The 54,274-nt window shown below is 66.0% G+C and carries 56 protein-coding genes (2 of these 56 running past the window's edge); 29 read left to right on the forward strand and 27 right to left on the reverse strand.

Features of this window, described 5'->3' with window-relative positions; genetic code table 11:
• Positions 1 to 77, forward strand: the final stretch of a protein-coding gene (locus tag AC2FNA_RS02440; protein WP_496824174.1) for a response regulator transcription factor. Its footprint begins 604 nt before the window's first position; the window shows 77 of its 681 coding nt (coding positions 605-681); the start codon falls outside the window, past its left edge; the stop codon is at positions 75 to 77.
• The gene (locus tag AC2FNA_RS02445; RefSeq protein WP_496824176.1) at positions 70 to 1,440 is read left to right on the forward strand and encodes a sensor histidine kinase; all 1,371 of its coding nucleotides are present in this window, start codon (positions 70 to 72) and stop codon (positions 1,438 to 1,440) included. Before AC2FNA_RS02440 ends, AC2FNA_RS02445 begins: the two co-directional genes overlap by 8 nt.
• 15 nt (positions 1,441 to 1,455) lie before the next feature.
• Here the strand turns inward: AC2FNA_RS02445 and AC2FNA_RS02450 are convergent, their stop codons facing one another.
• Positions 1,456 to 2,676, reverse strand: coding sequence for a cytochrome P450 (locus AC2FNA_RS02450; protein ID WP_496824178.1), 1,221 nt, complete (start codon positions 2,674 to 2,676; stop codon positions 1,456 to 1,458).
• Between the two features lie 166 nt (positions 2,677 to 2,842).
• Between AC2FNA_RS02450 and AC2FNA_RS02455 the strand changes: the two genes are divergently transcribed.
• Positions 2,843 to 3,193, forward strand: a complete 351-nt coding sequence (locus AC2FNA_RS02455) for a TfoX/Sxy family DNA transformation protein (RefSeq protein ID WP_234166328.1) — start codon at positions 2,843 to 2,845, stop codon at positions 3,191 to 3,193.
• Positions 3,194 to 3,344: 151 nt separating this feature from the next.
• Here the strand turns inward: AC2FNA_RS02455 and ndk are convergent, their stop codons facing one another.
• On the reverse strand, positions 3,345 to 3,767 hold the full coding sequence (ndk, locus tag AC2FNA_RS02460) for a nucleoside-diphosphate kinase (RefSeq protein ID WP_238903506.1): 423 nt from the start codon (positions 3,765 to 3,767) through the stop codon (positions 3,345 to 3,347).
• Positions 3,768 to 3,893: 126 nt separating this feature from the next.
• Positions 3,894 to 5,093, reverse strand: coding sequence for a multidrug effflux MFS transporter (locus AC2FNA_RS02465; RefSeq protein WP_496824180.1), 1,200 nt, complete (start codon positions 5,091 to 5,093; stop codon positions 3,894 to 3,896).
• A gap of 120 nt (positions 5,094 to 5,213) precedes the next feature.
• On the opposite strand from AC2FNA_RS02465, the gene AC2FNA_RS02470 reads away from it, so the two are divergent.
• The 5 genes from AC2FNA_RS02470 (at position 5,214) to AC2FNA_RS02490 (ending at position 9,640) form a co-directional block, all read left to right on the forward strand.
• Positions 5,214 to 7,070, forward strand: a complete 1,857-nt coding sequence (locus AC2FNA_RS02470; protein ID WP_496824182.1) for an ABC-F family ATP-binding cassette domain-containing protein — start codon at positions 5,214 to 5,216, stop codon at positions 7,068 to 7,070.
• On the forward strand, positions 7,067 to 7,567 hold the full coding sequence (locus AC2FNA_RS02475) for a GNAT family N-acetyltransferase (RefSeq protein ID WP_496824184.1): 501 nt from the start codon (positions 7,067 to 7,069) through the stop codon (positions 7,565 to 7,567). Before AC2FNA_RS02470 ends, AC2FNA_RS02475 begins: the two co-directional genes overlap by 4 nt.
• Positions 7,546 to 8,166: a MarC family protein gene (locus tag AC2FNA_RS02480; protein WP_496824186.1), complete on the forward strand. Its 621-nt coding sequence runs from the start codon at positions 7,546 to 7,548 to the stop codon at positions 8,164 to 8,166. Before AC2FNA_RS02475 ends, AC2FNA_RS02480 begins: the two co-directional genes overlap by 22 nt.
• Before the next feature lie 39 nt (positions 8,167 to 8,205).
• Positions 8,206 to 8,787: a retropepsin-like aspartic protease family protein gene (locus AC2FNA_RS02485; RefSeq protein ID WP_496824188.1), complete on the forward strand. Its 582-nt coding sequence runs from the start codon at positions 8,206 to 8,208 to the stop codon at positions 8,785 to 8,787.
• 100 nt (positions 8,788 to 8,887) lie between these two features.
• Entirely contained in the window at positions 8,888 to 9,640 is a 753-nt protein-coding gene (locus tag AC2FNA_RS02490) for a maleate cis-trans isomerase family protein (RefSeq protein ID WP_496824190.1), read from the forward strand.
• Between the two features lie 9 nt (positions 9,641 to 9,649).
• Here the strand turns inward: AC2FNA_RS02490 and AC2FNA_RS02495 are convergent, their stop codons facing one another.
• The 3 genes from AC2FNA_RS02495 to AC2FNA_RS02505 all read right to left on the reverse strand — a co-directional run bounded on the left by AC2FNA_RS02495 (position 9,650) and on the right by AC2FNA_RS02505 (position 12,550).
• Entirely contained in the window at positions 9,650 to 10,414 is a 765-nt protein-coding gene (locus AC2FNA_RS02495; RefSeq protein ID WP_496824191.1) for a lysophospholipid acyltransferase family protein, read from the reverse strand.
• Between the two features lie 185 nt (positions 10,415 to 10,599).
• Positions 10,600 to 11,064 carry a DNA polymerase III subunit chi gene (locus AC2FNA_RS02500; protein ID WP_496824193.1) on the reverse strand — a complete coding sequence of 155 codons (465 nt, stop codon included), beginning with the start codon at positions 11,062 to 11,064 and terminating at the stop codon, positions 10,600 to 10,602.
• A 4-nt stretch (positions 11,065 to 11,068) separates the two neighbouring features.
• Entirely contained in the window at positions 11,069 to 12,550 is a 1,482-nt protein-coding gene (locus tag AC2FNA_RS02505) for a leucyl aminopeptidase (protein ID WP_496824194.1), read from the reverse strand.
• 232 nt (positions 12,551 to 12,782) lie between these two features.
• Here AC2FNA_RS02505 and lptG point away from each other — a divergent pair, with 232 nt between their 5' ends.
• From lptG to rsmA, 5 genes are all read left to right on the forward strand, one after another.
• Positions 12,783 to 13,880: an LPS export ABC transporter permease LptG gene (gene lptG / locus AC2FNA_RS02510; protein WP_496824196.1), complete on the forward strand. Its 1,098-nt coding sequence runs from the start codon at positions 12,783 to 12,785 to the stop codon at positions 13,878 to 13,880.
• Positions 13,880 to 16,036 carry an LPS-assembly protein LptD gene (locus AC2FNA_RS02515; RefSeq protein ID WP_496824198.1) on the forward strand — a complete coding sequence of 719 codons (2,157 nt, stop codon included), beginning with the start codon at positions 13,880 to 13,882 and terminating at the stop codon, positions 16,034 to 16,036. Before lptG ends, AC2FNA_RS02515 begins: the two co-directional genes overlap by 1 nt.
• A complete protein-coding gene (locus tag AC2FNA_RS02520) occupies positions 16,021 to 17,259 on the forward strand; it encodes a peptidylprolyl isomerase (RefSeq protein WP_496824200.1) in 1,239 nt (412 codons plus the stop codon). Before AC2FNA_RS02515 ends, AC2FNA_RS02520 begins: the two co-directional genes overlap by 16 nt.
• 4 nt (positions 17,260 to 17,263) lie before the next feature.
• Entirely contained in the window at positions 17,264 to 18,223 is a 960-nt protein-coding gene (gene pdxA / locus AC2FNA_RS02525) for a 4-hydroxythreonine-4-phosphate dehydrogenase PdxA (protein WP_496824202.1), read from the forward strand.
• A gap of 85 nt (positions 18,224 to 18,308) precedes the next feature.
• On the forward strand, positions 18,309 to 19,148 hold the full coding sequence (rsmA, locus tag AC2FNA_RS02530) for a 16S rRNA (adenine(1518)-N(6)/adenine(1519)-N(6))-dimethyltransferase RsmA (protein WP_496824204.1): 840 nt from the start codon (positions 18,309 to 18,311) through the stop codon (positions 19,146 to 19,148).
• A 170-nt stretch (positions 19,149 to 19,318) separates the two neighbouring features.
• Here rsmA and AC2FNA_RS02535 read toward each other — a convergent pair whose 3' ends face one another.
• From AC2FNA_RS02535 to prfA, 3 genes are all read right to left on the reverse strand, one after another.
• Complete coding sequence (locus AC2FNA_RS02535) at positions 19,319 to 19,954, reverse strand: DUF4167 domain-containing protein (RefSeq protein ID WP_496824206.1); 636 nt, start codon at positions 19,952 to 19,954, stop codon at positions 19,319 to 19,321.
• 232 nt (positions 19,955 to 20,186) lie between these two features.
• Entirely contained in the window at positions 20,187 to 21,029 is an 843-nt protein-coding gene (gene prmC, locus AC2FNA_RS02540) for a peptide chain release factor N(5)-glutamine methyltransferase (RefSeq protein ID WP_496824208.1), read from the reverse strand.
• Entirely contained in the window at positions 21,026 to 22,081 is a 1,056-nt protein-coding gene (gene prfA / locus AC2FNA_RS02545) for a peptide chain release factor 1 (RefSeq protein WP_496824209.1), read from the reverse strand. The genes prmC and prfA overlap by 4 nt, the downstream gene beginning before the upstream one ends.
• A 62-nt stretch (positions 22,082 to 22,143) precedes the next feature.
• Between prfA and AC2FNA_RS02550 the strand changes: the two genes are divergently transcribed.
• On the forward strand, positions 22,144 to 22,437 hold the full coding sequence (locus AC2FNA_RS02550; protein WP_496824210.1) for a hypothetical protein: 294 nt from the start codon (positions 22,144 to 22,146) through the stop codon (positions 22,435 to 22,437).
• Here AC2FNA_RS02550 and AC2FNA_RS02555 read toward each other — a convergent pair.
• The 3 genes from AC2FNA_RS02555 to AC2FNA_RS02565 form a co-directional block, all read right to left on the reverse strand.
• Entirely contained in the window at positions 22,381 to 22,776 is a 396-nt protein-coding gene (locus AC2FNA_RS02555; protein ID WP_496824212.1) for a DUF1499 domain-containing protein, read from the reverse strand. The genes AC2FNA_RS02550 and AC2FNA_RS02555 overlap by 57 nt on opposite strands.
• Before the next feature lie 9 nt (positions 22,777 to 22,785).
• Entirely contained in the window at positions 22,786 to 23,733 is a 948-nt protein-coding gene (speB, locus tag AC2FNA_RS02560; protein WP_496824213.1) for an agmatinase, read from the reverse strand.
• 84 nt (positions 23,734 to 23,817) lie between these two features.
• On the reverse strand, positions 23,818 to 24,357 hold the full coding sequence (locus AC2FNA_RS02565) for a winged helix-turn-helix transcriptional regulator (protein ID WP_496824214.1): 540 nt from the start codon (positions 24,355 to 24,357) through the stop codon (positions 23,818 to 23,820).
• A gap of 39 nt (positions 24,358 to 24,396) precedes the next feature.
• Here AC2FNA_RS02565 and AC2FNA_RS02570 point away from each other — a divergent pair, with 39 nt between their 5' ends.
• Complete coding sequence (locus AC2FNA_RS02570; protein WP_496824215.1) at positions 24,397 to 24,774, forward strand: VOC family protein; 378 nt, start codon at positions 24,397 to 24,399, stop codon at positions 24,772 to 24,774.
• A gap of 40 nt (positions 24,775 to 24,814) precedes the next feature.
• On the opposite strand, the gene speB (AC2FNA_RS02575) is transcribed toward AC2FNA_RS02570, so the two are convergent.
• Entirely contained in the window at positions 24,815 to 25,792 is a 978-nt protein-coding gene (gene speB / locus AC2FNA_RS02575; protein ID WP_496824217.1) for an agmatinase, read from the reverse strand.
• 51 nt (positions 25,793 to 25,843) lie between these two features.
• A complete protein-coding gene (locus tag AC2FNA_RS02580) occupies positions 25,844 to 27,007 on the reverse strand; it encodes a M20 aminoacylase family protein (protein ID WP_496824218.1) in 1,164 nt (387 codons plus the stop codon).
• 65 nt (positions 27,008 to 27,072) lie between these two features.
• On the opposite strand from AC2FNA_RS02580, the gene mazG reads away from it, so the two are divergent.
• From mazG to AC2FNA_RS02595, 3 genes are all read left to right on the forward strand, one after another.
• Positions 27,073 to 27,894, forward strand: coding sequence for a nucleoside triphosphate pyrophosphohydrolase (mazG, locus tag AC2FNA_RS02585; RefSeq protein WP_496824220.1), 822 nt, complete (start codon positions 27,073 to 27,075; stop codon positions 27,892 to 27,894).
• Positions 27,895 to 28,020: 126 nt separating this feature from the next.
• On the forward strand, positions 28,021 to 28,962 hold the full coding sequence (locus AC2FNA_RS02590) for a nucleoside hydrolase (RefSeq protein WP_496824222.1): 942 nt from the start codon (positions 28,021 to 28,023) through the stop codon (positions 28,960 to 28,962).
• On the forward strand, positions 28,959 to 29,408 hold the full coding sequence (locus AC2FNA_RS02595; RefSeq protein WP_496824224.1) for a GNAT family N-acetyltransferase: 450 nt from the start codon (positions 28,959 to 28,961) through the stop codon (positions 29,406 to 29,408). The genes AC2FNA_RS02590 and AC2FNA_RS02595 overlap by 4 nt, the downstream gene beginning before the upstream one ends.
• A 53-nt stretch (positions 29,409 to 29,461) precedes the next feature.
• Here AC2FNA_RS02595 and AC2FNA_RS02600 read toward each other — a convergent pair whose 3' ends face one another.
• Positions 29,462 to 30,154 carry a haloacid dehalogenase type II gene (locus tag AC2FNA_RS02600; protein WP_496824225.1) on the reverse strand — a complete coding sequence of 231 codons (693 nt, stop codon included), beginning with the start codon at positions 30,152 to 30,154 and terminating at the stop codon, positions 29,462 to 29,464.
• Between the two features lie 62 nt (positions 30,155 to 30,216).
• On the opposite strand from AC2FNA_RS02600, the gene AC2FNA_RS02605 reads away from it, so the two are divergent.
• A complete protein-coding gene (locus AC2FNA_RS02605; protein WP_496824227.1) occupies positions 30,217 to 30,504 on the forward strand; it encodes a DUF1330 domain-containing protein in 288 nt (95 codons plus the stop codon).
• A gap of 109 nt (positions 30,505 to 30,613) precedes the next feature.
• On the opposite strand, the gene AC2FNA_RS02610 is transcribed toward AC2FNA_RS02605, so the two are convergent.
• The 3 genes from AC2FNA_RS02610 to AC2FNA_RS02620 form a co-directional block, all read right to left on the reverse strand.
• Positions 30,614 to 31,120 carry a GNAT family N-acetyltransferase gene (locus AC2FNA_RS02610; protein WP_496824229.1) on the reverse strand — a complete coding sequence of 169 codons (507 nt, stop codon included), beginning with the start codon at positions 31,118 to 31,120 and terminating at the stop codon, positions 30,614 to 30,616.
• Positions 31,121 to 31,163: 43 nt separating this feature from the next.
• Entirely contained in the window at positions 31,164 to 32,441 is a 1,278-nt protein-coding gene (gene eno / locus AC2FNA_RS02615; protein ID WP_496824231.1) for a phosphopyruvate hydratase, read from the reverse strand.
• Between the two features lie 149 nt (positions 32,442 to 32,590).
• Positions 32,591 to 33,475 (reverse strand): DMT family transporter, encoded by an 885-nt coding sequence (locus AC2FNA_RS02620; RefSeq protein WP_496824233.1) that lies wholly within the window; start codon positions 33,473 to 33,475, stop codon positions 32,591 to 32,593.
• Between the two features lie 228 nt (positions 33,476 to 33,703).
• Between AC2FNA_RS02620 and AC2FNA_RS02625 the strand changes: the two genes are divergently transcribed.
• On the forward strand, positions 33,704 to 34,021 hold the full coding sequence (locus AC2FNA_RS02625) for a hypothetical protein (RefSeq protein WP_496824235.1): 318 nt from the start codon (positions 33,704 to 33,706) through the stop codon (positions 34,019 to 34,021).
• A 105-nt stretch (positions 34,022 to 34,126) separates the two neighbouring features.
• Here AC2FNA_RS02625 and AC2FNA_RS02630 read toward each other — a convergent pair whose 3' ends face one another.
• Entirely contained in the window at positions 34,127 to 34,540 is a 414-nt protein-coding gene (locus AC2FNA_RS02630; protein WP_496824237.1) for a Fur family transcriptional regulator, read from the reverse strand.
• Positions 34,541 to 34,879: 339 nt separating this feature from the next.
• Here AC2FNA_RS02630 and AC2FNA_RS02635 point away from each other — a divergent pair, with 339 nt between their 5' ends.
• Positions 34,880 to 36,142 carry a DEAD/DEAH box helicase gene (locus tag AC2FNA_RS02635; RefSeq protein WP_496824238.1) on the forward strand — a complete coding sequence of 421 codons (1,263 nt, stop codon included), beginning with the start codon at positions 34,880 to 34,882 and terminating at the stop codon, positions 36,140 to 36,142.
• 139 nt (positions 36,143 to 36,281) lie between these two features.
• Here AC2FNA_RS02635 and AC2FNA_RS02640 read toward each other — a convergent pair whose 3' ends face one another.
• Positions 36,282 to 37,193 (reverse strand): LysR substrate-binding domain-containing protein, encoded by a 912-nt coding sequence (locus AC2FNA_RS02640; RefSeq protein ID WP_496824240.1) that lies wholly within the window; start codon positions 37,191 to 37,193, stop codon positions 36,282 to 36,284.
• Between the two features lie 122 nt (positions 37,194 to 37,315).
• Between AC2FNA_RS02640 and AC2FNA_RS02645 the strand changes: the two genes are divergently transcribed.
• Genes AC2FNA_RS02645 through AC2FNA_RS02670 form a run of 6 tightly spaced genes read left to right on the forward strand, consistent with a single transcriptional unit; the run spans position 37,316 to position 43,840 of the window.
• Positions 37,316 to 38,368 (forward strand): Ldh family oxidoreductase, encoded by a 1,053-nt coding sequence (locus AC2FNA_RS02645; protein WP_496824242.1) that lies wholly within the window; start codon positions 37,316 to 37,318, stop codon positions 38,366 to 38,368.
• Positions 38,365 to 39,873, forward strand: a complete 1,509-nt coding sequence (locus AC2FNA_RS02650; protein ID WP_496824244.1) for a trimethylamine methyltransferase family protein — start codon at positions 38,365 to 38,367, stop codon at positions 39,871 to 39,873. Before AC2FNA_RS02645 ends, AC2FNA_RS02650 begins: the two co-directional genes overlap by 4 nt.
• Positions 39,870 to 40,805 (forward strand): ketopantoate reductase family protein, encoded by a 936-nt coding sequence (locus AC2FNA_RS02655; protein WP_496824246.1) that lies wholly within the window; start codon positions 39,870 to 39,872, stop codon positions 40,803 to 40,805. Before AC2FNA_RS02650 ends, AC2FNA_RS02655 begins: the two co-directional genes overlap by 4 nt.
• Positions 40,802 to 41,647 (forward strand): fumarylacetoacetate hydrolase family protein, encoded by an 846-nt coding sequence (locus AC2FNA_RS02660; RefSeq protein ID WP_496824248.1) that lies wholly within the window; start codon positions 40,802 to 40,804, stop codon positions 41,645 to 41,647. Before AC2FNA_RS02655 ends, AC2FNA_RS02660 begins: the two co-directional genes overlap by 4 nt.
• The gene (locus AC2FNA_RS02665) at positions 41,644 to 42,981 is read left to right on the forward strand and encodes an MmgE/PrpD family protein (protein ID WP_496824250.1); all 1,338 of its coding nucleotides are present in this window, start codon (positions 41,644 to 41,646) and stop codon (positions 42,979 to 42,981) included. The genes AC2FNA_RS02660 and AC2FNA_RS02665 overlap by 4 nt, the downstream gene beginning before the upstream one ends.
• Before the next feature lie 25 nt (positions 42,982 to 43,006).
• The gene (locus tag AC2FNA_RS02670) at positions 43,007 to 43,840 is read left to right on the forward strand and encodes an HTD2 family dehydratase (protein WP_496824252.1); all 834 of its coding nucleotides are present in this window, start codon (positions 43,007 to 43,009) and stop codon (positions 43,838 to 43,840) included.
• A 51-nt stretch (positions 43,841 to 43,891) separates the two neighbouring features.
• On the opposite strand, the gene AC2FNA_RS02675 is transcribed toward AC2FNA_RS02670, so the two are convergent.
• The 7 genes from AC2FNA_RS02675 to AC2FNA_RS02705 form a co-directional block, all read right to left on the reverse strand.
• Positions 43,892 to 45,064, reverse strand: a complete 1,173-nt coding sequence (locus AC2FNA_RS02675) for an adenylate/guanylate cyclase domain-containing protein (protein WP_496824254.1) — start codon at positions 45,062 to 45,064, stop codon at positions 43,892 to 43,894.
• A 62-nt stretch (positions 45,065 to 45,126) separates the two neighbouring features.
• Positions 45,127 to 46,410 (reverse strand): aspartate aminotransferase family protein, encoded by a 1,284-nt coding sequence (locus AC2FNA_RS02680; RefSeq protein ID WP_496824256.1) that lies wholly within the window; start codon positions 46,408 to 46,410, stop codon positions 45,127 to 45,129.
• Complete coding sequence (dddQ, locus tag AC2FNA_RS02685; protein WP_496824258.1) at positions 46,407 to 47,012, reverse strand: dimethylsulfonioproprionate lyase DddQ; 606 nt, start codon at positions 47,010 to 47,012, stop codon at positions 46,407 to 46,409. Before dddQ ends, AC2FNA_RS02680 begins: the two co-directional genes overlap by 4 nt.
• A 4-nt stretch (positions 47,013 to 47,016) precedes the next feature.
• Entirely contained in the window at positions 47,017 to 48,120 is a 1,104-nt protein-coding gene (locus AC2FNA_RS02690) for a mandelate racemase/muconate lactonizing enzyme family protein (RefSeq protein WP_496824260.1), read from the reverse strand.
• Complete coding sequence (locus AC2FNA_RS02695; RefSeq protein ID WP_496824262.1) at positions 48,117 to 49,223, reverse strand: mandelate racemase/muconate lactonizing enzyme family protein; 1,107 nt, start codon at positions 49,221 to 49,223, stop codon at positions 48,117 to 48,119. Before AC2FNA_RS02695 ends, AC2FNA_RS02690 begins: the two co-directional genes overlap by 4 nt.
• On the reverse strand, positions 49,220 to 50,302 hold the full coding sequence (locus AC2FNA_RS02700) for an alcohol dehydrogenase family protein (RefSeq protein ID WP_496824264.1): 1,083 nt from the start codon (positions 50,300 to 50,302) through the stop codon (positions 49,220 to 49,222). Before AC2FNA_RS02700 ends, AC2FNA_RS02695 begins: the two co-directional genes overlap by 4 nt.
• Entirely contained in the window at positions 50,299 to 52,755 is a 2,457-nt protein-coding gene (locus tag AC2FNA_RS02705; RefSeq protein WP_496824266.1) for an FAD-dependent oxidoreductase, read from the reverse strand. Before AC2FNA_RS02705 ends, AC2FNA_RS02700 begins: the two co-directional genes overlap by 4 nt.
• 69 nt (positions 52,756 to 52,824) lie before the next feature.
• Between AC2FNA_RS02705 and AC2FNA_RS02710 the strand changes: the two genes are divergently transcribed.
• Both AC2FNA_RS02710 and AC2FNA_RS02715 read left to right on the forward strand, forming a co-directional pair.
• A complete protein-coding gene (locus AC2FNA_RS02710) occupies positions 52,825 to 53,712 on the forward strand; it encodes a MurR/RpiR family transcriptional regulator (protein WP_496824268.1) in 888 nt (295 codons plus the stop codon).
• Between the two features lie 5 nt (positions 53,713 to 53,717).
• Positions 53,718 to 54,274 carry the 5' portion of an aromatic ring-hydroxylating oxygenase subunit alpha gene (locus AC2FNA_RS02715; RefSeq protein WP_496824270.1) on the forward strand. 535 nt of this gene lie beyond the right edge of the window, so only the first 557 of its 1,092 coding nucleotides appear in the window; the start codon lies at positions 53,718 to 53,720; its stop codon lies off the right edge, out of view.

Consider the following 54,274-nt stretch of genomic DNA (forward strand, 5'->3'; position numbering starts at 1 on the left):
GCCAGATCGACGAGGGCGCAGACGTGCCTTTGATCACCACGGTGCGCGGTGCGGGCTACATGATCTCCGATGGCTAAGCCGCTAGTCCTGATGCGAAATGCCCGCACCCGGCTGGTGTTGCTCAGTATGGTGCTGAGCACGGCAATGACGGTTGCGGTGCTGGCGCTGGTCTATGTCACCGCCAACCGGACCATCGCGGGCGAGACCCGCTCGGTCGTGACCGCCGAACTGGCGGGGCTGGCGGATGAATACCAGCGACTGGGCGTCATCGGCCTGCTGACCGCGATCGAGCGGCGCAGCCAGGACGCCAGCGAGCGCGACGCGCTTTACCTGCTGACCGATCGCGGCGGTGCGGTGCTGGCGGGCAATCTGGTGCGCTGGCCTCCCGGCGTGACTGCGGGCAGCGGCTGGATCGAACTGGACCTGATCCGCACCGAATCCGGCGAGAGCGTGCCGGTCTCGGCCGCTTCGATCCGCCTGCCCGGTGGCGAGGGGCTGCTGGTGGGTCGCGACGCCTCGGCCCGGCGGCAATTCGACCGGGTGCTGCTGCGCTCGGTCGGGCTGGCGCTGCTGGCGGCGCTGGCGCTCAGTTTGCTGACCGGCTGGCTGCTGACACGACTGGTGTTCTCGCGGCTCAAGGACATCTCGCGCACCGCCGGAGAGATCGTCTCGGGCGATCTGGGCCGCCGCATCCCGCTGCGCGGTACCGGGGACGAGTTCGACCGCATGGCGGCAACCCTGAACGAAATGCTGGACCGGATCGAGGAGCTGGTGGGCCACCTGCGCACCACCTCGAATTCAATCGCCCATGACCTGCGCTCGCCCCTGTCGCGGCTGCGCCAGCGGGTCGAGACGCTGACCGACCCCAACCGCGACCCTGACGAGCGCGGCGCCGACGGCGCCCGCGCCCTGGCCGAGGTGGACCACCTGTTGCGGGTCTTTTCGCAACTGACCGAGATCTCGCGCGCCGAGGCGGGGCTGGGGCGCGAGGAATTCGAGCCGGTGGACCTAGCTGCGCTGGCGCGCAATCTGGGCGAGTTCTATGAACCGCTCGCCGCCGAAACCGGCGTTACCCTGACGGTCGAGGCCGACGCGGCGACCCTGCCCGGTCACCCGGCCCTGCTCGCGCAGGCGCTGTCCAACCTGCTCGACAATGCGTTGCGTTATGCGCCAGCGGGCAGCACGGTCTCGCTGACCCTGTCCGAAACCAACACGGAGATCGTACTGGCTGTGCGCGACAATGGTCCCGGCGTCCCCGAGGAGGACCTGTCGCGCCTGGCTGACCCCTTTGTCACGCTCGACCCGTCGCGCACGGGCGGCAATTCGGGTCTGGGCCTGGCGCTGGTTGCCGCCATCGCCCGCATGCACGGCGGCAGCTTCGAGGCCGAAAACCGCGCGCCGGGCCTTGAGGCGCGCCTGACCCTGCCGCGCGGTGCCTGAGCCGGCCCTGCCCGCTCACAGGCGCGCGGGCAGCTCGGCGTAGCCATGAAACCGGATGCGCCCGCCGGGCACACGGCCGTCCAGCAGCCGATAGTCGGGAAACCGCTCCAGCAGCCGGCCCAGTGCGATCCGCCCTTCGAGTCGGGCGAGCGTCAGCCCGACACAGACATGCGGCCCGCCAGCAAAAGCCAGATGCCGGTTCGGCTTGCGCGCGATGTCGAACCGGGTCGGATCGTCGAACACCGCCGGGTCGCGATTGGCCGCCCCGATGCATAGATGCAGGTTGGTCCCCTTGGGCAGGCGAAGCCCGTCCAGTTCGATCTCCGCGGCAGTCTCGCGATTGCCCAGCTGGTTGGGCGAGCGGAAGCGCAGGATCTCTTCGACCGCCGAGGGCAGCAGCGACGGATCCCCCAGCAGCCGCGCGCGTTCCTCGGGGAAATCATGCAACAACGCCAGCCCGTTGCCGATCAGGTTCGAGGTGGTCTCGTGCCCGGCATTCAGGATGAAGATGCAGTTTTGCAGCAGCTCGATTTCTGACAGTTGCTGATCGGCGCCCTCGCCCCGAATGAGCCGGGTCAGCACATCGGTTTCGGGATCGCCCGGTCTGACGCGGCGCCGTGCCACCAGATCCTCGAGATATGTCTTGAACTCGGTCACCGCCTGCTGGCCCTGCGCCAGCTGCTCGGCGCTCAGCTTCGGTTCGAGCGCGCCCAGGATGATCAGCGACCAGTCGCGCAGCGGCCCGCGCTCGTCCATCGGCACATCCAGCAGGTTGCCGATGATCTGGATCGGGATGGTCGAGGCGAAATCGGCGATCAGGTCCACCCGGTCGCGCCCGGCCATTGCGTCCAGCAGGTGATCCACCGTCTCGATCAGCCCCGGTTCCATCCGCGCGATGGCGCGCGGCGTCAGGGCAGAGGTCATGATCTTGCGCACCCGCGTGTGCAGCGGCGGGTCGTTGAACACCAGCGAGGTGGTGTGATGTTCGAACAGCGGCGAGCCGACCCCGAATTTGGGACCAAACGCCGCCTTCTTGTCCGAGGAATAAAGCGTTGTGTCGCGATAGATGCGGTCCAGGTCGGCATACCGGCTGAGCAGCACCGAGCCGTCCGGTTGCGGCAATACCGGCGCATGGGCCAGAAGCGCGTCGTAGAACGAAAATGGATCCTCCAGAAACCCGGGCGGCGGTGCTGTCAGGTCCAGCTTTCCGATCTCCGCCGTTAACCCATCGCTCATTCCATTCCTCCCTCTGGTTCTTCGGGCCATGTCGTGCCCGCACCGCCTGCCCACACGATAGAGAGGCGCGCGGCTGCATGCCAGATGGCGACCTGCGGCGCGGGCGCGCAGTCCGCCCCTGACACCCGCCGGTGACATGCCGAACGGCGGAGGTTAGGGTGGCGCCATGACCGATCCCGTTTCCTCGATCCGCAATCTTGGCCCCGCCATGGACGAAGCCTGTGCCCGTGCCGGTATCCACTCGGCCGAAGAGCTGCGCGCGCTGGGCGCCGATGCGGCCTATGCCCGGCTGCTGGCCGCTGGCAGCAAGCCGCATTTCATCGGCTATTATGTGCTGGTGATGGGACTGCAAGGCCGCCCCTGGAACGATTGCAAGGGCAAGGAAAAGGCCGAGCTGCGCGCCCGCTTCGACGCGATCAAGGCCGCGACCAAACCCGCCCCGGCCAGCAAACTGGTGGCAGAGCTCGACGCGCTGGGCGTCCGTGTCCGCCCGGAGGATCTGCGCCCGCAATCCTGACGCACATCTGCGCTTTCCTCTTGCCGCAAATATCCCGGGGGAATCGCGCCCCCGGCGCGATGGGGGCAGCGCCCCCTCCCGGCCCAATGAAAAAGCCGCCCTCGAAGACGGGGCGGCTTTTCCTGTTCGTTCAGGTCCGCAGACCGGCGGCTTAGCCGACCAGTTCGATACCCGAGAAGAAATAGGCGATCTCGACCGCGGCGGTCTCCGGCGCGTCCGAGCCGTGGACCGAGTTCTCACCGACCGACTCGGCAAACTCGGCGCGGATGGTGCCGGGGGCCGCGTCGGCGGGGTTGGTGGCGCCCATCACTTCGCGGTTCTTGGCAATGGCGTTCTCGCCTTCCAGAACCTGCACCACGACCGGGGCCGAGGACATGAATTCGCACAGTTCGTCATAGAACGGGCGGGCGGCGTGCACTTCATAGAACTTGCCGGCCTGTTCCTTGGTCATGTGGATGCGCTTCTGCGCGACGATGCGCAGGCCGGCATCCTCGAACTTGGCGTTGATCTTGCCGGTCAGGTTGCGGCGGGTTGCATCGGGCTTGATGATCGAGAAGGTACGTTCCAGTGCCATCGGGGCTCTCCTTGAATCTGGCGGCGCGCCTTTCGCGCCGGATGTATCGCGCGCCGCCTAGCACGATGGGGCACGCAAGGAAAGTGCCATGATGGCAAATCCCGGACCTGATACGGGATTGCCCGGTCAGGTCTCGACCAATGGGTCGCGCAGGTCTACCCAACGGGTGTAGAGCGCGGCGGCAAGGCTGAGCAAACTGGCCGCCAGCATCAGGCCCAGAACGGCATAGGGCGCATTTCCGGCGTTCACGATCACGCCCGTCGCCGTGGTCAACGCCGCTCCCAGCGCAACGGTCAGTGCCCCCGACAGGCCCGAGGCGCTGCCCGCCAGATGCGGGCGTACCGACATCAACCCGGCATTGGCATTGGCCAACGTCAGCCCGTTGCCGAAGCCCACGAATATGGCCGAAGCAAAGAATACCCAGACCGACCCAAGCCCGACAATAAACAGCACCAGCCCCAACAGCGGCCCCAGGCTCGCCACCCAGCGCCCGGCCACGATAAGCGGCATCAGCCCCACGCGCGGCGCGATACGCCCGGTGACGAAGTTGCCCGCCATGAACCCCAGAGTGATGATACCGATACCAAGGCCCAGCATCGCCGGGCTGAGGTCAAACGCGGCCGCAGCCACCATTGGCGCCCCGGTGATGAAGGCATAAAAGCCCCCGACCGAGAAGGCGGCGCACAGGCTGTAGCCCCAGAACCGGCGAGATCCGAGCAGCTCGGGGTATTGCCGCATCTGCGCCCCGAAGGTGGCCGAGCGGTTCTGGTTGGTCTCGCCCATATCCGCCCAGACGAGTGCCAACATTCCGAACCCCATGACAGCATAGAGAACGAAGCCGGCCCGCCATCCGAACAGGCTCTCAAGCACGCCGCCCAGCATCGGGCCCAGCATCGGCGCCAGCGCCATCGCCATCGACAATTGCCCCAGCCGCGCCGCCGCCTGTGACGGCGGGTAGAGATCGCGCAGCGCCGCACGCGGCAGGACCTGCCCCGCGATCACCGCGCCCTGCACCATCCGGAACCCAAGAAAGACCCAGATATCCTCGGCCAGCGCGCATCCGACAGAGGCCAGCGCAAACACGCCCATCGACCACAACAGAACCGGACGCCGCCCATAGCGGTCGGACAAGGGGCCCATGATCAGCTGCAACACCCCGGTGACGATCAGGTATCCGGCAATCGACAGGTTCGCCAACGCGTAATCCACCCCGAAATCCGACGCGATATGCGCCAGCGACGGCAGGAACATGTTCAGTGTCAGAACCGCCAGCGCGGTGGCCAGAACAAGCGTGATCAGATGCGGCGGGTTGGTGGCAGGACGCATTGGCGGGATCCGGCGGATGGGGCGCTATCTCTGCGCTATCACGGCCGCTTGCGCCTGACCATCCCCGCAACGGGCCCAAGCCGCTGGCGGCCCCCTCACCTGTCTGTTATGAGCGCGCCCATGTTGAGGATCGATAACATCACTTACGCGGTCGAGGGCCGGCCGCTGTTCGATGGCGCCAGCGCCGTCATTCCCGATGGCCACAAGGTCGGACTGGTAGGCCGCAACGGCACCGGCAAGACCACGCTCTTTCGCCTGATCCGGGGCGAGCTGGCACTGGAGACCGGTGAGATCGCCCTGCCCCGCCGCGCCCGCATCGGCGGGGTCGCGCAAGAGGCGCCCGCCTCAGACGTGTCTTTGCTCGACACGGTTCTGGCCGCCGATACCGAACGGGGCACGCTGATGGCCGAGGCCGAAACCGCCACCGATCCCACCCGCATTGCCGAAGTGCAGACCCGGCTGGCCGATATCGACGCCTGGAGCGCGCCTGCGCGCGCCGCCTCGATCCTCAAGGGGCTCGGGTTCGACGATGACGAACAGCTAAAACCCTGTTCCGATTTCTCGGGCGGCTGGCGGATGCGGGTGGCGCTGGCGGCGGTGCTGTTTTCACAGCCCGACCTGCTGCTGCTCGATGAACCGACCAACTATCTCGACCTCGAAGGGGCGCTGTGGCTGGAGAGCTATCTGGCGAAATACCCCCACACGGTGATCATCATCAGCCACGACCGCGGGCTGTTGAACCGTGCCGTGGGCGCGATCCTGCATCTGGAGGATCGCAAACTGACCCTCTATCAGGGGCCCTATGACCAGTTCGCCCGCCAGCGGGCCGAAAACCTGGCTCAGGCCCAGGCTATGGCCAAGAAGCAGGAGGCGCGCCGCGCGCATCTGCAATCCTATGTCGACCGCTTCCGGTACAAGGCGGACAAGGCCAAGCAGGCACAGTCGCGTCTGAAGGCGCTGGCCCGGATGCAGCCGATCAGCAGCCCGCAAGAGGCCGCATTGCGCGCCTTTACCTTTCCCAAACCCGAGGAAATGTCGCCCCCGATCATCCATCTCGAAGGCGGGGTGACGGGCTATGGCGAAACCGAGGTCCTGAAACGGCTGAACCTGCGCATCGACCAGGACGACCGGATCGCGCTATTGGGCAAGAACGGTCAGGGCAAATCCACCCTGTCGAAACTGCTCTCGGACCGGCTGCCGCTGATGGCGGGGCGGATGACACGCTCGCCCAAGCTGCGCATTGGCTATTTCGCCCAACATCAGGTCGACGAGCTTTACGTGGACGAAACACCGCTCGACCACCTGCGCCGCCTGCGCCCGGGCGAGACGCCCGCCAAATGGCGGGCGCGGCTGGCGGGCTTCGGCCTTGGCCCCGAACAGGCGGAAACGGCGGTGGGGCGGCTTTCGGGCGGGCAAAAGGCGCGCCTGAGCCTGCTGATCGCCACCCTTGACGCGCCCCACATGCTGATCCTCGACGAGCCGACCAACCACCTCGATATCGAAAGCCGCGAGGCGCTGGTCGAGGCGCTGACCGACTATACCGGCGCGGTGATCCTGGTCAGCCACGACATGCACCTGTTGACCCTTGTCGCCGACCGGCTGTGGCTGGTCTCGGACGGATCGGTGAAACCCTTCGAGGGCGATCTGGAGGCCTATCGCGATTTCCTGCTGGCGCGCGACAAGCCGGAAACCCCCAAACCGGCCGAGGCCAAGCCCAAGCCCAAGCGCGCCAGCCGCGACACGGTGCTGGCGCTGCGGGCCGAGCTGCGCAAATGCGAGGAGCGGGTCAAGAAGCTGACCGAGATGCACGAGAAACTGGCCGCCAAACTGGCCGATCCCGCGCTTTACGCCGATGACAAGGTCGGTGATCTCGAAGTCTGGAACCGCAAATATGCGGAACTGAAGGACGCGATGGAGCGGGCCGAAACCCTGTGGCTGGACGCGCAGGAAAAACTCGACGCGGCGCAGGCCTCATGATCGTCCGACAGGCAGAAGCGGCGGATGCCGCCGCGATGAGTGCGGTACTGCTACCTATCCTCACCGACTGGAACAGTGCCCGTCGGGGCGATGCCGCGACCGTTCTGACCCATTACATCGCCCATCCCGACCGGCTGAGCTGTGCCGTGGCCTGCGAGGGCGCGCGCATCCTCGGTTTTCAGTCGCTGAAGGTTGCGAGAGAGCAGAACGACTATGACCTGCCCGCCGGCTGGGGCATCATCGGCACCTATGTGGCGGGCGATACGGGCCGCCGCGGCATCGGGCGGGCGCTGTTTTCCGAAACGCTGGCCAAGGCGCAGCGCGCCGGGCTGGCCCATATCGACGCCACTATCGGCGCCACCAACACCGAAGGTTTGGCCTATTACACCGCTTTGGGCTTTCAGACCTGGCGCGCGCTTGACGGCGCCGAGGGCAAACGGTTCGATCTCGGCGCCACCAACCAGACGGAGGGGGCATGCTCGACACGGCCTTTCTGATCACCGCCTTTACCACGCTGTTCGTGGTGATCGACCCGCCGGGCCAGACGCCGATCTTCATGGCGCTGACCCAGGGCATGGACAGCCGTGCCAAACGCGCCATCGCGCTGCGCGCCTGCCTGACGGCGGCGGGGATACTTGCAATGTTCGCCGCCTTTGGCGAGGCGGTGCTCGGCTTTGTCGGCATCTCGATGCCCGCCTTTCGCGTGGCGGGCGGTGTGCTCTTGTTCCTCACCGCGCTCGACATGCTGTTCGAGCGACGCACCAAGCGGCGCGAGGATCGGGCCGAGGCCGAGGAGCACGCCGACCCCTCGGTTTTCCCGCTGGGCATTCCGCTGATCGCCGGCCCCGGCTCGATCGCCACCATGATCCTGCTGGCAGGCCAGCATCCGGGCGCCGAGGGTCTGGCCACGGTGATTGCGGTCATGCTGGCGGTGCTGGCGGTGGTGCTGTTCCTCTATCTCATTTCCGGCCTCCTGGGGCGACTTCTGGGCAAGACCGGGCTGAATGTTGTCACTCGCCTGTTGGGTATGCTGCTGGCGGCGCTGGCGGTGCAATTCATCCTTGATGGACTCAGGGCCTTTGGCTTTGCCGGCTGACGCCCCATATCGAGGGAACATCCACAGGAAAGGCCCTCCATGGTCGCAGACGATTTCGCCCGCCTGATCTACCTGATGCTGCTTGTCGCGGCGCTCTTGTTCTGGTTCATCAGCCAGCGACGCGCCAGCCTGGGCAAAGCCATGCAGATGGCGATGGCCTGGCTGTTCATCTTCATCGGCGTGATCGCGGTGGTGGGCCTGTGGGACGACATTCGCGGCACGGTGGCGGGCACACCCCGGATGTCGGTCAGCGACAACCGGGTCGAGATCCCGCGCAGCCCGGACGGCCATTACTATGCCACCCTTATCGTCGAGGACAAACCGCTGCGCTTTCTGGTCGATACCGGCGCCAGCCAGGTGGTGCTGAGCCATGCGGATGCCGAACGGCTGGGCATCGACACAGCGGCACTCAACTACTTCGGCCGCGCCTATACCGCCAATGGCGAGGTGCGCACCGCGCCGGTGAAACTAGGCCAGGTGCAGCTGGGCGGGTTCACCGATCAGGGCGTCACCGCCTGGGTGAACGAGGGCGAGATGAGTGAATCGCTCTTGGGTATGGACTATCTGCAACGGTTCAGCAGTATCCAGATCGCGGGTGGAACCCTGGTGCTGGCCCGCTGAACGGTCGCGGTCGTGCCGCCGCGTGACGCATCCGGCGCTGCCCGGGCGGGTCATTCATGTGCATTCTGGCACCAGCCTGCCCTGACCGGAGCCACACCCGATGACCCATTTTCCCTATGACCTCACCGCCCCGATCGGCAGCGCCGCCACGCTGGGGCTGATCGTGTTGCAGGCCGACGAGACGGTCGAGCAGGATTTCCAGCGCCTCTTTGCCGCCCGCGATCAGGCGCTTTATGTCACCCGCATCCCCTCGGGTGCGGATGTGACGCCCGAGACCCTGCGCCAGATGGAGCGCGATCTGCCGTACTCGGCCAGCCTGCTGCCGCCCTCGGTGGCGTTTTCGACCGTGGGCTATGCCTGCACCTCGGGCGCCACGATGATAGGACCTGACCGCGTGGCGGAGTTGATCCGGGGCGCTTGCGAAACACAGGCCAGCACCGATCCGCTGACCGCGGCGCGCGCCGCGCTGCGTGCGTTGGGCATCACCCGGCTGGGCATTGTCTCGCCCTATGTCGCCTCGGTGGCCGAACCTGTGCGGCACGCCTTGGGCGCGGCGGGGGTCGAGACGCCCGAAACGCTCAGTTTCGGCGAGGCGAGCGAGGCGCGGGTAGCGCGGATCGATCCGGCCTCGATCCGGGCGGCGGCGCTGGACCTTGGACGGCGCGGCGGTCTGGACGGGCTGTTCCTGAGCTGTACCAATCTGCGCACGCTGGATGTGATTGACGAGATCGAGGCAGAGCTGGGCATTCCGGTGGTCAGTTCCAACCTGGCGCTGGCCTGGCACATGGCGACGCAGGCCGGGCTGACCCTGCCGGACGCGCCGGGGCGGTTGATGCGGCAGCTGGCGGGCTGAGGCCGCGCCTCAGGCTCGGTCGAACGCCGCCAGCATCGCCGCGCGCAGTCGTGCCACATCGGCATCGACCGGCGCGGCAGGGTCGCAGACAAAGGGCTCCAGCACCTCGACCCGGATCACCCCGCCTTTGGGCAGGAAGCGACCGCGCGGCAACAGGCGGTCTGATGCGTGGATGACGATGGGCCGGATGCTGCGACCGCTATCGCGCGCAGCCAGAACCGCGCCCGCCTTGAACGGGCCAAGCGACTCGCCGTGTGCTCGGGTGCCCTCGGGAAACAGCACCACCGAGCGGCGGGCGGGCATCTCGCGCACCGCCGCGCCCAGCGTCTCCATCGCCAAGCTGCCGTTCTTGCGATCGATCTCGACCAGTCCGGCGCCGGTGAAACCGGTACGCAGCAGCGGGTGGCGACACAGCTCCTTCTTGGCGGCAAAGGTGAACCATTTCGCATCCGGCACCGCGTCCATCAGCGCGAACCCGTCCAGATGGCTGCGATGGTTGATCACGATGATGCTGTCGCGATCCTGTGCCAGCGCTGCGCGCTCGGCCTCGGTGATCTCGACCCGGATGCCCAGCAACCACAACAGCCGCGAACAGGCGCGCTTGACCAGCCGCCAATACCAACCGCGAAAGCCGTGCCGTCGGGCGCAGAGCAGCGGCACGAAGGCGATGAACAGGAAATAGAACGGCCCGAACAGGACCAGCACCACACGCTTGATCAGCCGGACCGGCGCGGAAGCGGTCGCCGCGTTGCGGGAAACGGAGGTATCGGTCATCTGGCCCTGCCATCGGTTCAGGCCCCGGCGGGGCGATTGGGCCATGACAACAGATTGCTTGCGCACCGACGGGCCAGTGTCACAACCTGCACTGGGCGCCTTGGACCGCGACAGGCGCGACCCTGCCCCTATCGGTCAGATCCCCGCAGATATCAACGAAAAACAACCAGAGCGGCCCGGCAGGCTCAGCCGCCCGCCTCGGCCTTCTTCTCCCACCGGCCCGATTCCTCGGACCAGTATTGCGCCGCGCAGCCCGCCGAAGTCAGAGCCCGCCACTGACCGCGCGCGGCCTCGACCGCCTGCGGATCGGTGCCATCGAACAGGATACAGACCCGCTCCAGCGCCGCGACTTCATTAGGCGTGACGGCGGCGCCATCCACGCTCATCACGCAGCGCGCGCCATTGGGTGCATCCGCGCCGGTGGTCAGCAACACCGGCTGGTCGGCGTCATAGGCGCCACCTGCCAGCCCATGCGGCAGGAACCCGTCATCGGGCCCCAGCCACAGCTTTTCGTCCAGCCAGCCCAGCCGCCCCGGATCGGTCCCCCGCACCGCCACCCGCCAGCCCGCGCCCAGTGCCTTGGTCAGCAGCACCGGCAGCGTCGCCTCCAGCGGGTTGCGGGTCAGGTGATAGAAATAGGCGGCCCCCATCGGATCACTCTGCCAGCCGGTCCACCAGACGGTTCAGCGCCAGCACGCCCCAGCCGGTGGCACCCTTGGGCGCCATGTCGGTCTCGGCGGTGACCGAGGCGACCCCGGCGATGTCGAGATGGATCCAGGGCGTGCCCTCTTGCACGAAGCGGGCCAGGAACTGAGCCGCCGTGATCGAGCCCGCCGGGCGCCCGCCCACGTTCTTCATGTCCGCGATGCGCGATTTCAGCATATCGTCATAGGCCTGCCCCAGCGGCATCCGCCAGGCACCCTCGCCCTCTTCGCCAGCCGATTTCAGGAAAGCGTTGCACAGTGTATCGTCGTTCGAGAAGACGCCGGCATTCTCGTGACCCAGCCCGATGATGATGGCACCGGTCAGGGTGGCAAGGTCGATCATGCCCGAAGGCTTGAACCGCTCCTGCGCGTACCACATCACGTCGCACAGCACGAGCCGCCCCTCGGCATCTGTGTTGATGATCTCGACCGTGTCGCCCTTCATGGATTTCACCACATCCCCCGGGCGGGTGGCCCGGCCCGAGGGCATGTTCTCGACCAGGCCCACCAGACCCACGACATTGGCCTTGACCTTGCGCAGCGCCAGCGCCCGCATGGTGCCCGCGACCACACCGGCGCCGCCCATGTCCATGGTCATGTCTTCCATGCCAGCGGCGGGTTTCAGCGAGATGCCGCCGGTGTCGAACACCACGCCCTTGCCCACCAGCGCCAGCGGGGCGGCATCCTTGTCGCCGCCCTTCCAGTGCATCACCACCACCTTCGACGGGCTGTCGGAGCCCTGCCCGACGCTCAGCAGCGTGCGCATGCCCAGTTTGGCCAGCTCGTCCTCCTCCAGCACCTCGACCTCAAGCCCCAGCGCCTCCATCTCCTTGAGGCGGTTGGCGAATTCCGTGGTGGTCAGCACATTGGCCGGTTCGTTGACCAGATCGCGGGTCATGTGAACCCCCTCGGCCAGGCCTGCCAGCGGCGCATAGGCGGTGGCGACCTCCTCGGCCTTGGTGTGGGCGATGGTGACCGAGGCATCAGCAGCCTCGGCAGCCTCATCCTCGGGTTTGGATTTATGAGCGGTGAAATCATAGGCGCGCAGGGCGATGCCCAGCGCCAGCTGCTCGGCCCGGACCTGACCGCCCGCCATCAGCAACAGCGGCTTGCCCCCCGCCAGTTTGGCCAGCGCAGCGCCACCCTTGCGGGCGGTCAGAGCATCGGCGCGGCGCGGCAGCACCAGAACATCCAGCGCCTCGGCGGCCATGCCCGCAGGCCATGCCAGCGACACCACCTGCCCCGGTTTCACCTTGGCGAACCGGTCGCTTTCCACCAGCCGCGCCAGCGCCCCGCGCGTCAGCCGGTTGGCCCGGCGGGCGCCCGGATCAAGCTTGCCCTCGGGCGGTACGATCACGGCGACGCGTCCGGTCGCGGTGGCCATCGCGTCCAGGTCGGGCATCTCGAAACGGATCGGGGTGGGGCTGGTCATTCGGTCTCTCCTCAACATCTGTCCGCCTAGAGGTAGCCTGCCCACCGCATCTTGGCCAGATAGCAGTTTTCCCCGCCGATCAATTGCATTAAGGTCCGGCCCATTCGACGGACCGTTCCGGGGGGATCGCAGTGCCACCATACGGCAGAGTGCCGCTGTTGCCGCTTTGCGCGCGCCCGGGCGCGATACAGGTGATTCCCGCCGCAAGGTCCGGTTCAGGGCGGGGCATCGCATGATTCTGGACCGCTACTTCGCCCGCCGTTTCATCCAGAGCTTTCTGGTGATCGGGCTGGTGTTTCTGGGGCTTGTCCTGCTAATCGACCTGATCGAACAACTTCGCCGCTTCGAGGGTTTCGAGGTAAGCATGGGGCAGTTGATCGGTCTGACCCTGCTGAACGCCCCCGCCGCGATCAGCGAGATCCTGCCGCTCTTGATGATCCTGTCGACCATCGTGCTGTTTGTCGGGCTGGCCCGCAGTTCCGAACTGGTGGTGACCCGCGCCATCGGGCGCTCGGGAATCCGGGCGCTGGTCGGACCGGTGCTGGTCGCGATGGTGATCGGGGTGCTGGCGGTGACCACGCTGAACCCCATCGTCGCCGCGACCGCCGTGCGGTATCAGAGCCTTGCCGATACCTATCGCAATGGCGGCCCGTCGGTGCTGTCGCTCAGCGAAGAGGGGTTGTGGCTGCGCCAGGGCGATAGCAGTGGCCAATCGGTGATCCATGCCACCGGCTTTGGTGGCGACGGGGTGACGCTCTTTGACGTGACCATCCTCAGCTTTGGCCCCGAGGGCAGCGCCCAGCGGCGCACCATCGCCGAAAGCGCCCAGTTGCAGGAAGGCAAATGGGTACTGAACAAGGCTAAGGTCTGGCCCCTGAAAGTGGGACAGAACCCCGAGGCCAACGCAGTGCATCACGACCGGATCGAGATGCCGACATCGCTGACGCAAGAGCGTATCCGCGACAGTCTGGGTCGGCGTGAAACGGTGTCGATCTACGACCTGCCGCAGACCATCGAACAACTGCAACAGGCGGGCTTTTCGACCAAGCGGCACAAGGTCTGGCTGCAGGTGGAACTGGCCCGGCCGCTGTTTCTGGTGTCAATGGTGCTGGTCGGCGCAGCCTTTACCATGCGCCACACGCGGTTCGGCGGCACCGGGCTGGCGGTTCTGTCGGCGGTGTTGCTGGGCTTTACCCTCTATTTCACCCGCAATTTCGCGCAGATCCTGGGCGAGAACGGGCAAATCCCCGTGGCGCTGGCCGCCTGGGCGCCGCCGGTGGCGGCGATCCTGCTGACCTTTGGCCTCTTGCTGCACGCGGAGGACGGCTGATGCGGGCGCTGCTTTCCACCCTGTTGTCCGGCGTCGCATGCCTGCATCTGGCGAGCACCGCCGCCGCCCAGACATTGAGCCCTGTACCCGCGGAACAGACCGAGGTGCAGCCCGCGATCCTTGTGGCCGACAGCGTCTTCATCACCCCCGAGCGACAACTGATCGCCGAGGGCAATGTCGAGGCCTTCCAGGGTGATATTCGCCTGCAGGCCCAAAAGATTACCTTTGACAGGCAGTCGGGACAGCTGAGCATCGAGGGACCGATCCGCATCGACCAGGGCGGTCAGGCGACGGTGCTGGCCGATGCGGCCGAACTGGACAAGACCCTGCAAGACGGCCTGCTGACCGGCGCGCGCATGGTTTTCGACCAACAGCTGCAACTGGCCGCGCTGCAAATGACGCGGGTCGGCGGGCGCTATACCCAGCTCTACAAGACCTCGGTCACCTCGTGCCATGTCTGCGAGAACGGCAAACCGCCGCTCTGGCAGATCCGGGCACAGAAAGTGGTCCATGACCAACTGGAACAACAGCTGTATTTCGAGGGCGCGCAATTCCGGGTGCTGGATGTACCGGTGTTCTACTTTCCGGCCATGCGCCTGCCCGACCCGAACCTGAAACGCGCGACCGGGTTCCTGATCCCGTCGATCCGAACCACATCACAGCTGGGTACCGGGATCAAGGTGCCCTATTTCTTTCGCCTGGGCGATCACCGCGACCTGACGGTTTCTCCCTATGTCTCGTCCAAGACAAAGACGCTCGACCTGCGCTACCGTCAGGCCTTTGCCCGCGGCCGGATCGAGATCGAGGGCGCCTATACCCGTGACGACCTGATCCCGGGCGAAGATCGCGGCTATGTCTTTGCCACCGGCCAGTTCGACCTGCGCGACGATTACAAGCTGAAGCTTGGGGTACAGACCGTCTCGGACAACGGCTATCTGGCCGATTACGGCCTGCCCGAATACGACCGGCTGCGCAGCGAGATCTCGATCGAACGGTTCCGCCGCGACAGCGCCTTTCGCATTGGGCTGATCCACTACGAGACCCTGCGCGACAGCGAGATCGAGGAAGAGATCCCCACGGAGATCTTCGACATCAATGCCGAGAAACGGTATTTCCCGACCGGCCTTGGCGGCGAGGTGCGTCTTGCCTTTGATGGCCACGCGCATCAGCGCCAATCCTCGGCCAATGTTGTCGGGCGCGATATCGCGCGGGCGACGCTGGATGCGGAATGGCTGCGCAGCTGGACCTTTGCCAGCGGGCTGCGCGCCGATTGGCGCATGGGCGTTGCGGTTGACGATTACCGGGTCTGGGATGACAGCAACTATGCCAGCGGCACCCTGCGCAGCGCCCCGCGCGCTGCGCTGACCCTGCGCTATCCGATGGTCTATCGCGGCGCAACCGGGACCCATTACCTGGAACCCATTGCACAACTGGGCTGGAGCGATGTATCCGGCGCGCCGCTTCCCAATGGCGAGAGCAATTTTGTCGAGTTCGATCAGGGCAACCTGCTGGCGCTCTCTCGTTTTCCCGCCAACGATCAGCGCGAGGAAGGCAAGCGCGCGGTGTTCGGTCTGAACTGGGCACGTTTCTCGACCTCGGGCTGGCAGGCCTTTGCCACCGTCGGACAGGTGTTCCGCAGCACCTCGGACCCGCGCTTTTCCAAATCCTCGGGCCTGGGCGGCACCGCTTCGGACCTGCTGCTGGCCGGGCAGTTGACCCTGCCCCAGGGTCTGGGCCTGACCGCGCGTGGGCTGCTGGATGGCTCGCTCAACTTCTCCAAGGTCGAGCTGCGCGGCAGCTGGACCGATGACCGCACCAGCGTCAGCGGCAGCTATCTGTGGCTGGGCCGCGATCTGGCCGAGAACCGGGCACTGGCGGTGTCGGAATTCTGGTTTGACGGCAGTTACAAGGTGAACCCCTTTTGGACGGCCTCGGCCAATATTCGCTACGATATCGAGGATTCCCGCGCCACCCGTGCCGGCATCGGTTTTGCCTATCAAAACGAATGTGTCACGGTTAACATTTCGGTCAATCGCCGCTACACCTCTTCGACAAGTGTTGAGCCGTCGACCGATTTCGGATTTACCATCGCCCTGAACGGCTTTGCCGTGGAGAGCGCAAACAAAGAATACAGGCGATCATGCAGCAAAACCTGACCACCCTGTCCCGCTCCCTGGCCCGCATGCTGGGCGCCGCCACGCTGGCCCTGACGCTGTTTGCGCCCCCCGTATCGGCGCAAAGCCTGTTCAGCCCGGCCATCCGTGTCAATCAGGGCATCATCACCCATTTCGAACTGGAACAGCGCATCCGCCTGATGGAGGTGCTGCGCATCCCCGGTGACCCGCAGAAAGACGCACGCCGAGCGCTCATCGAGGAAGAGCTCAAGATGCAGGCTGTCGAAGAGGCCGGGATCGAAGTCGCCCCCGAGGATGTGCAACTGGGCATCGACGATTTTGCCGCCCGCGCGCGCCTGTCTACGGACGAGTTCCTGGCGGCGCTGGAGAACGAAGGGGTCTCGGCCGAAACAGTGCGCGATTTCGTCAGCAAGCAGATGGCCTGGCGCGACTATGTCAGCGCCCGTTTTCTGGCGCGCGCCCGTCCCACTCCGGACGAGATCGATCGGGCGCTGGGTCTGGGCGGCGGTGGCGGCTTGCAGGTACTCTTGTCAGAGATCATCATTCCGATCACCCCTCAGACCGTGGATCAGGTCGACGAGGTGGCCCAGCAGATTGCCGCACTGACCAGCTACGAGGCCTTCTCAAGCGCCGCGGCCCAGGTCTCGGCAGCCGAGACGCGCGGCAATGGTGGCCGCATGCCCTGGATCCCGCTTGCTCAGCTGCCGCCGGCGCTGCAGCCCGTGATCCTGGAACTGGAGCCCGGCGAGATCTCGGACCCGATCACCCTGCCCAACGCGGTGGCGCTGTTCCAGATGCGCGGCCTGCGCGAGGCGGCGGTGGGTACGCCGCGCTATGCCGCGATCGACTATGCAGCCTATCGCATGGCGGGGGGGCGCAGCCCCGAGACGCTGAAGGCCGCGGCTGAGCTTCGCCAGCGCGTCGATACCTGCGACGACCTCTATGGCGTGGCCAAGGGCCAGCCGGTCGAGGTGCTGGACCGGATCAGCGCCAAGCCCGCGGAAATCCCGCAGGATATCGCGCTGGAACTGGCCAAGCTCGATCCCGGTGAGACCTCGGTCGCCGTGACCCGCAACAACGGTCAGACCCTGCTGTTCCTGATGATGTGCAACCGGACCCGCGATCTGGGCGGCGACGCCTCGCGCGAAGATGTGGCCAACGCCCTGACACAGCAACGTCTGCAAACCCTGGCCGAAAGCCATCTCGAGCAACTGCGCGCGGACGCCGTCATCACCGAGGAATAGCGCCATGCGCCCGATCGCGCTCAGCTGTGGCGAACCGGCAGGGATCGGCACGGAAATCGCTGCGGCCGCATGGGCAGAGCTGCGCGAACGCTGTCCCTTTGTCTGGATCGGCGACCCGGCACATCTGCCCGGCGAGACACCAGTGGCCCTGGTTGACGACCCGGCGCAGGCGGTAGCGGCCTCCGCCCATGCCCTGCCGGTGCTGCCGCTGCCCTTTGCCGCCCCGACCCAGCCCGGCCGCCCCGATCCGCGCAACGCCGCCGGTGTGATCGCCGCGATCGAACGGGGCGTGGCGCTTGTGCAATCGGGCGCCTGCTCAGCGCTCTGCACCGCACCCATCAACAAGAAGGCGCTGATCGACGGCGCAGGCTTTGCCCATCCCGGTCATACCGAATTCCTCGCCGCGCTCGCGGGGTGTGACCGGGTGGTGATGATGCTGGCCAGCGATCAGCTGCGCGTGGTGCCCGCCACCATCCATATCGCCCTGTCCGAGGTCCCCCGCGTGCTGACCCCGGCACTGCTGCGCGAAACGATCGAGATCACCGCCGCCGGGTTGCGTGAGCGGTTCGCCATCGCCCATCCCCGGATCGCTGTGGCCGGACTGAACCCGCACGCGGGCGAAGGCGGTGCCATGGGGCGCGAGGAAATCGACTGGATCGCCCCGCTGCTGCAAGAGATCACGGGCGATTTCACCCTCACCGGCCCGCATCCCGCCGACACCCTGTTCCACGCCGCCGCCCGCGCCCGCTATGACGCGGCCGTGTGCATGTATCACGACCAGGCGCTGATCCCGATCAAGACGCTCGATTTCGACCGCGGCGTGAATGTCACGCTGGGCCTGCCCTTCGTCCGCACCTCGCCCGATCACGGCACCGCCTTCGATATCGCCGGTAAAGGCATCGCCAACCCGACCAGCCTGATCGCGGCGTTGAAACTGGCCCAGCGCATGGCCACAAGCGGCTAGCTTCTTCATTCCGCCCCAAATACTCCCGCCGGAGGCGGAAAATATCTGGCACTCCCCCCCTGGCTGCGACTAAACCCGACACATCATGAGCGCCATCGACACCCTGCCCCCGCTGCGCGAGGTTATCGCCAACCACCAGCTCTCGGCCCGCAAGTCGCTGGGCCAGAACTTCCTGCTCGACCTCAACCTGACCGCCAAGATCGCGCGGCAGGCCGGGGATCTGAGCGCATGCGATGTGCTGGAGATCGGACCCGGTCCCGGCGGGCTGACCCGAGGGCTGCTGGCCGAGGGCGCACGTCGGGTACTGGCCATCGAAAAGGACCCGAGATGCCTCCCGGCGCTGGCCGAAATCGCCGAGGCCTATCCGGGACGGCTCGCGGTGATCAATGGCGATGCGCTCGAAATCGACCCGCTGGCCCATCTGAGGCCTCCGATTCGCGTCACCGCCAACCTGCCCTATAACGTGGGTACCGAACTACTGGTGCGCTGGCTGACCCCGCGCGACTGGCCACCCTTCTGGCAAAGCCTGACGCTGATGTTCCAGCGCGAGGTGGCCGAGCGGATCGTGGCCCAACCCGGCTCCAAGGCCTATGGCAGGCTGGCGCTGCTGGCGCAATGGCGGGCCGAGGCGCGCATCGTGATGTCGCTGCCGCCCGAGGCCTTCACCCCGCCCCCCAAGGTCTCCAGCGCCGTGGTCCATCTGACTGCCCTGCCCGAACCGCGCTTTCCCGCCGATGCCGCGATCCTCAGCCGCGTGGTCGCCGCCGCCTTCAACCAGCGCCGCAAGATGCTCCGCGCGGCGCTCAAGGGACAGGCCCCCGATATCGAGGACCGTCTGATCGCCGCCGGGATCAAGCCCACCGAGCGCGCCGAACAGGTCTCGCTCGAAGCCTTCTGCGCGCTGGCGCGGGAAATGGAACGCTGAAACGGGCGACACAGAATTTCGCAGAAATTCTGTGTCAGAAAATGGGACATTTTCTGGGCGTTTTCCTTGCAGGAAAACGCCTGTCGTCGCGTTCATGGGCATCGCGACAAAAAACGCCGCCTCCAATCGAGAGACGACGTTTCGAAGCTTCGGCGAACAGGCCCCAGATCCTACTCTGCGGCCTCGGCAGGACCACCCGGTTGTGGATCGGGCGCATCGCCCTCGCCTGCGGCAGGTTTGCGGACACGCGGGCGGCGCGGTGCTTTCTTCTTGGGTTGATCCGCGCCCTCATCGGACGCGGCCGCGACCTCTTCCGATCGCGCGGTGCGGCGTTTGCGGCCTTCGCCCTTGCTTTCCGGGGTTTCGACCAGGCCGCTGGCGTCATCAGGACCTTCGTCTGAGCCGAGGTCGAGCACATCGGGTTGCGGAGCACTGGACGGATCGGCCACCGCTGCGGCGGGCGCGTTGTCGCGCTCCTGACGTTCGGCGCGCTCACGGTCGCGTTCCGCCTGTCGTTCACGGTTCTGGCGTTCCTGTTCTTCGCGGCGGGCGTCGATCTCGCGCTGTGCCTCGCTCAGCAGACGCAGGTAATGCTCGGCATGCTGCTGAAAGTTCTCGGCAGCCACCCGGTCATTGGCCAGCTGGGCATCGCGCGCCAGCTGGTTGTATTTCTCGATGATCTGCTGCGGGGTGCCACGCACCTTGCCCTCGGGGCCCGAGCTGTCGAATACGCGATTGACGACATTGCCGCCAGAGGGCCGGTTGCGGTTGTTCTTCGACCGCGAACGGGATTTGGACGATCTCATATGTTTAACGTCAGCCTTGTTGGTCTTTGCCGATGAACCCGTTCGACGCCGCTTGCGGTTGGTGTTGCCGGACATCGACTTTTTGGGCTTGCTGTCGGGGATGCGCCAAAAGGGGCATCAAGTGCCACGACGCCCCTGAGTAAGCACGTCCCGGCCCGGCAGACAAGAGGTTATGAGTAAAAATATCGGGAATTTGAGGCAAACTGGCACATTTACGCCGCATCCCTGCGGATCATCGTGGCAGATGCGCGGCCACCACCCGGTCACGTCCATCCAGATCCGGAATCACCCTCAGACCCGAAAGGCCCGCAGCCTGAAAGAGGTCCGAGACCGCCCGAGCCTGGGTCGGGCCGATCTCGACCAGCAGCCGGCCGCCGGGCAACAGGTAATCGGGCGCACCCGCGGCGATTTGGCGATAGGCGCCCAACCCGTCTCCGCCATCGGTCAGCGCCAGTTCCGGCTCGTGCTCGCGCACTTCGGGGGCCAGAGAATCCATCTCGCTCAGCGCAATATAGGGCGGATTGGACACGATCAGGTCGAACCGACCCTCGACCACCTCGAACCAGTCCGACCGGCGGATATCGGCGCGCGCGCCAACCCGATGCAGCACCGCATTGGCGCTGGCCTGCAGACAGGCGGCCTCGCTCAGATCGACGCCAAGTCCGGTGGCGCTAGGACGTTCCCCCAGAAGGGTGACCAGAATCGCACCCGATCCGACACCCAGGTCCAGGACCCGGTCGAACGGGGCACTCAGCGCCGCCTCGATCAGGATTTCGGTTTCGGGACGCGGGTCCAGCACCTCTCCCGAGACCTTGAACCGGCGGCCGTAGAAATCGCGTTCGCCCAGCAGGTGCGACACCGGCACGCGTACCGCGCGCAGCGAGATCAGCTGGTCATAACGCTCGGCGATTTCGGGGGCGAGGTCCTCGGGCGCGATCAGGGTCACGCGGCTGGCCTCGATCCGGGCGGCATGGGCTAGGAGCAGCCGCGCGTCGCGGGCCGGATCGGGCACACCGGCGGCCCGCAGCCGGGCGGTGGCGGCAACCATCGCCTTGGCGGCGGTTTGGCCGCTCATTGCCCCATCTCGGCCAACATGCGCGCCTGCCCGTCGGCGATCAGCGCGTCGATCACCTCGTCCAGATCACCCTGCATCACCGCGTCAAGCTTGTAGAGCGTCAGGTTGATGCGATGGTCGGTCATGCGGCCTTGGGGAAAGTTGTAGGTGCGGATGCGTTCCGACCGGTCCCCCGTCCCCACCTGGGCCGACCGGCTGGCAGAGCGTTCGCTGTCCAGCCGCTGGCGTTCCAGATCGTAAAGCCGGGTCTTGAGCACCTGCATCGCGATCTCGCGGTTACGGTGCTGCGATTTCTCGGAACTGGTGACCACGATGCCGCTGGGCAGATGGGTGATGCGCACCGCGGAATCGGTGGTATTCACGTGCTGCCCGCCCGCACCAGACGATCGCATCGTGTCGATGCGGATATCGCCCGGGTCGATCTGGATATCCACATCCTGCGCCTCGGGCAGCACCGCCACCGTCGCGGCCGAGGTATGGATGCGCCCGCCGCTCTCGGTCTCGGGCACCCGCTGTACGCGGTGCACGCCGCTTTCGTATTTCAGTCGGGCAAAGACATTCTCGCCGCTGACCCGCGCCACCACTTCCTTGATGCCGCCCAACTCGGTCTCTTGCAGCTCGATCAGCTCCAGCTTCCAGCCGTGCGCTTCGGCATAGCGGTGGTACATACGCAGCAGATCGCCCGCGAACAGCGCCGCCTCGTCGCCGCCTGTTCCGGGCCGGATTTCCAGCATTGCGGGCCGCGCGTCGGCCTCGTCCTTGGGCAACAGCGCCAGTTGCAACGCGCGTTCGGCCTCGGGCAGACGCGCTTTCAGAACCGGCAACTCTTCTTCGGCGAGCGCCTTCATGTCGGGGTCCCCCAGCATCTCCTTCGCCTCAGCCATATCGGCGCAGAGCTGGCGCCAGGCGGCAATCTGCTCGACCACCGGGCGCAGGTCGGAATATTCCTTGGCCAGACGCGCGATATCGCCGCCCGAGGCACCGTCGGCCATCGCGGCCTCCAGATACTGGAATCGCTGGGTAATCTGGTCGAGGCGTTCTTCTGGGATCATTGCGGCGGTGTCCGATATCCGGGGGCTTTGGTCAAGGGGCTGGGCTGTGCTAGCTTATGTACATGACACGTCTTCTTGCATTGCTCCTGCTCATCGCGCCCCCGGCGCTGGCCGATGTCGTTGGCCCCGGCGGCAAGACCATCGACTGTTATTGCACAGACACCTCCGGCGCGCGGATCGAGCTGGGCGAGACAATCTGCCTGATGGTCGACGGACGCATGTTCATGGCGCAATGCCAGATGTCGCTGAACGTGCCGATGTGGCGCGAGGTGCAACCCGGCTGCCTGTCTTCGCGCCTGTTACCGCAAAGCCGCCAGCCATTGCTCGACACGCGCGCGGTTTACCCCAAGATCTGAGCGTCCGAACCGGTTGCGCGCATGGATCAGCAACAGGTCCCCCTGTTGCCGGGCGGTGGTGTAATCGGGAAAGCCAAAGACACGGGTGCGGGTGACATAGGTCACCATCCCCTCGGTCACCGAACCGGCCAGCACCCGCGTGCGCGGGGCCGTGCGCGCGATGGTGTCGAACCGGGCCAGACCGTCCGCCCCCGTTTCGACCCGGCGCAGGACGCCGCCCCGCATGTCGCGGTCCGCGGTGACCTGCGGTGCACGGTGCCAGCGCGCCGGGTCCGAAGGGGCCAGCCGGATCCAGGCCAGACCCAGCACCACCAGCGCGATCAGGAACCAGATCAGCATCCGCACCGCTCAGCGCGCCCGCACGCCGGGCAGCACGCAGAGCAGTTCATAAAGCAGGTTGGCCGCCGTCAGCGCGGTATTGCCCGAGGTGTCATAGGGCGGAGAGACCTCGACCAGATCACAGCCGACGATTTTCAGCCCCCTGAGTGCCTGGATCAGTTCCAGCGCCTGCGGCGTGGTCAGCCCGCCAATCTCGGGCGTGCCGGTACCAGGCGCATAAGCGGGGTCCAGACTGTCGATATCATAGGTGACATAGACCGGCCGGTCGCCGATATCGCGGCGGATCTCGTCACCCAGCGGCTTCAGGCTGCGGTGCCACAACTCCCACGCCGGGAAGTGCTGAAACCCCCAGCCCTGCGCCTCGGTAAAGTCGGTGGCGGCATAGCCCGAGCCGCGAATGCCGATCTGATAGGTCTTGTCGGGTTGGATCAGTCCCTCTTCATAAGCGCGGCGGAACACGGTGCCGTGGGTTTCCCGCTCGCCGAACATCTCGTCGTTCACATCCGCATGGGCATCCACATGCACCAGCGCCACCGGGCCATGTCTGGCCGCAATCGCCCGCAGGATCGGCAGGGTGATCGAGTGATCTCCGCCCATCGCCACCGGGATCACCTCATGGGTCAGGATCGCGTCGTAACTTTCCTTGATGATGCGCAAACTGTCGGCCAGTGAAAACGTGTTGATCGCCAGATCGCCGATATCGGCAATCTGTAAGCTGTCAAAGGGCGCCGCCCCGGTCGCCATGTTATAGGGCCGGATCATCGCGCTTTCCGCACGGATCTGTTTCGGCCCGAACCGCGTGCCCGAACGCCACGAGGTGCCGATATCCATCGGTATTCCCAGAATGGCCACGTCCAGCCCATCCAGCGCCTGCGCCTGCGGCAGCCGCATGAAGGTGTTGGGCCCCGAGAACCGGGCCAGATCGTTGCCGCCGATGGGCTGGTTGTACTCGCTCATGCGCGCCCTCCTGCTGTCCAGGTGCAAGCTTTCCCAGATTTCCGCACAACTGACAATTGCTGAAACAGGGCGGTGCCCGGCCCGCTATACGCCCTCAAGGCCGATGGCACGGTTGAGCTCGGCCCCGAGATTTGCCGCGCGATAGACCGGGAACGGCACCCGCTGCGACAGGTCCAGATCACGCCGCAGCCAGTCGTGATCCTCCAGCTGTTTCAGCGACACCGACAGCGCCCGGTCCGTGATCGGGGACAGGTCGGAGCGGATCGCCGAAAACCGCCTGGGCTGGCCGGTCAGCGCCAGAATCGGCACCGTCCAGCTGCGCCGCAACAAGGCGCCCTCGGCCGCGCCGGGCATGGCATCAAGCAGCCGGGCCGCCAGCGCGGCGGCCTCCTGCCCGGATGCGGTCAGCCGAAACTCGGGCCGCAGCGGATGGCCATGACCCGGGTTCCGCTCCAGCAGCCCAAGCTGCAACAGATGCGCAAGGCTTGCCGCAAAGGCGGTGCGCCCCGCGCCGGTCGCGGTCAGCAATGGCGCCTGCCGTCCCGGTAAGCCCTGATGCAGGTTCGCGAGGATCGGCAGGGACCAGGTCCGTGCGGTCAGCTTGACAAGCAGGTTTATGTCCATAAAGTATAGTTACTATATTTTAAGAAAAGGATAAACCCCATGCCCCTCGCCACATTGGACACCACAATCACACTGGCGCTGTCGGTCCGGGACCGCCACGCCAGCGCCGAATGGTATCGCGAGACATTGGGATTCGAACTGATCCACCACATCGACGAGGCGGGGTGGAGCGAGATGCGCACACTGACACCGGGCGTGACCCTGGGCCTGGGCGAACAGGCGGAACCGACGCCCGGCAACACGGTGCCGGTCTTCGGAGTCGCTGATATCGCCAGCGCCCGCGCCGCGATGGAGGCGGCGGGCATCCGTTTTGACGGCCCGACCGAGACGATCGAGGGTATGGTAAGCACCGCTACGTTCTATGACCCGGACGGCAACGCGCTGATGCTGGCGCAGGACCTGACACAATGCGCCTGACCCGCCCCCGCTCGGGCAGCAGGGGCGGATAGACCGCGTTTCAGCCTGCGGCCGCCCCACAGAGCTTGGTCCACCCCAGCAGGCAGATGATCTGGGTCGCCACATGCGCCCCCGCAATCGCGGTGGCCCCTGAGGTGTCGAAGGGCGGAGAGACCTCGACCACGTCGCCGCCCTTGATGTTGATCCCGCCCAGATCGCGCAACATGATCGCCGCCTGAAGCGAGGTCAGCCCGCCCCAGACCGGGGTGCCGGTGCCGGGCGCAAAAGCCGGGTCCAGCGCGTCGATGTCGAATGTCAGATAGACCGGATTGTCTCCCACGATCTGTTTGACCTTTTTCGCCACCGCCGCCGGGCCGCTCTCCTCGACCTCGCGCGGGTCGATGATGTTGACGCCCAACGTGTCCTCGTTGGTGGTGCGGATGCCGATCTGGACCGAACGCGCGGGGTCCACCAGCCCCATCTTCACCGCCTTGTAGAACATGGTACCGTGGTCGACGCGGTCCATGTTGTCATCGGGCCAGGTGTCTGTGTGGGCATCGAACTGCACCAGCGACATCGGCCCGTATTTCTCGGCATAGGCCTTGAGGATCGGGAAGCTGATATAGTGATCGCCCCCCAGAACGACCGAGGCAACATCCGCCGCCAGAATGGTGCGGATATGCTCGGTCACCCGGCCTGGAAAGCTTGGCACATCGGCATAGTCAAAGGCCAGGTCGCCATAATCCACGATGGCCAGATCGCTCAGCGCCTTGAACGGCCAGCCATAGGGCTCGTCCATGGATTGCAGCGTGCTGGCCTCGCGGATGGCACGCGGCCCAAGGCGGGTTCCGGGCCGGTTGGTCACCGCCTGGTCGAAAGGCACGCCGGTCACCGCGACGTCGACGCCACGCAGGTTCTTGGTATAAAGCCGTCGCAGGAAGGATACCGCCCCCCCAAACGTATTTTCAAAGGACAACCCTTTGAGTTCCGGTACGGTGAACGCCTCGTCCACCGCTGATTTCGCATCTTCTAGAGCCACTTCTGCTTGCTCCTCCTTGGGTTCCCGGCGGGTTGGCGACGCGCGTGAACGTCAAGCCACCGGCTGTGCCTTCTCCACGATCCGTGCAAAGAAGGACGCCCCCACCGGCGCGATCTCGTCGTTGAAATTGTATTTCGGATGGTGCAGCCCGGCACTGTCGCCCTGACCGATGAACAGATAGGCGCCCGGCCGCTTTTCCAGCATATAGCTGAAATCCTCGGCCCCCATCTCGCGCCCGCCATCGGCCACCACATTGGCCGCGCCCGATACCTCGCGCGCCACCTCGGCGGCAAATTCGGTCTTGGCGGCGTCGTTGACGGTGGCGGGATAGCCCACCACATAGTCCAGCTCTGCGGTCACCCCGTAAGAGGCCGCCTGCCCCGCCACGATCTCCTTCATCCGGCGCATCACCATCTTTTGCACAGCCGGGTCAAAGGTGCGCACCGTACCGTTCAGATAGGCGGTATCGGGGATCACGTTGTTGACGGTGCCCGCATGGATCTGGGTGACCGAGACCACCAGGTCGTCCAGCGCATAGTGGTTCCGGCTGACGATTGTCTGGATCGCCTGCGCGATACCACAAGCCGCCATCACCGGGTCGATGGTTTCATGCGGCATCGCGCCATGGCCACCGCGCCCCTGGATATGGATCTCGAACGTGTCGACCGCCGCCATCAGCGGCCCCGGCGTGGTATAGAACGACCCCTCCTTGTGGCCCGGCGCATTGTGCAGCGCATAGACCTGGGCAATGTCGAACCGGTCGAGGATGCCCTCGCGCACCATGATATCGGCGCCACCGCCCTCTTCCTCGGCAGGCTGGAAAATCAGCGCCACCCGGCCACTGAAGTTGCGGGTCTCGGCCAGATAACGCGCCGCGCCCAGCAACATCGTCGTATGCCCGTCATGGCCACAGGCATGCATCTTGCCCGGATGGGTCGAGGCATAGTCGGCCCCGGTCTCCTCAGGGATCGGCAGCGCGTCCATATCCGCCCGCAACCCGATGGTGGGGCCGTCACCCTGCCCGTTTATGATCGCCACGATGCCGGTGCTGGCGATACCCTCGTGCATCTCGTCGACCCCGAACTCGCGCAGCCGCTCGGCCACGAATGCCGCGGTCTGGTGGCAGTCGAACTCCAGTTCGGGGATGGTGTGCAGATGCTGGCGCCAGGCAGTCATGTCGGCGGCGAATTCGGCGATACGGTTGATGACGGGCATGGGGGTGGACTCCGGGGCCTTGCTGCGGGATGGATGCATCTGACACTGGAACGAGGAGCGCCGCAATGCCCGATGATACGCTGATCCACGACCAATCGGCCGGAATCGAGCGCCTGCTGGAGATCATGCGCCGCCTGCGCGACCGGGATACCGGCTGTCCATGGGATATTGAACAGGACTTCGACACCATCGCCCCCTACACGATCGAAGAGGCCTATGAGGTCGCCGACGCGATCGAGCGCGGCGCCTGGGACGAACTCAAGGGAGAACTGGGCGATCTGCTGTTCCAATCGGTGTTTCATGCGCAGATGGCGGCCGAGGCCGGGCATTTCACCTTTCAGGACGTGGTGCGCACCATGTCCGACAAGATGGTTGACCGCCACCCGCATGTGTTCGGAGACGAGACCCGCGACAAGTCTGCCGAACAGCAGACCCGCGACTGGGAGACGATCAAGGCCGCTGAACGGGCGGAGAAGGCCCAGCAAGGCGCGCTCGACGGCGTAGCACTCGGCCTGCCCGCCCTGCTGCGCGCCTTCAAGCTGCAAAAACGCGCCGCCCGAGTGGGCTTCGACTGGGGCGATGTGGGTCCGGTGCTCGACAAGATCGCCGAAGAGACCCGCGAACTGGTCGAGGCGCGCAACAGTCTCGATGCGGATGCCATCGAGGATGAATTCGGCGACCTCCTCTTTGTCCTCGTCAACCTCGGCCGTCACCTCGGCGTCGAGCCAGAGGCCGCGCTGCGCCGCACCAATGCCAAGTTCACCCGCCGCTTCGCCCAGATCGAGGCGCGGCTGGCGACACGGGGCAAGACCCCCGAAGAGAGCACCTTGGACGAGATGGACGCGCTCTGGAATCAGGTCAAGGCTCAGGAAAAAGCCCGCCCCTGACCCTTCATTCCGCCGCAAATACTCCGGGGGAGCGCCGCCAGGCGCTGGGGCAGCGCCCCTCTGTCCCCCTCTGGACAGACGCCTGCGCACCTGTCACCACTGACCCCGACACGACCGGAGACACCCATGCCCCCCCGCAAGATCATCATCGACACCGATCCCGGCCAGGACGACGCGGTTGCCATCCTGCTGGCATTGGCCAGCCCCGACGAGATCGAGGTGCTGGGCATCACCGCCGTGGCCGGAAACGTGCCGCTGCCGCTGACCGCGAAAAATGCCCGCATCATCTGCGAATTGGCCAGACGGCCAGATGTACCGGTCTATGCCGGGTGCGACGCGCCCATCGCGCGCAAACTGGTCACCGCCGAGCACGTGCATGGCAAGACCGGGCTCGACGGCCCCGATCTGCCCGATCCGGTGATGCCGCTGCAAGACACCCATGCCGTCGACTTCATCATCGACACCCTGCGCGCCCAGGCGCCGGGTACGGTGACGCTCTGCCCGCTGGGTCCGCTCACCAATATCGCCACCGCCTTCAGCCGCGCCCCCGACATCGTCGGCCGCGTGCAGGAAATCGTGCTGATGGGCGGCGCCTATTTCGAGGTGGGCAACATCACCCCCGCCGCCGAATTCAACATTTACGTCGACCCCGAAGCCGCTGATATCGTGTTCAAATCCGGCACCCCCATCGTCGTCATGCCGCTTGATGTCACCCACAAGGCGCTGGTCACCAAGGCACGCAACGACGCCTTCCGCGCGCTCGGCACTCCCGCCGGCATCGCGGTCGCCCAGATGACCGACTTCTTCGAGCGCTTCGACAAGGAGAAATACGGCTCCGAAGGCGCCCCCCTGCACGATCCCTGCGTTACCGCCTATCTGCTCGCCCCCGATCTGTTCTCGGGTCGTCACATCAATGTCGCGGTCGAGATCGGTTCGGAACTGACCCTCGGCATGACCGTCGCCGACTGGTGGCGGGTCACCGACCGGGCGCCCAACGCGCTCTTCATCGGCGACATTGACGCCCACGGCTTTTTCTCCCTGCTGACAGACCGATTGGCACGGTTATGAGCGCCGCGCTGCACCTCGCCCGTCCCGAGGACCTCGACCGGTTGACCGCCATGGTCGGCACCTTTCACGCCGAACAGGGTCTGCATGGGTCTGAGGAGGCCCGCCGCGAGGCCCTGCAGCCGCTGCTCGACGGCATCCCGCATGGCTGTGTCTACCTTATCGGCCCCGCCCGCGCGCCTCTCGGCTATGTCATCGTTACCTTTGGCTGGTCGGTGGAATTCGGCGGGCTGGACGGGTTCATCAAAGAGATTTGGCTGCGCCCGGCCGTGCGCGGCCGCGGTATCGCCAGAGAAGTGCTCGGCCAGCTGCCCAAGGCGCTGGCCGCCGCCGGAATGAGGGCCCTGCATCTCGAGGTCGACCGCCGAAACGAAGCTGCCCAGCGGCTCTTCGCCCGCGCCCGTTTCGCCCCCCGCCCGGACGAGATGCTGATGAGCAAGCGCCTCTGACCGCACGACCCCAGCGCCAGCCGTGGCGAAGACGCGACCCGATACACCGCCAGTCAGCGTTTCCGGCTTCCCGAAACCTGTTCTGCAAGATCAAGGAAATCCCGCGCCACCAGATCCCAATCACTTTCCGGGCGCAGATCCCGCACCTGTCCCGGCCCATGCTCGCGCGGGCGTGGCACGAAACCGGTCCGCATCCCCACCGCCCGCGCCGCGGCCAGGTCGTCGTTATGCGCGGCGACCATCATCACAGACTCAGGCGGCAGGCGCAGCGCAGCGCAGGCGGCTAGGTAGACCTCTGGCTGCGGCTTGTATCCTCGCGCGATATCCGCCCCCAGAATGCAATCCCAAGGCAGGCCGGCGTGGCGCGCCAGCCGGGTCATCAGGGCAATCGACCCGTTCGAGCACGGCGCGATGATCACCTCTCTCTTGAGCTGCTCCAGCCCGGCCACCACATCGGGCCAGGGGTCAAGCCGCTCCCAGGCCGCATTCAGGCGCAACCGGTCCGGGATCTCGATCGCAAAAGCCTGTGCCACCCGGTCGAGATTCTCCAGATGCAGATCGTCGAGCGGCACATAACCCCGCGCGCCATCGCGAACCCGCGCCATCGCCGGGTCGTATTCGGCGCGCCAGGCTGTCGCAAAGGCCTCGGCATCAATGTCTGGCAGAAGCGCCGAAACCGCGCGTGAGACCGATCCGCGCCAGTCCACGCAGGTTCCGAACACGTCGAAAATCAGGGCGTCTATCATTCCGCTTCCGTCGCCTGCCACATTTCGTGCTAGCATCGGCGCATAGCACATGGAGGATTTCAATGCCCAAAGCCTATATCGTCGCCCATATTCGCGTCCACGATCCCGAAACGTTCGAGCGTTTCAAATCCATGTCGGCCCCGGCGATCAAGGACTTCGGCGGCCGGGTCCTTGTTCGCAACCCGAACATCGATCACCGCGAGGGCGCGGCCACCGGAACCTGCATCATCGTCGAATTCGACAGCCTCGAACAGGCCCGCGCTTTCTACGAGTCCGAGGCCTACACGGCTGCGCGTCTGGTCCGTGAAGAGGCGGCCGAGACCGATCTGGTCATCGTGGAAGGGGTATAGATCGCCAAACCCTGCCGGCCGTCCCGGCAAAAGCTCTTCTTTCTGGTTGGAAATACTCCGGGGGTGAGGCCCGCACGGGCCGAGGGGGCAGCGCCCCCTTGGACACGCCTCACAGGCGCATTTCGAAAAAGCGCAGGAAGTCGCGGGCAATCTCGGGCGGATCGTAATATGGACCTCGCCGGGCGAACCCCATCGCGTCATACAGCCTCTGCGCCGCCTCCAGCGGCGCACCCGTATCCATCCGTATCAGCAAGAACTCCTGCTCCCGGCAGGCCTGGACCAACGCGTTCATCAACGCCAGCCCCGCACCCTGCCCGCGCGCCGCGTCGGTCAGATAGACCCGCTTGATCTCGGCAATGCCGGGTTCCAGCGTGTGAAACATGCCGCAGCCGACAGGCTCACCCCGCGCCAGCACCAGCCGTATCCCGCCCGTTGGAGCCGCGTGCTCCTCCTCCAGCCGGTCAATCACCGCAGCATATTTTTCAACCGGATAGAAGGTTTCGGCGATCACCTTGCTCTGCGGTGACACCGCGAGCAGAAAATCGCGGTATTGCCAGCATAGCTGTCGGACCGCGTCAAACTGCTCGGTCGTTTGTGGTGTTACGATCTCGATCACGGTCCCCTCCGACGCTCCGAAGGGAACCATATCAGAGAGGTCCTCAACCGCGAAGGATCGAACGGCCGGCGTATTCGGCGACCTCGCCCAAGGCTTCCTCGATCCGGATCAGCTGGTTGTACTTGGCCAGCCGGTCCGAACGCGCCAGCGAGCCGGTCTTGATCTGACCGCAATTGGTCGCCACAGCCAGATCGGCGATGGTGGCATCCTCGGTCTCCCCCGACCGGTGGCTCATCACGTTGGTGTACCGCGCGCGGTGCGCCATATCGACGGCCCGCAGCGTCTCGGTCAATGATCCGATCTGGTTCACCTTCACCAGCATCGAGTTGGCACAGCCCTTGGCGATCCCCTCGGCCAGACGCGCCGGGTTGGTCACGAACAGATCGTCGCCTACCAGTTGCACCTTGCCACCCAGACGGTCGGTCAGCGCCTTCCAGCCCGCCCAGTCATCCTCGGCCATGCCATCCTCGATCGAGATGATCGGATAGTCGGCAACCAATGCCGCCAAATAGTCGACATTCTCTTCGCTTGAAAGGGTTTTCCCTTCGCCAGCAAAGACATATTTCCCATCCTTGAAGTATTCGGTGGCCGCGCAATCCAGCGCGAGGTGAATATCGTCACCCGGCTTGTAGCCTGCCTTCTCGATGGCTTTCAGGATGAAATCCAGCGCGTCCCGAGTGCTCGACAGGTTCGGGGCAAACCCGCCCTCGTCGCCCACACCAGTCGCCAGACCCGCCGCCGACAGTTCCTTCTTCAGCGTGTGGAACACCTCGGCTCCCATGCGCACCGCGTCGCGGATATTCTCCGCCGCCACCGGCATGATCATGAATTCCTGGATGTCGATCGGGTTGTCGGCATGCTCGCCGCCATTGATGATATTCATCATCGGCACCGGCAGCACCCGGGCCGAAGTGCCCCCGACATAGCGATAGAGCGGCTGCGTGGTGAAATCCGCCGCCGCCTTGGCCACGGCCAGCGACACGCCCAGGATGGCGTTGGCGCCCAGCCGGCCTTTGTTCTCGGTCCCGTCCAGTTCGATCATCGCCGCGTCGATGGCCACCTGCTCGGTGGCGTCAAAGCCAACCAGTTCCTCGGCGATCTCGCCGTTGACGGCGGCCACCGCCTCCAGCACGCCCTTGCCCATGTAGCGATTTTTGTCGCCATCGCGGCGTTCGACCGCCTCATAGGCACCGGTCGACGCCCCCGAGGGCACGGCGGCGCGGCCCATGGTGCCGTCTTCCAGAACCACGTCGACCTCGACGGTCGGATTGCCCCGGCTGTCCAGAATCTCGCGCGCGTGAATGTCGATGATGGTGCTCATGAAATCGGTCCCCGACTCTGCAATTGGATTGCCGCTCTCATAACAGCCGCGGGGCGAAAGTAAACCTCACCTGCTATCGCTAACACGCGCAAAAACGCGCAGTTAGGGCTAACAAATCGCTGTTTGCGCCAACAATCCACCGCGACCGCTCAACCCATTGCAAAGGCCAGTTCCCGCGCCAGCCGCCGTTCGCGCAGAAAGGTGTAAAGCCCCGAGCCGATGATAAGCGCGCCGCCCGCCAGAGTGGGCCAATCAGGCCGCTCGCCAAACACCAGCACCCCGGCAAGCAGCGAGAACAAGAGCCGAGTATAGCGGAACGGCGTCACGACCGAGGCCTCGCCCACGCGCATCGCGGTGACGATGCCGTAATAGCCCAGAACCCCGAACAGGATCGCGCCCGCATAGGGGACCCAATGGCCCGGCTCGACCGGAACCAGCGCGGTCCCCGAGACCAACAGTATCCCGCCCCCGCCAAGGATCAACGCCAGATAGGCCTGGAACGACACCACCGCCGAGGCCACATGCGCGTCGATCCGCCGGGTGATCAGATCGCGCGCCGCCACGCTGATGACCGAGGCCACGACAAGAAGCTGCGCAGGCTGGAACCCGGCCATGCCGGGGCGGATGATCATCAGGACACCGACAAAGCCGACCGTGATGGCGCTCCAGCGGCGCCAGCCCACCTGTTCACCCAGAAACAGCGCCGCCCCCATCGTCACCACCAGCGGCATCGCCTGGAACACGGCCGCAACGGTGGACAGGTCGACCAGTGACAGAGCCGTGGCAAAGGTCAGCGCGCTCACCGCCTCGGTCGCGGCGCGGATCAGCAACAAGGGCGACCAGGCGGCGCGGCTGAACACCCGCTTGCGCGTGGCGACTGCCATGGTCAGGAAGGTGGCCGAACAGAACACCCCCAACACCAGCAGGATCTGCCCGATTGGTACCGTGACGGACAGTTTCTTGATAAACATGTCCTCGATCGAAAAGGCCGCCATCGCGGCGACAACCAGCAGGATGCCGTGTACGTTGTTCATGGGTCAAAGCCTCTCGCTGGCCGCAAGGGGCCGGGTCCACTTTCAGCCAAAGCGTATGTTCGGTGCCGCGGCAAGCGTAAACGCGGCGCCACCGATCAAAAGACGTGGAGCCCCCCATCGCGCCGGGTGATGGCAAAGCGTTCGGGCTCCGCCCTTTTCCTGTCAACAAAGCCCAATCCGCGCTATGCTTGGCGATATCCGACATCAGCCCTCTCGATTGGACATGACATGACCCGCCTCTTTGCATCCGCCGCCCTCTGCCTCGTGACCGCCACAACCGCAGGCGCCTGCCCTTGGGCAGGCGGCACTTATGAATTCAGGGAACATGGCATCTACGGTAATTTCGCGGTCAATGGCGACTGCACCGAACTGGTCTGGGACCGTCTCAGCAACGCGCCCGAGACCACAGCGCTTGCGCGCAGCAAACATGGCTGGACAGGCAAGCTCGAAAAGGCTGACGTGGAACTGCTCGACAATGGCGAAAACCTGCGGGTGACCGGCACTGGCGGCGCCATGCGTCAGGTCCGGGCAAGGCCCGCAGACTGACGCCCCTCCCCTTCATTTCGCCGAAAATACTCCGGGGGAAGCCTACAAAATTCGACGAATTTTGTAGGCTGGGGGCAGCGCCCCACAGCAGCGTCCCCGAAATGCCTAGCCCTTGCGGATCGGCACCCCGTACAGCTCAAGCTTGTGCCCTTTGAGACGATAGCCCAGCTTCTCGGCGATCCGTTCCTGCAGCGCCTCGATCTCGGGGTCGCAGAACTCGATCACCTCGCCGGAATTCATGTCGATCAGGTGGTCGTGATGGTCGCGCTCGGCATCCTCGTATCGCGCCCGCCCGTCGCCGAATTCCAGCCGGTCGAGTATCCCCGCCTCCTCGAACAGTTTCACCGTCCGGTAGACCGTGGCGATCGAGATCGCCGAATCCATCTTCGAGGCGCGCGCATACAGCTCCTCGACATCGGGATGATCGTCGCTGTCCTCCAGAACCCGGGCGATGACCCGGCGCTGGCCGGTCATGCGCAGGCCCTTGGCCTCGCAACGGGCGATGATCGGTTGGGACATGGGCGCATCCTGTCTCGGCATTCGGGAATCCCGTTTACATGCTGATGCGCCACAGGGCCAGCGGCGATTGGCAGGCAAAGGTTGACTTTTACCCGCCAAGGCGCCACATGGGCGCTAACGCCATTGTCCTCTGCCGCGTGAGCAGACCAGATAAGACGTGCGGGGAAAACCCGCCCGGCCCACAAAGGAAGGGCCGCAACAGGACAGGCGCAACCGTTCCCACATTCACGCATGGGGCAAACCGCTGGACCGATCCGGGGCATGAGGCTGCCGGATCCGAGGCTCCGCGGACCCGCTCGTGACGCCGTGCCATTTGGGGTGCGGCGCGAAAGGATTTTTGTGAGCGATTTTGACATGATGGGGCTCGATGATGCCCTGGTGAGCCGGCTGACCGCTATGGGCATCACCGAACCGACCCCGATTCAGGCGCGTGCCATCCCCGAGGCGCTGAACGGCCATGACGTGATGGGCCTGGCCCAGACCGGCACCGGCAAGACCGCCGCCTTTGGCGTGCCGCTGATCACCCTGCTCAGCCGGGTTGGCCGCAAACCGGCGCGCGGGACCGTGCGCGGGCTGGTGCTGGCCCCCACCCGCGAACTGGCGCAACAGATCGCCGAAACGCTCAAGGCGCTGACCGAGGATACCCCGCTCAAGGTGGCGATCGTGGTGGGCGGCGTGTCCATCAACCCGCAGATCAAGCGGCTGGAACGCGGCATCGACATACTGGTCGCCACCCCGGGCCGCCTGATGGACCTGATGGAACGCCGCGCCGTCGATCTGGGCAGCTGTTCCTTCCTGGTGCTGGACGAGGCCGACCAGATGCTCGACCTCGGCTTCATCCACTCGCTGCGCAAGATCGCGGCGGTGCTGCCGAAAGAGCGCCAGACCATGCTGTTCTCGGCCACCATGCCCAAGCTGATGAACGAGATCGCCCAGAGCTATCTCAACAGCCCGCGCCGGATCGAGGTCTCGCCCCCGGGCAAGGCCGCCGACAAGGTCACGCAAGTGGTGCATTTCATCGCCAAGGCCGCCAAGACCGATCTGCTGATCGAGCTTCTGGACAGCCACCGCGACGAGCGCGCCATCGTGTTCGGGCGCACCAAATGGGGCTGCGAGAAGCTGGCCAAGACGCTGGAAAAGGCCGGTTTCGCCACTGCCGCCGTGCATGGCAACAAAAGCCAGGGCCAGCGCGACCGCGCCATCGCCGCCTTCAAATCGGCCGATGTACGGGTGCTGGTGGCCACCGATGTGGCCGCGCGCGGGCTCGACATCCCCGACGTGAAACATGTCTACAACTACGAATTGCCCAATGTACCCGATGCCTATGTGCACCGGATCGGCCGCACCGCGCGGGCGGGCAAGGACGGCGCCGCGGTGGCCTTCTGCGCCCCTGACGAGATGGAGGAACTGGCCGCCATCCAGAAGGTGATGAAGAGCGCGATCCCGATCGCCTCGGGGCGTCCCTGGCAGCCGATCGAAGATCCGGCCAAACCGGCGGCCCGCAAGGGGCCCGGCGGCGCTGCCGGCAAGCCCGGCGGCGGCAATGGCAACCGCCGTCGACGCGGCGGTCGTGGCAGCGGCGCGGCACGCAAGGCGGCCTGAGTGTAAACGACAGGGTCTGACCCGCTCAGGGTCGGACCCCATCCCGGACCAGATCGGATCGGGCAAGGCAGCACCGCCATCCCAACGCCCTTCTTGACCGAGGCGATGCTGGTCGTGCCGCGATGCGGGGCGATCTGTGTCAGCCGCAGAGGTTCTGTCCCTCCGCATCCTGTCCGCAAAGCCAGTCCAGAAATACACGCGCAGCGGGTTTCCCGGCGCCGCGCGGGGTGATGTTGCAATAATAGCCTCGCCCGGTGCGACATTCATGGCACGACGCCAGAACGAGCGCGCCACTTTCCAGCTGGTCATCCATAAAGGGTCGCCAGCTCAACCCAATTCCCATGCCGTTATGCACCGCCCGGTTATGCACCATGAAGCTGTGAAACCGATCGTGCCGGGGCGGGCTGGGTGGTGTCACGCCGCTGCCCTCGAAAAACCGTTGCCAGTCGTCGAAATGGGACTCAGCGCTCAGATGCAAGAGCCGTTCAGCCGCCAGCTCGGCCCGGCTGAGCGGACCGCGCCCGCCCAGTACAGCGGGCGCACAGACCGCAACCAACCGTTCCGGGATCACACGCTGCGATACCATTCCCGCCAGCCCCGCCGTGCCAAAGGTCACTAGCAGGTCACAGGTTGCGGGGTCGTAATCGGGGTTCTGGTCGCGGGTTACGACCTGAAGCGCGATCTCGGGGTGGCGCGATTGGAATGCTCCCATCCGGGGCAACAGGTAATAGCTGGTAAAGCCCATCGCGGCGTTAACCACCAAGGCGGCTTGCCCGTCATGCTCTCGCACACGGTCCAGCCCTTCGTGCAGCGCTTCGAACCCCGCCGAGACCGCCCGCGCCAGCAACGCGCCTTCGACGGTCAGGGTCAGGCGCGGCTTGGTCCGTTGGAACAGGGTCACGCCCAGATCGGCCTCAAGCTGTGCCACCTGCCGGCCCACTGCCGGGCCCAGCACGTTGAGCTCGCGCGCAGCACGGGTAAAGCTCAGATGCCGGGCCGCCGCGTCAAAGGCCTGGATTTGGTGCAGGGGCAAGCTGGGGCGCGTCATCATCGTTCATTCAAAGAAATATCAAGCTTCCCCTTTAACCTATTTTTTAGTTGATTGCATCCCGTTACGCTTCACCGCAGGACGGATGAGCCGTGCCCGTGGATGCCTTGTCAAGGACGCAAGCAATGCAGGACCCCAACAGCAAGCTGACCCTTGCCAGCGGTCGCACTCGCTTGCCCGCGACAGAGGTGCAATCCAGGCTCGACGCGATTTTCCAGGCTCTGGGGTTTGATCCCGACATCGCCGATGAGGTGGCCGCGCATCTGGTCGATGCCAGCATGTCGGGAGTGGAAAGCCACGGGGTGATGCGGGTGCTGGAATATGCCGCCCAGGTCGAAAGCGGCTATCTGACGCCCTCGGGCCGCCCACGGGTGGTGCGCGACGACGCAGGCGGCCCGACTCGGGTCGAGGCAGATGGCGGGATCGGCATCCCCGCCCTGCGGCTGGCCTATGATACCTGCTGTGACGAGGCGCGCGCGCGGGGTCTGTCGGCGCTGTCGATCCGTCACGTGGGCCATACCGGGCGGCACGGCGCCTTTGCCGAGGCGGCGGCCGAGGCCGGGTGCCTGACCATTTGCCTGGGCGGCGGCAATCGCCAGACTTGGCGGCAGGTGGCGCCCCATGGCGGCGCCCGCGCCATGCTGCCCACCAACCCCTGGTGCATCGGCATTCCCGGTGGCGGCCGGGGGCCGGTGGTGCTGGATTTCGCCACCTCGATGATTGCGGGCGGCTGGATCTATGCGGCGCGCTCGGCCGGGGCGTTGCTGCCCGAGGGCTGCGTGATCGACGCCGCAGGCCACCCCACCCGCAACCCCGAGGATTACTTTGCCGGGGGCGCCATCCTGCCGGCGGGCGGGCACAAGGGTTTTGGCCTTGCCCTGCTGGGCGAGCTGGTGGGCGAGGCGCTGCTGGGCCCCTCGACCACCGAATGCAACTGGCTGCTGATCGCGCTCTCGGCAGAGCGGTTCCGAGATGCCCCCGCCATGGCCGCCGCCGCCGAAGAGGTGCTGGACGAGCTGCGCCGCTGCCCGCCCGCGCCGGGCAGTTCCGGTGTCGAGATCCCGGGCGAGCGCGAACGCGCGCACCGGGCGGCCTCGGGCGGCGTCGTGTCGGTCCCGCGCGACACCTGGAGACAGATCGAGACATTGGCCGACAGGCTGGAAGTATCCGCGACATGAGTAGACGCAAACGCAGAGCCACCCCCGAGACCAGTCCCATAGAGCGACCCGCGACCGCCGCCCATGGTGGCAGTTGGCACCCGGTCCCGGCCGAGGCGGTCACGCAACTGGCCGAGGCGGCGATCATCATCCTCACCACAATCGGCATGGCTGAGGCCCCGCCGGTCGTCTGCGATGCCATCCTTGCGGCAGGGGGTCGCCTGGATCAGGGCCGCCTTCTCTACCCGCGCGCCCTGATCGAGGCGACGCTGGCCGAAATGCCGCGCCGGGTGCTGCTGGCCGGTCAGGACCCGACCCATGACCTGAGCGTGGGCGGCACCCGCGCCTATGCCGGCACCGGGGGCGCCGCGCCCAATGTGATGGACGCAGAGAGCGGCGACTACCGTCCTTCCAGACTTGCCGATCTCTTCGATGCCGCCCGGCTGGCCGATGCGCTGGATCATGTGCAGTTCTTCGCCCGCTCGCTGGTGGCGGGTGACGTGGCCGATCCGCTGCGCTTCGACCTGGCCACCGCCGCCGCCGCGCTGGCGGGTACCGCCAAACACGTGATGGTGCAGGCAACCGAACCGGGCCATGTGGCGCCGCTTGCCGCGCTCTGCCACCGGATTGCGGGCGGCGAGGCGGCGTTCCGCGCCCGGCCCTTCCTGTCGCTCAACATCAACCACGCGGTGCCCCCGCTCAGGTTTCACGCCGAAAGCGCCGAGGTGATGGCCGAGGCGGTCCGCGCGGGCATCCCGGTGCATTGCAACGTGTTCGGCCAGCTGGGCGCGTCGAGCCCGGTGACGCTGGCGGGATCGGTGGCGCAGACCCTGGCCGAGACGCTGGCGGGGCTGGCCTTTGTCCATGCGCTCGACCCGAACGCGCCGCGCATCGCGGGACCGCGCCCGATGATCACCGACCTGCGCAGCGGCGGGCTGGCGGGCGGTGCGGGCGAACAGGCGATGGCCACCGGGCTGGCGGTGCAGGTGCTGCGGTTCTGGGACCTGCCCTGTTCGGTGATCGCGGGCGCCACCGACAGCAAGCTGCCCGATTTCCAGTCCGGTTACGAAAAGGCGCTGACCATCAACACCGCGCTTCAGGCCGGGGCCAATCTGATCACCCAGGCGGCGGGCAGTCAGGCCGGGCTGATGGCGGTACATTTCGGCGCCATGGTGGCCGACAATGACATGCTGGGCGCGATCCTGCGCGCCAATATCTCGCCTGAAATCACGTCCCAGACACTGGCGCTGGAGGCGATTGCCGAGGTGGTGCGCGGCGAAGGCCATTTTCTGGGCCGTCCCGAGACCTATGCCCGGATGCGCAGCGACTTCCTCTACCCCGAGATCGCAGACCGCGCGCAACTTGGCGACTGGGCCCTGGGCGCGCGCGCCGACATGGGTGCGCGTGCTGCTTCCCGTGCCGCCACGCTGCTGGGTCGCCATTGGCCCAACCACCTGCCACCCGACCTGCGCGCCGATCTGGCCCATCAGTTCGGACTACCGGTTGAAAAGGAGCCTTCCTCATGAAAATCGCAATCGTGGGCTGCGGCGCCATGGGGTCGATCTATGCCGCCCGCCTGGCCGAAGCCGGGCATCAGGTGCGGGCCGTGGACATGTGGGCCGCGCATGTGGCGGCGATCAATGCCGGGGGCCTGCGTGTGGACGGGCCATCGGGAACGCTCCTGTCCCGCCAGGTCAAGGCGGTGGAGCACCTGTCACCGGCCGACCCCTGCGACCTCTATATCCTGGCGACCAAGGCGGCGGGCGTCGAACCGGCGGCGCGGGCCATCGCGGCCACGATGCCGGAACATGCGCTGGTGCTGACGATCCAGAACGGTCTGGGCGCGGGCGAACGCATCGCCCGCCACCTGCCCGCCGACCGGGTGCTGCTGGGCGTGGCCGAGGGGTTCGGCGCCGCCATGGTCGGGCCGGCCCATGTGCGGCACACAGCGATGAAGCTGATCCGGCTGGGCGCCATGACCGGCGGCGACGATCCGCGCCTGGAACAGGTGGCCGGGATCTGGCGCAGTGGCGGGTTCGAGGTCGAGACCTTTGCCGATATCGACCGGCTGATCTGGGAAAAGCTGTTGTGCAATGTCACGCTGTCGGCCCCCTGCACCGCCTTTGGTTGTACCGTTGCCGATCTGCGCGCCGATCCCAAACGCTGGGCGGTGGCACTGGGCTGCATGGCCGAGGCATATGCGGTCGGCCGCGCGCGCGGGGTGGCGTTCTCCTTTGACGACCCGGTTGCCTATGTCACCGCCTTTGCCGAGCGGGTGGGCACGGCCAAACCCTCGATGTTGCAGGATCACGAGGCGGGGCGGCGCTCCGAGCTTGAGGCGATCAATGGCGCCATCCCGCCGCTGGGCGCTGAGGTGGGGATCGCGACCCCCTATAACGATACACTCTGCGCGGTGATCCGCGCACGCGAAGCGACATTTGGGGGAGACCGGACATGAGACTTGCATCGTTCCTTGTTGACGGCGCACCCGGTTATGGGGTGATCACCGATGCGGGTGCGCATCCCGCCCTGCCCGCGCTGTGCGCCACCTGCCCCACCCTGCGCGACTATCTGCGCACCCACCCGGTGGCCGATCTGCCGGGCCAATGCGGCGCGGCGCTGTCGCTGGAGGGTCTCGTCTGGCTGCCGCCGATCCCCGAGCCGGGCAAGATCATCTGCGCCGGCATGAACTATCGCAAACCCTATCCGGTCGATGGGGTGCCGCCGCCCGATCCGGGCCATGTGGTGCTGTTCTCGCGCCATCCACAAACGCTGGTGGGCCATGGCGCCCCGCTAGAAATGCCGCAAGGTGCCGCAGCCGAAAGCTTTGATTTCGAAGGTGAGATCGTTGCGGTGATCGGTCGGCCCGGTCGCCATATCGCGCCCGAGGCCGCACTGGGCCATGTGCTGGGCTATTCGGCGATGAACGAAGGTTCGGTCCGGGGCTGGATGAAACACTCGGTCCATGCAGGCAAAAATTTCCACACCTCGGGCAGTTGGGGGCCGTGGATCACCACCGTTGACGAGGCAGGCGATATTGCCGGGATGTCATTGCAAACGCGGGTGAATGGCACCCTGATGCAGTCCGATAGCGGCGCCGGGATGATCTTTGGTCTGGCTGAGCTGATCGCCTATATCTCGCATATCCAGCCGCTGGAGACAGGCGACATCATCGCCACCGGCTCGCCAGACGGCACCGGAGGCAGCCGCACACCGCCCGCCTTTCTGCGCCTGGGCGACCGGGTGGCCGTTACTGTCGGCGGTGTCGGCACGCTGGAAAACATCGTGGGCGCGCCATGAACACGGCCTCTCATCTGGCCCGCTTTGTCGTGACTGCCCGGCCCGACCCGGCGGTCGAGGCGGTCGCCGCCCCCGCCATTCTCGATTGCATCGCCTGTATCCTTGCCGGGGCCGACAGCCCTGCGGCAAGCCGCAGCCGCGCCGCGCTGGCACCGTTGGGCAACGGCCCGGTACCGGTTCTGGGCACGGCGCTGACCCTGCCCGCCCCGACGGCGGCGCTTGTGAACGCGGTCGCCGGTCATGCCTGGGACATGGACGACTGGGAGGAACCGGGCAACACCCATCCCACCGTTGTCCTGTTCCCAGCGCTGCTGGCAGCGGCGCATCTGCGCCCCGTCAGCGGCGCCGAGTTGCTGGCGGCCTATGCGGTCGGGATCGAAGTGATCATGCGGCTGGGTGAGGCGATCACGCTCGACCATTACAAACGCGGCTTTCACGCCACTGCGACGCTGGGCGCCATCGGCGCGGCAGCGGCGGTGGCACGGCTGCTGGGGCTGAGCGCGGATCAGGCGGAACATGCGCTGGCGCTCTCGGTCTCGCAGGCGATGGGCTATACCGCGCAATTCGGCAGCACCGCCAAACCACTTCAGGCCGGGTTCGCCGCGCGCACCGGGGTCGAGGCGGCGCTGCTGGCCCGGGCGGGTGCCACCGCGCAACCGCATGTGCTGGATGACAGGCGCGGCTTTGTCGGGTTGCTGGCGCCGCATGATCCGGCGCGGCTGGCCGCGATCCCCGATCAGTTGGGCTCGCCCTGGGGCCTGTTGCAATACGGGCTGGCCTTCAAGCCCTGGCCATCCTGCGGCTATACCCACCGGCTGATGACGGCAGCGGCCGAAATCCGCACCCGCCTGAACGGCGAGACCGCCGGTATCGTCGCGATCCGGGCCAGCCTGCCCGATTTCCACCACGCGATCCTGCCCTTTCACCAGCCCCGCAACCAGGCCGAGGCGCTGTTTTCCGCCCCCGCCTCGGTTGCGCGGATGCTGGTTTCTGGCGGGCTGACGCTGGCCGATGGCACCGCCGAATTCTGGACCGAGCCCGAGATCCGCCGTCTGATCGCGCTGACCGAATTGCGCGCCGAGCCGGTGCGTGACCGCTCGCTGAACTTTGATCCCGAGCAGCCCGATCGCCTGCACGTCACACTTTCCGACGGCCTTGAACTGAGCGCCAGTTGCGCCTATCCGCTGGGCGCACCACAGAACCCGATGCCGCCCGACCGGCTTGCGGCGAAATGGCACGAGATCACCGGGCGCCCTGTGTCGCAGTATCACGTCTTGCTGCGCTGGCCACAGGCCGCCGATATCGCCACATTTCTGCGGCAGGAGGCGGGTTGAAACGTTGACGGAAAGGACCCCGGCGATGACCGAGAGCAATCTGCAAGACTGGCTGGGCCGGCAGACACGCGCCGAGGACACGCTGCGCGCCCAACCCGCGCGTTTTCTTCAGGCCACGCTCGACCGCGAGCCGGACCTGGCCGAGGGCGACGCGCTGCCGCCGCTCTGGCACTGGCTCTATTTCCTCGAGGCGCGCCGCGCCAGCGAGCTGGGCCGTGACGCGCATCCGAAAAAGGGCGGCTTCCTGCCGCCCGTTTCGCTGCCGCGCCGGATGTGGGCGGGCGGCCGGTTCCACTTTGACCGCCCTCTGATCCTGGGGCGGGCCGCCAGCAAACGCTCGACCATCGCCTCGGTCACCGAGAAGGAGGGGCGCAGCGGTAAGCTCTGCTTTGTCACCGTCCGGCACGAGCTGTTCCAGGACGACGCGCCCGCCCTGATCGAGGAGCATGACATCGTCTATCGCGAGGATCCGGCGCCGGACGCCCCTGCGCCCACGCCCGCCCCCGCGCCCGATGGTGCCGAGTTCTCGCGCCGAATCGCACCGACCGAGGTGATGCTGTTTCGCTATTCCGCGCTCACCTTCAACGGGCACCGGATCCATTACGATGTCGACTATGCCCGCACGGTCGAAGGCTATGACGGGCTGGTGTTTCACGGCCCGCTGACCGCCACCCTGCTGGCCGATCTGGCCAGCGCGCAGGCCGGGCGGCCCCTGCGCGCCTTCTCGTTCCGGGGGCTGGCGCCGATTGCCGGCCTTGCCCCCTTTGACATTCAGGGCCGGGCCGAGGGCGACGGCCTGACACTCTGGGCCCGGCGCGCGGACGGGGCGCTGGCCATGCGCGCCACTGCCGAGTTCTGAGGGTTCGACCGATCCGGAACCGCGGCCAGACCAGACGCGCATTCCGGGGTTTCAGCCTACCACCTCTTTCATGCCGAACACCTCTATTTCGTGGCTGAGTCCGCGGATCCGATGATTGCCGCGCGACGCGAACATACCGGGCGACGACAGGGCCACGCCGGCGGTTGCCAGCACCCGGTCGCCAAGCGTCTTGGTCAATCCCTCGATCCGGCTTGCCACGTTCACCGCAGGTCCCAGCACCGTAAAGTCGAGCCTGCCGGGACTGCCGATATTGCCATAGCTGACCCGGCCCACATTCATGCCAATGCCGATGTTCAGCGGTGACTGGTTCGCCTTCCTGCGCGCATCGTTCAAGACCGCCAGCCCCTTGAGAACCTCCTGCGCCGCGCGGGTAGCTTGCCGACACTTTCCGTTTCGCTCTTCCGGCGTGGAAATCGCAAAGACCGACAAGATACCGTCCCCCATGAATTTGAGCACATCACCGCCCAAGGTTTCCACCGACTGAACCACTAGTTCGAAATACCCGTCCAGCGCGTCAAAGACCGCGTCCTCGCCCGCAGTTTCGGAAAAGGCGGTAAAGCCGCGCAGATCGGTGAACATGACCACCGCTTCCAGCGTCTTGCGTTCACCTCGCCTGACGGTCCCGTTCCAGACCTCCTGCGAGGGCCCGTCGCCAAGATAGGTGCGCAGCAGGCTTTGGGTGGACTTGCGCATCGTCATCGGCTCCAGCGCCGAGGACAGGCCCGGTTTCGACGCCTCGATCATTGCCAGATGTTCCGGGCGGAACCCGCCGCTGTCGCGGGTGGCAAAGGTGCAGCCGTGCAGCGATCCGTCGCCATATTGCAGCAGCGTCGCGTAATAATCGGTGCCTCCCGCCTCGGCGAATTCGAGATAGGAAACATGGTCCTTGTCGCGATCAAGACCGCGAAGGCTTTTGTGCAGCGGTTTCTGATGGGTCAGGATGTATTCAAAGGCGCTGCCGATATAGTCGTCGGTCAGCATGCGCGCATGGGTGACATCATAGGTTTCGGTGCCATCGGGCGTCCAGACGATGCCCCACGCGATCAGCAAGGGGTTGGCAAACCGCTGGCCGATATTCACCCGCCAGAGCGGCACGCCGGCGTCCACCAGTGTCGCGCAATACCGCGACACCACCTCGACAGGATCGTCAGAACAGCGACCCCGGGTCATCATCCAGTGATTGAGGTCCGCAACAGGATCCATCGCTCCAGCTTAGGTCTTTGCGCCCGTGGCACAAGTCCCCATGGCCGGGTGATACCTGTTGCCTATTCCTTGACCGCCGCAACCGCCGCCGCCGCACGGATTAGCGCCGCTTCGGTCCGCTCCAACTCCTCCTCGCCCAGCGCCAGCGAGGGATAGAGCTTGCCCGGAGACTTGAACACGCCCTCGGCCCGCAGCACCGCGTTCCAGACCTGCGCCCGCTCGGGCTCGGCATGGCGGGCAGTACGGTAATCTGTGCAGGCGGCCTCGGTGAAATAGACGTCGAACAGGGTGGCGTCGCCCGACAACCGGTGCGCAATGCCCTGTGCGTTCAGTGCCCGCTCGTGCATCGCCATCAAACGTTCACCCAGATCGCGCAGGCGCGCATACTGACCCGGACGGCGCAGGATCTCGAGCGTCTTGAGCCCCGCCGCCGCCGCCACCGGATTGCCCGACAGGGTGCCCAGCTGCATCAGCCAGCGTTCGGCCCCCACCGCCCCCTTGTCGAAATGCACCATGATCCGGGCCGAGGCGCCCAGCGCCGCAAGCGGGAAGCCGCCGCCGATCACCTTGCCCAGAGTGACGATATCGGGAGTCACGCCATAATGTTCCTGCGCGCCGCCATAGGCGAGGCGAAAGCCGGTGACGATCTCGTCAAAGATCAACAGCACTCCATGACGGTCGCAGAGGTCGCGCAGGCCCTGAAGGAAGCCGGGCCGGGGCGGGATGATCCGTTGCAGCGGCTCGGCGATGATCGCGGCGATGTCGTCATGCTCGGCCAGAAGCGAGGCCACCGCCTCGAGATCGTTGAAAGGGGCCACCAGCACCTGATCGGCCACCCCCTGCGGGATGCCGGCGCTATCGGGCAGCGGGGTCGGAAAGTTGACCGAACGGGCGGGGGCAAGGCTCATCTGTGCCTCGGCAGACATGCCGTGATAGCCGCCCTCGAATTTCACGATCCGGGACTTGCCGGTAAAAGCGCGCGCCAGCCGGATCGCGTACATGTCCGCCTCGCCCCCCGAGGTGACAAAGCGCACCTGCTCGCAACAGGACACCGCCTGAACGATCGCCTCGGCAAGCTCTATCCCCTTGGTGTTGTTGGCGAAAAAGGTCATGCCCAGCGGAAGCTGTTCCAGCACCGCCTCCATCACCTCGGGATCGCCATGGCCCAAGAGCATGGGACCCGAGCCGATCAGATAGTCCACATATTCGCGCCCGTCCTGATCCCAGACCCGCGCGCCCTGCCCGCGCGCGATCACAACGGCGGGGTCGAAATTGCCAAAGCCCGCGGCGGGCAGCACCGCGCGGGCGCGTTCGACCCAATCGGCCTGGCTGTTCAGTCGGATCATATCTCTCCCTCCGGATAGGTCAGCACCGGCGCGGTTTCCAGATCGCCGCGCCACAGGACCAGCGCCATGAACGGGCGGTCATATGTGCGCGTGGCATGAGCACGCCCCGAGGGGTGGAACACATGGTCGCCCGGCCTCAGACGCCGGGGCGGATGCCCCTCCATCAGGAACTCGGCCTCGCCTGCCAGGATGAAATAGATCTCTTCGGCCGGGTGCTGGTGAAACGGATAGTATAGCCCCGCCGGCATATAGACCACATAGGCCGCAAGGCTGTCGCTGGCAAAGGGCCCGCCCTCGCCGATCAGGCAGTAGCAGGCGAACCGGTCCATGAAATCGGCCCCGAGACGCGAGCCCTGATAGGTCAGGCGCCACTGGGCCACGGCGCCCGCGGCGATGAAGGCATCGCGGATGGCGGCATAGGCTGTGGTCGTCAGGTCCGGGTCACTCTCCATCAGGGCTGCGGGCGGGATGCGGACGGGCGTGACCGGTTGTGGCGTCAGGCTGTCGGGAAGGTCGACGAAACCGGCCAGAGCGGGTTCGCGCGCATGAAGCGCTTGAAACTCGGCCAGAAGGTTTTGAAAGGCGGGATCGGTCTGGGTCATGTGGTCAATCCAGTATCAGGTCGGGTGCGCCCAATGCGCCCCGGTCGACGGTGATGCCAAGGCCCGCGCCTTCGGGCGGGGCGATGCGGCCATTTGCGCGCACCGGCGCATCCGGGGCAAGGCGAGGAGCGACATAGCCCGACAGATCACAGACATTCAGCACCCGCCCCGGTTCGGTCGCCGCCCCCAGGTGGAGCAGCGCGGCAGTGGTGATGTCACTGCCCCAGGTGTCCTCGATGCACATTCTCGCCCCAAGGTGCAGGCACAGATCCCGCGCCCGGCGGGTCGCCGAAAGCCCGCCGAATTTCGACAGTTTCAGCGCCACCGCATCCATGATGCCCAGCCGGTGCGCTGCCAGCAGCGAGGCGGTGTCATGGGCCAGCTCGTCCATCTTCATCGGAAGACCGGTGGCGTGCTGGACACGGGCGCAATCCTCCAGTGTCGCGCAGGGCTGTTCCAGCATGATATCGAGTTGCGCCACGGCCTTACCCACCCGGATCGCCTCCAGCGAGGTCGCGCCGCAATTCCAGTCCCCATAGACCAGCGGCCCCGGCCCGACCGCCGCGCGCACCTTTGCTAGCCGCTCAACATCGGTCTGCCAGTCGCCCGAGGCGCCCAGCTTGACCTGGAACTGTGTGATCCCCTGCGCCTGCGCCTCGCGGGCGATACTGGCCATTTCGTCGGGCGCGACACAAGTGATGGAGTGATAGAGCGGCATATCCGCCGCCCGCCGCCCGCCCAGCAGCGCATGAAGCGGCAGGCCCGCGACCTGCCCGGTGATGTCCCACAGCGCGATATCCAGCGCCGATTTGGCATAGGGATGACCGGGCAGAACCGCATCCGCCTGCGCCATCAGCGCGCCGACCCCGACCGGATCGGCGCCCAGGATCACCGTGGCCAGCTCTTGCAAGGCCGGGGCGACGCCGCGCGCATAAGCGGGCAGGTAATGCGGGATCGGGCAGACCTCGCCCCAGCCGGTTATCCCGGTATCCGTCTGAACCGCGATCACCACGGTTTCGACGGTGTCGCAGGTCTTGCCATCGGCCATGTAATAGGCCGTGTGGCTGGTCAGCGGCACATGCCAGAGGTTGAGGCGTGCGATTTTCATGAATAGACCGCCACCGGATCGCCAAGGGCGTCCTCATCCGGATGCACGCCAAGGCCGGGGGTTTCGGGCAAATGCAGGTGGCCGTCGATATTGCGCGGTCCCCTGCCCCCTGCAATGTCCACCGTCAGCATGTCCTGACAGGCCCAGACCGCGTGGCAGGCATGGTCCGGAATGGTCGCGGCCAGGTGCAGCGCCTCGGCATCGGCCAGAACACTGCCGCCGGTGGCCATCACGAACATGTCAATCCCATGCGCCAGCGCGATATCGCGCATCCGCGCCGCCTTGGTCAGCCCGCCGACACGGTTGAGCTTGATCCCGAATACCTCTGCGAGCCCGTCGCAGGCGACACGCGCAGCATCCTGCAGCGTGACAAGGCATTCATCCACGCTGACAGGCGCCGAATGCAGCGGGCGGATCGCGGCGATATCGTCCAGCGTCTCGCCGGGCTGTTCGAACATCACGTGTAGGTCCTCGGTCGCCCGCATGACGCGCAGTGCCTGTTGCCGGGTCCAGCCCCGGTTGACGTCGTAGAGCACGATCTCGCCGGGTTTGCGGATATCCTCGACATCGCGGATGCGCGCGATATCCCGTTCCACGTCACCGCCGATCTTGACTGAATGCGCCACATATCCGCGCTGGCGGTAGCGATCGATGACAGCGCGGGTTTCCTCGACCGTTTTGGCGCCAACCGAAGAGGCGATCGGCCGGGGTGTCCGGCTACCGCCACCCATCAGGTCGGCGATGGGCAGGCCCGCGGCCAGCCCGGCAATGTCCCAGCACGCCATGTCGATGGGGGATTTTGCATAGAGATGCCCCGGCAGCGCGATATCCATCGCGCGCTCCACATCAAGCAGCCGGCGCGGGTCAAGCCCCAGCACGAAAGGCGCCATCGTCTCGATCCCGGCGCGAATGCCCGGACCATGCGCGGGCACATAGGTATGACCCCATGGCGTGCCCTCGCCCCAACCGGTGATCCCGGCGTCGGTCTCGAGCTTGACGAGCGTCGCGTCGAGCAGCTCGAACTTCAGCCGCCCACCCGACAACCAATAGGGATGCTCCAGCGGGAGATCGACCTGATAGACGGTGATGCGGGTTATCTTCATGGGGTCACCACGATGTTGCCGGTGTGTCGCTTGGCGATGAACGAAGCCTGCGCCGCGCGCAGCTGGTCCAGCGGATAGGTCGCGGCCAGCGCGGGCCTGATCTCGCCCGCCTCGATGTAGCGGATCAGGTCCGCCATCACCTGCGGGTCGATCACGGTCGAGCCGGTAAAAGTCAGGTCGCGCAGATAAAAGGTACGCAGGTCGAACGTGACCATAGGCCCCGCGATGGCACCCGAGCAGGTATAGCGCCCGCCCCGTTCGAGGATGTCGATCAGCATCGGCCAATAGGGTCCGCCCACCACATCCGCCACCACGGTAATCTTCTCGGCCCCCAGTGCGGCCCGCAGATCTTCGGGCGCGCGGGGCAGGACGCGGTCGGCGCCCAGCGCCGCGACCTCGGCATGTTTCGCCTCGGAGGCCAGCGCGATCACCCGGGCGCCCCTCCGCCGGGCCAGCTGTACCACTGCGCCGCCGACCCCGCCCGAGGCGCCGGGCACCAGCACCGTATCCGCCCCGGTTACCTGCGCGCGGGTCAGCATGCCTTCGGCGGTGGAGTAGGAGCAGGAAAAGGTCGCCAGTTCGGCGTCCGACAGCGGGCTGTCGATGGTCAGCGCGTTGACTGCGGGGATGGTGCAATATTCGGCAAAGCCGCCATCGCGTTCCGACCCGAAATAGCCCGCCGTGTCCTTGTTCTGCGGATCAGACGGGTCACGCAGCCAATTGTCGGTGATGATCCGCTCGCCGATACGGGTGGCGCCGACCCCCTCGCCCACGGCAACGATGCGCCCGCAGACATCGGCGCCCTGAATGCGGGGAAAGGTGATCGGTGCGCCGCCCCAGGTCGGGTCCTGCGCATCGACCCTATCATAGGCGCCGCCGGTGGTGGCCTCTTGCACCGCTTTCGAATACCAGCCCGTGCGGGTGTTCACATCGGTATTGTTCAGCCCACAGGCGCCGACGCGGATGAGCACCTCGCCCGGCGCGGGCCAAGGCACCGGCCACGCCTCGTGCAGGACGATCCGGTCCAACTCGCCATGCCCCATGGTGACCATGGCGCGCATCGTGTCGGGCACGCTCATTGCGCGGGCTCCGTCACTGCATCGGCGCGGGGTTTTGTGCTGTCGGGATCATAGGCCGGTGCGCCAAGGATGCGGCCCTTGCGGGGGCTTCCGGCAATGATCACCTCGACTTCGGTTCCCGGCACGTTCACCTGCGGTTTGACATAGGCAAAGGCGAGGATCTTGCCGACCGTGTGCCCATAGACGACCGAGGCGGTCGAGCCGACCACCTTGCCATCCAGCAAGACAGCCTCGCCGCCATTGCCATCGAACCGGCCATCGGGCGCGATCTCGAGATAGGCGCAGACCCAGGGCAGGTTGCTTGAGTTCAGCGTCTTGTCCCGGCCCAGATACTCCTTGTCGGTGCGGGCAAAGCGCAGCACATCGGCCTCAGCCAGAGTCACCTCGTTGGTCAGCTCGCCCGCGCCCTTGAACGCCTTCTCCATCCGCAGCGCGTTCATCGCGAAACTGCCATAGTCGGTCAGGCCATGACCCTCGCCCGCCCCCCAGAGCGCGTCATAGACCGCAAGCGCATGGTCGCGGGGGATGTGCAACTCCCACCCGAGCTCACCGGCATAAGACATGCGCATGGCCCAGAGGCTGTGGCCCGCGACAGTGATCTGCTGCGCGGTCAGCCATTTGAAACCCGTGTTCGACAGGTCGGCATCCGTGCAGGCGGCCAGGATATCGCGAGCGCGCGGGCCGTTCAGGGCCAGCGCGGCCCAGTCGGTCGAGAGATTGCGTACCGTTATGTCCGCCGCACCGCGATGCGCGTCCAGGTGATCCAGCAGCCGCTGTTCGAAGAAGGCGGCGCAAACGAGATAGAACCGATCCTCGTCAAGCTTCACCACGGTGGTTTCCAGCTCGATTCTGCCCCGCCGGTTCAGCATATGGGTGAGCGCGATCCCCGCCACCTTTTGCGGCAGGCGGTTGGCGGTGAGACGGTCGAGCAGTGCGCCCGCGTCCGGGCCCGAGACCTCGACCTTGGTAAAGGCCGAGATATCCATGATCCCGGCGGCGCTGCGTACCGCGGCGCATTCGGTCGCGACCATGTCATGCACCGGGGTGCGGCCGAAGCCGTAGTAGTCGCGCTGCTCGATCCCGCGCGCGAACCAGCGTGGGCGTTCGTGGCCATAGACTTCCTCAAATACCGCGCCCTTGGCCTTGAGCCGGTCATAAAGCGGTGAGGGTTTCACCGGGCGTCCGGCAAGGCGGTTGAAATGGGGAAACGGGATCTCGTGGCGCAGGCAGTAGTCTTCCCTGGCCTTGATCACCTGCCAGTCCTTGGTGGCATAGGCGCCGAACCGGCGCGGGTCGAAATCGCGCATCGAGATATCGGCGGCGCCATGCACGATCCAGCGCGCCAGTTCACGGCTGAGCCCCGGCCCCCAGCCGATACCGATCTGGGTGCCGCAGCAGCACCAGTAGTTGCGAACCCCCGGTGCGGGGCCAATGAGCGGGTTGCCGTCGGGCGGGTGGCTGATCGCGCCATGCACCTCGCGCTGGATGCCGAGATTGGCAAAGATCGGCATACGGTTCAGGCTCTCTTCGAGCCAGGGCATGACCCGGTCGTAATCGGCATCGAACAGCCAGTTTTCGTAATCCCACGGGCATTCGTCGATCCAGACGGCATTGGGATTGGCCTTTTCATAGATGCCGATCAGGCCGCGCTTCTGCTCCATCCGGATATAGCCCGAGACCTTGCGGTCATCGCGGATGACCGGCAATTCGCGGTCCAGCGACTGGAACTCGGGCACCGGTTCGGTCACGAAATAGTGGTGTGTCATCGAGGTCATCGGCAGTTGCAGGCCTGACCATTCGCCCATCTGCCGGGCATAGGTGCCGCCCGCGTTGACCACATGTTCGCAGGTGATCCTGCCCTTTTCGGTCTCGACCACCCATTCACCGTTCGGCGCTTGCGTGATGTTGGTGGCGCGGGTGTGGCGGAAGATGCGCACGCCCTTTTGCCGCGCGCCCGCCGCCATCGCCATGGTCACGTTTGTCGGGTCCACATGCCCGTCATCGGGCGTGTGCAACGCGCCCAGCACGCCGTCGAGATTGTAGAACGGGTGCAGCTCTGCGATCCGGTCCGGCCCGACCAGCTCTATGTTGAAGCCCAACGCGGTGCCAACCGACAGCGTGTGGCGCAACCAGTCCATCTCATCCTCGGTATAGGCCAGCCGGAACGAACCGCAGCCATGCCAGGTCACCGCCTGCCCGGTCTCGGCCTCGAGCTTTCCGGAATAGAGACCGATGTTGTAATCGACGCACTTGCCGAGGCCAAAAGAGCTGGTCGAATGGGTGATCTGCCCGGCAGCGTGCCAGGTGCTGCCGCTGGTCAGCTCGGCCTTTTCCAGCAGGACGGTATCGCCGCCCCACCCTTCATGCGCCAGGTGATAGGCCAGGCCCACCCCCATGACGCCGCCGCCGACAATGACCACACGCGCATGGGTGGGCAGGTTCTGCTGGGACATGAAATTTTCCACTTCACGAGTCGCGTTTTCTCTCGACAGGCTAATGCTACATTTGTACCATCGTCAATCATGAATGACACAAATGTATCATCCGCAGTTCTGAGCCGCCTCACCGAAGAATGGGACGCCCTGACGCCAGAGGCGCAGAAGGCCGCGCGCTATGTGCTGGAAAACCCCGCCGACGTGGGGGTCTCCACCGTGCGCGAGATTGCCGAGGCGGCCAATGTGAAACCCAACACCTTTGTCCGCATGGCGCGGCAGGTGGGCTTTGACGGGTACGAGGATTTCCGCGCGCCCTTCCGCGACGCGATCCGGCGCGGCACGGCCAGCTTTCCCGACCGGGCGCGCTGGTTGCAGGATATCGGCCGCTCTGGCGAATTGGGCGGGCTTTATGCCGACATGGTGGGCGCTGCGATCCGCAATATCGAGGAGACCTTTGCCGGCATCGACGCCGAGCGGCTGAAAACAGCGGCCGAGGCGATCTGGGCCAGCCGTCAGGTCTTTACCTTGGGCGTCGGCGTGAACAATGCCAATGCGCGCAATTTCACCTATCTCGCCTCGACCGGGATGACCGATTTCCACGCCATTCCGCGCCCTGGTTCGACAGCGGTGGACGATCTGGCCTGGGCCGATCAACGCGACGTGCTGATCGCCATGACCTGCCGCCCCTATCGGGCCGAGGTGGTCGAGGCGGTGCGGATCGCCCGCGATCAGGGATTGACCGTGATCGCCCTGTCCGACAGCCCCGCCAGCCCGATCATCCGCGCCGCGCAGTACGGGTTTGTCGTGGCGGTGGACACACCGCAATTCTTTCCCTCGTCGGCGTCGACCATCGCACTGCTGGAAACCCTGCTCAGCTTTGTCATCGCAGTGGCCAGCGACGAGATCGTCACCCGCGTCGAAACCTTTCACCAAAGGCGCCATCAACTGGGCCTATACACCGAAGAGCCGGAGTGACCCTCATGCCCGAACCCGTCCGCTCGCTGGAGGCGCGTTATTACACCGATCCGGCGATCTTTACCGCCGAACAGGCCGGGCTGTTCGCCCGCACATGGCAATTTGCCTGCCATGCCAGCCAGTTGGAAAACCCCGGCGATTACCTTGCCTTCGATCTGGGCGACGAAAGCCTGTTCTGCATCAAGGGGCGCGACGGGGTGATCCGCACCTTTTACAACGTCTGCCAGCATCGGGCGCATCAGCTGGTCAGCGGCGCCGGATCGACCCGTGTCGTGGTCTGTCCCTATCACGCCTGGACCTATGAGCTGACCGGCCACCTGCGTGCCGCGCCCAACGCCAAATCGGTGCCCGGTTTCGACGCCGCGCGAATCTGCCTGAGCGAGGTCCGGACCGAGGTCTTTCTCGGCTTCGTCTTTGTCAACCTCGACCCGGAGGCGCAGCCGATGGACGACTGGTTCCCGAACGTGCGGGCCGAGCTTGAGGCCTTTGTCCCGAACTGGTCCGATCTGAAACCGCTGGAATGGGTCGAGATCCCCGAAGACTGCAACTGGAAGGTGTCGGT

This window comes from Ruegeria sp. YKSD163 (genome assembly GCF_059612905.1).

Excerpts from the sequence above, each read along its gene's own strand:
- AC2FNA_RS02445 (WP_496824176.1), top strand. The coding sequence starts at position 70 with ATGGCTAAGCCGCTAGTCCTGATGCGAAATGCCCGCACCCGGCTGGTG.
- AC2FNA_RS02450 (WP_496824178.1), bottom strand. The coding sequence starts at position 2,676 with ATGAGCGATGGGTTAACGGCGGAGATCGGAAAGCTGGACCTGACAGCA.
- AC2FNA_RS02455 (WP_234166328.1), top strand. The coding sequence starts at position 2,843 with ATGACCGATCCCGTTTCCTCGATCCGCAATCTTGGCCCCGCCATGGAC.
- ndk (WP_238903506.1), bottom strand. The coding sequence starts at position 3,767 with ATGGCACTGGAACGTACCTTCTCGATCATCAAGCCCGATGCAACCCGC.
- AC2FNA_RS02465 (WP_496824180.1), bottom strand. The coding sequence starts at position 5,093 with ATGCGTCCTGCCACCAACCCGCCGCATCTGATCACGCTTGTTCTGGCC.
- AC2FNA_RS02470 (WP_496824182.1), top strand. The coding sequence starts at position 5,214 with ATGTTGAGGATCGATAACATCACTTACGCGGTCGAGGGCCGGCCGCTG.
- AC2FNA_RS02475 (WP_496824184.1), top strand. The coding sequence starts at position 7,067 with ATGATCGTCCGACAGGCAGAAGCGGCGGATGCCGCCGCGATGAGTGCG.
- AC2FNA_RS02480 (WP_496824186.1), top strand. The coding sequence starts at position 7,546 with ATGCTCGACACGGCCTTTCTGATCACCGCCTTTACCACGCTGTTCGTG.
- AC2FNA_RS02485 (WP_496824188.1), top strand. The coding sequence starts at position 8,206 with ATGGTCGCAGACGATTTCGCCCGCCTGATCTACCTGATGCTGCTTGTC.
- AC2FNA_RS02490 (WP_496824190.1), top strand. The coding sequence starts at position 8,888 with ATGACCCATTTTCCCTATGACCTCACCGCCCCGATCGGCAGCGCCGCC.
- AC2FNA_RS02495 (WP_496824191.1), bottom strand. The coding sequence starts at position 10,414 with ATGACCGATACCTCCGTTTCCCGCAACGCGGCGACCGCTTCCGCGCCG.
- AC2FNA_RS02500 (WP_496824193.1), bottom strand. The coding sequence starts at position 11,064 with ATGGGGGCCGCCTATTTCTATCACCTGACCCGCAACCCGCTGGAGGCG.
- AC2FNA_RS02505 (WP_496824194.1), bottom strand. The coding sequence starts at position 12,550 with ATGACCAGCCCCACCCCGATCCGTTTCGAGATGCCCGACCTGGACGCG.
- lptG (WP_496824196.1), top strand. The coding sequence starts at position 12,783 with ATGATTCTGGACCGCTACTTCGCCCGCCGTTTCATCCAGAGCTTTCTG.
- AC2FNA_RS02515 (WP_496824198.1), top strand. The coding sequence starts at position 13,880 with ATGCGGGCGCTGCTTTCCACCCTGTTGTCCGGCGTCGCATGCCTGCAT.
- AC2FNA_RS02520 (WP_496824200.1), top strand. The coding sequence starts at position 16,021 with ATGCAGCAAAACCTGACCACCCTGTCCCGCTCCCTGGCCCGCATGCTG.
- pdxA (WP_496824202.1), top strand. The coding sequence starts at position 17,264 with ATGCGCCCGATCGCGCTCAGCTGTGGCGAACCGGCAGGGATCGGCACG.
- rsmA (WP_496824204.1), top strand. The coding sequence starts at position 18,309 with ATGAGCGCCATCGACACCCTGCCCCCGCTGCGCGAGGTTATCGCCAAC.
- AC2FNA_RS02535 (WP_496824206.1), bottom strand. The coding sequence starts at position 19,954 with ATGAGATCGTCCAAATCCCGTTCGCGGTCGAAGAACAACCGCAACCGG.
- prmC (WP_496824208.1), bottom strand. The coding sequence starts at position 21,029 with ATGAGCGGCCAAACCGCCGCCAAGGCGATGGTTGCCGCCACCGCCCGG.
- prfA (WP_496824209.1), bottom strand. The coding sequence starts at position 22,081 with ATGATCCCAGAAGAACGCCTCGACCAGATTACCCAGCGATTCCAGTAT.
- AC2FNA_RS02550 (WP_496824210.1), top strand. The coding sequence starts at position 22,144 with ATGACACGTCTTCTTGCATTGCTCCTGCTCATCGCGCCCCCGGCGCTG.
- AC2FNA_RS02555 (WP_496824212.1), bottom strand. The coding sequence starts at position 22,776 with ATGCTGATCTGGTTCCTGATCGCGCTGGTGGTGCTGGGTCTGGCCTGG.
- speB (WP_496824213.1), bottom strand. The coding sequence starts at position 23,733 with ATGAGCGAGTACAACCAGCCCATCGGCGGCAACGATCTGGCCCGGTTC.
- AC2FNA_RS02565 (WP_496824214.1), bottom strand. The coding sequence starts at position 24,357 with ATGGACATAAACCTGCTTGTCAAGCTGACCGCACGGACCTGGTCCCTG.
- AC2FNA_RS02570 (WP_496824215.1), top strand. The coding sequence starts at position 24,397 with ATGCCCCTCGCCACATTGGACACCACAATCACACTGGCGCTGTCGGTC.
- AC2FNA_RS02580 (WP_496824218.1), bottom strand. The coding sequence starts at position 27,007 with ATGCCCGTCATCAACCGTATCGCCGAATTCGCCGCCGACATGACTGCC.
- mazG (WP_496824220.1), top strand. The coding sequence starts at position 27,073 with ATGCCCGATGATACGCTGATCCACGACCAATCGGCCGGAATCGAGCGC.
- AC2FNA_RS02590 (WP_496824222.1), top strand. The coding sequence starts at position 28,021 with ATGCCCCCCCGCAAGATCATCATCGACACCGATCCCGGCCAGGACGAC.
- AC2FNA_RS02595 (WP_496824224.1), top strand. The coding sequence starts at position 28,959 with ATGAGCGCCGCGCTGCACCTCGCCCGTCCCGAGGACCTCGACCGGTTG.
- AC2FNA_RS02600 (WP_496824225.1), bottom strand. The coding sequence starts at position 30,154 with ATGATAGACGCCCTGATTTTCGACGTGTTCGGAACCTGCGTGGACTGG.
- AC2FNA_RS02605 (WP_496824227.1), top strand. The coding sequence starts at position 30,217 with ATGCCCAAAGCCTATATCGTCGCCCATATTCGCGTCCACGATCCCGAA.
- eno (WP_496824231.1), bottom strand. The coding sequence starts at position 32,441 with ATGAGCACCATCATCGACATTCACGCGCGCGAGATTCTGGACAGCCGG.
- AC2FNA_RS02620 (WP_496824233.1), bottom strand. The coding sequence starts at position 33,475 with ATGAACAACGTACACGGCATCCTGCTGGTTGTCGCCGCGATGGCGGCC.
- AC2FNA_RS02625 (WP_496824235.1), top strand. The coding sequence starts at position 33,704 with ATGACCCGCCTCTTTGCATCCGCCGCCCTCTGCCTCGTGACCGCCACA.
- AC2FNA_RS02630 (WP_496824237.1), bottom strand. The coding sequence starts at position 34,540 with ATGTCCCAACCGATCATCGCCCGTTGCGAGGCCAAGGGCCTGCGCATG.
- AC2FNA_RS02640 (WP_496824240.1), bottom strand. The coding sequence starts at position 37,193 with ATGATGACGCGCCCCAGCTTGCCCCTGCACCAAATCCAGGCCTTTGAC.
- AC2FNA_RS02645 (WP_496824242.1), top strand. The coding sequence starts at position 37,316 with ATGCAGGACCCCAACAGCAAGCTGACCCTTGCCAGCGGTCGCACTCGC.
- AC2FNA_RS02650 (WP_496824244.1), top strand. The coding sequence starts at position 38,365 with ATGAGTAGACGCAAACGCAGAGCCACCCCCGAGACCAGTCCCATAGAG.
- AC2FNA_RS02655 (WP_496824246.1), top strand. The coding sequence starts at position 39,870 with ATGAAAATCGCAATCGTGGGCTGCGGCGCCATGGGGTCGATCTATGCC.
- AC2FNA_RS02660 (WP_496824248.1), top strand. The coding sequence starts at position 40,802 with ATGAGACTTGCATCGTTCCTTGTTGACGGCGCACCCGGTTATGGGGTG.
- AC2FNA_RS02665 (WP_496824250.1), top strand. The coding sequence starts at position 41,644 with ATGAACACGGCCTCTCATCTGGCCCGCTTTGTCGTGACTGCCCGGCCC.
- AC2FNA_RS02670 (WP_496824252.1), top strand. The coding sequence starts at position 43,007 with ATGACCGAGAGCAATCTGCAAGACTGGCTGGGCCGGCAGACACGCGCC.
- AC2FNA_RS02675 (WP_496824254.1), bottom strand. The coding sequence starts at position 45,064 with ATGGATCCTGTTGCGGACCTCAATCACTGGATGATGACCCGGGGTCGC.
- AC2FNA_RS02680 (WP_496824256.1), bottom strand. The coding sequence starts at position 46,410 with ATGATCCGACTGAACAGCCAGGCCGATTGGGTCGAACGCGCCCGCGCG.
- dddQ (WP_496824258.1), bottom strand. The coding sequence starts at position 47,012 with ATGACCCAGACCGATCCCGCCTTTCAAAACCTTCTGGCCGAGTTTCAA.
- AC2FNA_RS02690 (WP_496824260.1), bottom strand. The coding sequence starts at position 48,120 with ATGAAAATCGCACGCCTCAACCTCTGGCATGTGCCGCTGACCAGCCAC.
- AC2FNA_RS02695 (WP_496824262.1), bottom strand. The coding sequence starts at position 49,223 with ATGAAGATAACCCGCATCACCGTCTATCAGGTCGATCTCCCGCTGGAG.
- AC2FNA_RS02700 (WP_496824264.1), bottom strand. The coding sequence starts at position 50,302 with ATGAGCGTGCCCGACACGATGCGCGCCATGGTCACCATGGGGCATGGC.
- AC2FNA_RS02705 (WP_496824266.1), bottom strand. The coding sequence starts at position 52,755 with ATGTCCCAGCAGAACCTGCCCACCCATGCGCGTGTGGTCATTGTCGGC.
- AC2FNA_RS02710 (WP_496824268.1), top strand. The coding sequence starts at position 52,825 with ATGAATGACACAAATGTATCATCCGCAGTTCTGAGCCGCCTCACCGAA.